60 protein-coding genes (1 of these 60 only partly in view) are annotated in these 54649 nt (G+C 63.9%); 36 read left to right on the top strand and 24 right to left on the bottom strand.

Annotated elements, in window-relative coordinates; all coding sequences use genetic code 11:
• Positions 1–1489, bottom strand: the 5' portion of a protein-coding gene (locus AAE027_RS02865; protein WP_370984896.1) for an ATP-dependent nuclease. 563 nt of this gene lie to the left of the window's left edge; 1489 of the gene's 2052 nt are visible here — the first part of the coding sequence; the start codon lies at positions 1487–1489; its stop codon lies off the left edge, out of view.
• Positions 1490–2165: 676 nt separating this feature from the next.
• Here AAE027_RS02865 and AAE027_RS02860 point away from each other — a divergent pair.
• Positions 2166–2330, top strand: coding sequence for a hypothetical protein (locus AAE027_RS02860; protein WP_347338732.1), 165 nt, complete (start codon positions 2166–2168; stop codon positions 2328–2330).
• Positions 2331–2446: 116 nt separating this feature from the next.
• Here AAE027_RS02860 and AAE027_RS02855 read toward each other — a convergent pair whose 3' ends face one another.
• Together AAE027_RS02855 and AAE027_RS02850 are read right to left on the bottom strand one after the other, a co-directional pair.
• Entirely contained in the window at positions 2447–2773 is a 327-nt protein-coding gene (locus tag AAE027_RS02855) for a hypothetical protein (RefSeq protein WP_370984897.1), read from the bottom strand.
• Between the two features lie 218 nt (positions 2774–2991).
• Positions 2992–3216, bottom strand: coding sequence for a hypothetical protein (locus AAE027_RS02850; protein ID WP_370984898.1), 225 nt, complete (start codon positions 3214–3216; stop codon positions 2992–2994).
• Positions 3217–3450: 234 nt separating this feature from the next.
• On the opposite strand from AAE027_RS02850, the gene AAE027_RS02845 reads away from it, so the two are divergent.
• The 5 genes from AAE027_RS02845 to AAE027_RS02825 all read left to right on the top strand — a co-directional run bounded on the left by AAE027_RS02845 (position 3451) and on the right by AAE027_RS02825 (position 7600).
• Complete coding sequence (locus AAE027_RS02845) at positions 3451–4410, top strand: N-carbamoyl-D-amino-acid hydrolase (protein WP_370984899.1); 960 nt, start codon at positions 3451–3453, stop codon at positions 4408–4410.
• Positions 4411–4827: 417 nt separating this feature from the next.
• Positions 4828–5448 (top strand): TetR/AcrR family transcriptional regulator, encoded by a 621-nt coding sequence (locus AAE027_RS02840; RefSeq protein ID WP_370984900.1) that lies wholly within the window; start codon positions 4828–4830, stop codon positions 5446–5448.
• Positions 5449–5500: 52 nt separating this feature from the next.
• On the top strand, positions 5501–6694 hold the full coding sequence (locus tag AAE027_RS02835) for an MFS transporter (RefSeq protein WP_370984901.1): 1194 nt from the start codon (positions 5501–5503) through the stop codon (positions 6692–6694).
• A 138-nt stretch (positions 6695–6832) separates the two neighbouring features.
• The gene (locus AAE027_RS02830; RefSeq protein WP_370984902.1) at positions 6833–7252 is read left to right on the top strand and encodes a DUF4118 domain-containing protein; all 420 of its coding nucleotides are present in this window, start codon (positions 6833–6835) and stop codon (positions 7250–7252) included.
• A 138-nt stretch (positions 7253–7390) separates the two neighbouring features.
• Positions 7391–7600 carry a hypothetical protein gene (locus AAE027_RS02825; RefSeq protein WP_091892639.1) on the top strand — a complete coding sequence of 70 codons (210 nt, stop codon included), beginning with the start codon at positions 7391–7393 and terminating at the stop codon, positions 7598–7600.
• Positions 7601–7857: 257 nt separating this feature from the next.
• On the opposite strand, the gene AAE027_RS02820 is transcribed toward AAE027_RS02825, so the two are convergent.
• On the bottom strand, positions 7858–8835 hold the full coding sequence (locus AAE027_RS02820; protein WP_370984903.1) for a LysR family transcriptional regulator: 978 nt from the start codon (positions 8833–8835) through the stop codon (positions 7858–7860).
• A gap of 120 nt (positions 8836–8955) precedes the next feature.
• Between AAE027_RS02820 and AAE027_RS02815 the strand changes: the two genes are divergently transcribed.
• The 9 genes from AAE027_RS02815 (at position 8956) to AAE027_RS02775 (ending at position 18436) form a co-directional block, all read left to right on the top strand.
• Positions 8956–9993, top strand: coding sequence for a class 1 fructose-bisphosphatase (locus AAE027_RS02815; protein WP_370984904.1), 1038 nt, complete (start codon positions 8956–8958; stop codon positions 9991–9993).
• A 12-nt stretch (positions 9994–10005) separates the two neighbouring features.
• Positions 10006–10881 carry a phosphoribulokinase gene (locus AAE027_RS02810; protein ID WP_091892525.1) on the top strand — a complete coding sequence of 292 codons (876 nt, stop codon included), beginning with the start codon at positions 10006–10008 and terminating at the stop codon, positions 10879–10881.
• A 31-nt stretch (positions 10882–10912) separates the two neighbouring features.
• Positions 10913–12931 (top strand): transketolase, encoded by a 2019-nt coding sequence (gene tkt / locus AAE027_RS02805; protein ID WP_370984905.1) that lies wholly within the window; start codon positions 10913–10915, stop codon positions 12929–12931.
• A gap of 12 nt (positions 12932–12943) precedes the next feature.
• On the top strand, positions 12944–14029 hold the full coding sequence (gene fba, locus AAE027_RS02800; RefSeq protein ID WP_128943178.1) for a class II fructose-bisphosphate aldolase: 1086 nt from the start codon (positions 12944–12946) through the stop codon (positions 14027–14029).
• 29 nt (positions 14030–14058) lie between these two features.
• Complete coding sequence (locus tag AAE027_RS02795) at positions 14059–15519, top strand: form I ribulose bisphosphate carboxylase large subunit (protein ID WP_370984906.1); 1461 nt, start codon at positions 14059–14061, stop codon at positions 15517–15519.
• 10 nt (positions 15520–15529) lie between these two features.
• Positions 15530–15937, top strand: coding sequence for a ribulose bisphosphate carboxylase small subunit (locus tag AAE027_RS02790; RefSeq protein ID WP_091892515.1), 408 nt, complete (start codon positions 15530–15532; stop codon positions 15935–15937).
• A gap of 99 nt (positions 15938–16036) precedes the next feature.
• Positions 16037–16969: a CbbX protein gene (gene cbbX, locus AAE027_RS02785; protein ID WP_370984907.1), complete on the top strand. Its 933-nt coding sequence runs from the start codon at positions 16037–16039 to the stop codon at positions 16967–16969.
• Positions 16966–17703, top strand: a complete 738-nt coding sequence (gene rpe, locus AAE027_RS02780; RefSeq protein WP_370984908.1) for a ribulose-phosphate 3-epimerase — start codon at positions 16966–16968, stop codon at positions 17701–17703. Before cbbX ends, rpe begins: the two co-directional genes overlap by 4 nt.
• 520 nt (positions 17704–18223) lie before the next feature.
• Complete coding sequence (locus AAE027_RS02775) at positions 18224–18436, top strand: hypothetical protein (protein ID WP_091892637.1); 213 nt, start codon at positions 18224–18226, stop codon at positions 18434–18436.
• Between the two features lie 18 nt (positions 18437–18454).
• Here the strand turns inward: AAE027_RS02775 and AAE027_RS02770 are convergent, their stop codons facing one another.
• A complete protein-coding gene (locus AAE027_RS02770) occupies positions 18455–19291 on the bottom strand; it encodes a universal stress protein (protein ID WP_370984909.1) in 837 nt (278 codons plus the stop codon).
• 209 nt (positions 19292–19500) lie between these two features.
• Here AAE027_RS02770 and AAE027_RS02765 point away from each other — a divergent pair, with 209 nt between their 5' ends.
• Together AAE027_RS02765 and AAE027_RS02760 are read left to right on the top strand one after the other, a co-directional pair.
• A complete protein-coding gene (locus AAE027_RS02765; RefSeq protein ID WP_370984910.1) occupies positions 19501–21042 on the top strand; it encodes a Do family serine endopeptidase in 1542 nt (513 codons plus the stop codon).
• 265 nt (positions 21043–21307) lie between these two features.
• Entirely contained in the window at positions 21308–21670 is a 363-nt protein-coding gene (locus AAE027_RS02760; protein WP_370984911.1) for a hypothetical protein, read from the top strand.
• A gap of 6 nt (positions 21671–21676) precedes the next feature.
• Here AAE027_RS02760 and AAE027_RS02755 read toward each other — a convergent pair whose 3' ends face one another.
• Positions 21677–21973, bottom strand: coding sequence for a DUF6496 domain-containing protein (locus tag AAE027_RS02755; protein WP_128935347.1), 297 nt, complete (start codon positions 21971–21973; stop codon positions 21677–21679).
• Between the two features lie 88 nt (positions 21974–22061).
• Entirely contained in the window at positions 22062–22256 is a 195-nt protein-coding gene (locus AAE027_RS02750) for a DUF3072 domain-containing protein (RefSeq protein ID WP_128935346.1), read from the bottom strand.
• 115 nt (positions 22257–22371) lie between these two features.
• On the opposite strand from AAE027_RS02750, the gene AAE027_RS02745 reads away from it, so the two are divergent.
• The 3 genes from AAE027_RS02745 to AAE027_RS02735 are packed head-to-tail and all read left to right on the top strand — an operon-like array spanning position 22372 to position 23059.
• Entirely contained in the window at positions 22372–22593 is a 222-nt protein-coding gene (locus tag AAE027_RS02745; protein ID WP_370984912.1) for a hypothetical protein, read from the top strand.
• Positions 22594–22611: 18 nt separating this feature from the next.
• Positions 22612–22821, top strand: a complete 210-nt coding sequence (locus AAE027_RS02740; protein WP_249760308.1) for a hypothetical protein — start codon at positions 22612–22614, stop codon at positions 22819–22821.
• A 34-nt stretch (positions 22822–22855) separates the two neighbouring features.
• Positions 22856–23059 carry a hypothetical protein gene (locus AAE027_RS02735; RefSeq protein WP_370984913.1) on the top strand — a complete coding sequence of 68 codons (204 nt, stop codon included), beginning with the start codon at positions 22856–22858 and terminating at the stop codon, positions 23057–23059.
• 210 nt (positions 23060–23269) lie between these two features.
• Here AAE027_RS02735 and AAE027_RS02730 read toward each other — a convergent pair whose 3' ends face one another.
• Both AAE027_RS02730 and AAE027_RS02725 read right to left on the bottom strand, forming a co-directional pair.
• On the bottom strand, positions 23270–23512 hold the full coding sequence (locus tag AAE027_RS02730) for a hypothetical protein (RefSeq protein ID WP_370984914.1): 243 nt from the start codon (positions 23510–23512) through the stop codon (positions 23270–23272).
• Between the two features lie 94 nt (positions 23513–23606).
• Complete coding sequence (locus AAE027_RS02725) at positions 23607–23864, bottom strand: hypothetical protein (RefSeq protein WP_091892489.1); 258 nt, start codon at positions 23862–23864, stop codon at positions 23607–23609.
• A 140-nt stretch (positions 23865–24004) separates the two neighbouring features.
• On the opposite strand from AAE027_RS02725, the gene AAE027_RS02720 reads away from it, so the two are divergent.
• Positions 24005–24226 (top strand): hypothetical protein, encoded by a 222-nt coding sequence (locus tag AAE027_RS02720; protein WP_370984915.1) that lies wholly within the window; start codon positions 24005–24007, stop codon positions 24224–24226.
• 97 nt (positions 24227–24323) lie between these two features.
• Here the strand turns inward: AAE027_RS02720 and AAE027_RS02715 are convergent, their stop codons facing one another.
• The 3 genes from AAE027_RS02715 to AAE027_RS02705 form a co-directional block, all read right to left on the bottom strand.
• Positions 24324–25814: an HWE histidine kinase domain-containing protein gene (locus tag AAE027_RS02715; RefSeq protein ID WP_370984916.1), complete on the bottom strand. Its 1491-nt coding sequence runs from the start codon at positions 25812–25814 to the stop codon at positions 24324–24326.
• 13 nt (positions 25815–25827) lie between these two features.
• Positions 25828–32124, bottom strand: a complete 6297-nt coding sequence (locus tag AAE027_RS02710; RefSeq protein WP_370984917.1) for a HAMP domain-containing protein — start codon at positions 32122–32124, stop codon at positions 25828–25830.
• A 554-nt stretch (positions 32125–32678) separates the two neighbouring features.
• Positions 32679–33191, bottom strand: a complete 513-nt coding sequence (locus AAE027_RS02705) for a DUF4142 domain-containing protein (RefSeq protein ID WP_370984918.1) — start codon at positions 33189–33191, stop codon at positions 32679–32681.
• Positions 33192–33284: 93 nt separating this feature from the next.
• Between AAE027_RS02705 and AAE027_RS02700 the strand changes: the two genes are divergently transcribed.
• The 3 genes from AAE027_RS02700 to AAE027_RS02690 all read left to right on the top strand — a co-directional run bounded on the left by AAE027_RS02700 (position 33285) and on the right by AAE027_RS02690 (position 34006).
• Positions 33285–33479 carry a hypothetical protein gene (locus AAE027_RS02700; RefSeq protein ID WP_091892476.1) on the top strand — a complete coding sequence of 65 codons (195 nt, stop codon included), beginning with the start codon at positions 33285–33287 and terminating at the stop codon, positions 33477–33479.
• A gap of 112 nt (positions 33480–33591) precedes the next feature.
• The gene (locus AAE027_RS02695) at positions 33592–33723 is read left to right on the top strand and encodes a hypothetical protein (protein ID WP_370984919.1); all 132 of its coding nucleotides are present in this window, start codon (positions 33592–33594) and stop codon (positions 33721–33723) included.
• A gap of 79 nt (positions 33724–33802) precedes the next feature.
• Positions 33803–34006: a hypothetical protein gene (locus tag AAE027_RS02690; protein ID WP_128935339.1), complete on the top strand. Its 204-nt coding sequence runs from the start codon at positions 33803–33805 to the stop codon at positions 34004–34006.
• Between the two features lie 142 nt (positions 34007–34148).
• Here the strand turns inward: AAE027_RS02690 and AAE027_RS02685 are convergent, their stop codons facing one another.
• Complete coding sequence (locus AAE027_RS02685) at positions 34149–34397, bottom strand: hypothetical protein (RefSeq protein WP_091892472.1); 249 nt, start codon at positions 34395–34397, stop codon at positions 34149–34151.
• A gap of 175 nt (positions 34398–34572) precedes the next feature.
• Between AAE027_RS02685 and AAE027_RS02680 the strand changes: the two genes are divergently transcribed.
• Positions 34573–34722 (top strand): hypothetical protein, encoded by a 150-nt coding sequence (locus AAE027_RS02680; protein ID WP_370984920.1) that lies wholly within the window; start codon positions 34573–34575, stop codon positions 34720–34722.
• Between the two features lie 148 nt (positions 34723–34870).
• Here the strand turns inward: AAE027_RS02680 and AAE027_RS02675 are convergent, their stop codons facing one another.
• From AAE027_RS02675 to AAE027_RS02645, 7 genes are all read right to left on the bottom strand, one after another.
• Positions 34871–35356 (bottom strand): hypothetical protein, encoded by a 486-nt coding sequence (locus AAE027_RS02675; protein ID WP_370984921.1) that lies wholly within the window; start codon positions 35354–35356, stop codon positions 34871–34873.
• Positions 35356–35703, bottom strand: coding sequence for a DUF3147 family protein (locus AAE027_RS02670; protein WP_091892467.1), 348 nt, complete (start codon positions 35701–35703; stop codon positions 35356–35358). Before AAE027_RS02670 ends, AAE027_RS02675 begins: the two co-directional genes overlap by 1 nt.
• A gap of 2 nt (positions 35704–35705) precedes the next feature.
• The gene (locus AAE027_RS02665) at positions 35706–36287 is read right to left on the bottom strand and encodes a phosphatase PAP2 family protein (RefSeq protein ID WP_370984922.1); all 582 of its coding nucleotides are present in this window, start codon (positions 36285–36287) and stop codon (positions 35706–35708) included.
• Positions 36288–36386: 99 nt separating this feature from the next.
• Complete coding sequence (locus AAE027_RS02660; RefSeq protein ID WP_370984923.1) at positions 36387–37277, bottom strand: SDR family oxidoreductase; 891 nt, start codon at positions 37275–37277, stop codon at positions 36387–36389.
• Between the two features lie 205 nt (positions 37278–37482).
• Positions 37483–38034 (bottom strand): DUF4142 domain-containing protein, encoded by a 552-nt coding sequence (locus tag AAE027_RS02655; protein WP_370984924.1) that lies wholly within the window; start codon positions 38032–38034, stop codon positions 37483–37485.
• 86 nt (positions 38035–38120) lie between these two features.
• Positions 38121–38348 carry a hypothetical protein gene (locus AAE027_RS02650; RefSeq protein WP_091892459.1) on the bottom strand — a complete coding sequence of 76 codons (228 nt, stop codon included), beginning with the start codon at positions 38346–38348 and terminating at the stop codon, positions 38121–38123.
• An 8-nt stretch (positions 38349–38356) separates the two neighbouring features.
• Entirely contained in the window at positions 38357–38713 is a 357-nt protein-coding gene (locus tag AAE027_RS02645) for a thiamine pyrophosphate-binding protein (protein WP_370984925.1), read from the bottom strand.
• A gap of 158 nt (positions 38714–38871) precedes the next feature.
• Here AAE027_RS02645 and AAE027_RS02640 point away from each other — a divergent pair, with 158 nt between their 5' ends.
• From AAE027_RS02640 to AAE027_RS02600, 9 genes are all read left to right on the top strand, one after another.
• Positions 38872–39246: a PRC-barrel domain-containing protein gene (locus tag AAE027_RS02640; protein WP_370984926.1), complete on the top strand. Its 375-nt coding sequence runs from the start codon at positions 38872–38874 to the stop codon at positions 39244–39246.
• Between the two features lie 15 nt (positions 39247–39261).
• A complete protein-coding gene (locus AAE027_RS02635; protein ID WP_165405280.1) occupies positions 39262–39423 on the top strand; it encodes a hypothetical protein in 162 nt (53 codons plus the stop codon).
• A gap of 192 nt (positions 39424–39615) precedes the next feature.
• A complete protein-coding gene (locus AAE027_RS02630; RefSeq protein ID WP_370984927.1) occupies positions 39616–40770 on the top strand; it encodes an HlyD family secretion protein in 1155 nt (384 codons plus the stop codon).
• Positions 40767–42386 (top strand): DHA2 family efflux MFS transporter permease subunit, encoded by a 1620-nt coding sequence (locus AAE027_RS02625; protein WP_370984928.1) that lies wholly within the window; start codon positions 40767–40769, stop codon positions 42384–42386. The genes AAE027_RS02630 and AAE027_RS02625 overlap by 4 nt, the downstream gene beginning before the upstream one ends.
• A 97-nt stretch (positions 42387–42483) precedes the next feature.
• Positions 42484–43485: an NAD(P)H-dependent flavin oxidoreductase gene (locus AAE027_RS02620; protein ID WP_370984929.1), complete on the top strand. Its 1002-nt coding sequence runs from the start codon at positions 42484–42486 to the stop codon at positions 43483–43485.
• Positions 43486–43593: 108 nt separating this feature from the next.
• Positions 43594–44013 (top strand): hypothetical protein, encoded by a 420-nt coding sequence (locus tag AAE027_RS02615; RefSeq protein ID WP_370984930.1) that lies wholly within the window; start codon positions 43594–43596, stop codon positions 44011–44013.
• 460 nt (positions 44014–44473) lie between these two features.
• The gene (locus AAE027_RS02610; protein ID WP_370984931.1) at positions 44474–46672 is read left to right on the top strand and encodes an SEL1-like repeat protein; all 2199 of its coding nucleotides are present in this window, start codon (positions 44474–44476) and stop codon (positions 46670–46672) included.
• A 286-nt stretch (positions 46673–46958) separates the two neighbouring features.
• A complete protein-coding gene (locus AAE027_RS02605; RefSeq protein ID WP_370984932.1) occupies positions 46959–48533 on the top strand; it encodes an alkaline phosphatase D family protein in 1575 nt (524 codons plus the stop codon).
• Between the two features lie 264 nt (positions 48534–48797).
• Complete coding sequence (locus AAE027_RS02600) at positions 48798–49616, top strand: aldo/keto reductase (RefSeq protein WP_370984933.1); 819 nt, start codon at positions 48798–48800, stop codon at positions 49614–49616.
• A gap of 65 nt (positions 49617–49681) precedes the next feature.
• Here the strand turns inward: AAE027_RS02600 and AAE027_RS02595 are convergent, their stop codons facing one another.
• Both AAE027_RS02595 and AAE027_RS02590 read right to left on the bottom strand, forming a co-directional pair.
• On the bottom strand, positions 49682–49909 hold the full coding sequence (locus tag AAE027_RS02595) for a hypothetical protein (protein WP_370984934.1): 228 nt from the start codon (positions 49907–49909) through the stop codon (positions 49682–49684).
• Positions 49910–49994: 85 nt separating this feature from the next.
• Positions 49995–50447 (bottom strand): hypothetical protein, encoded by a 453-nt coding sequence (locus AAE027_RS02590; RefSeq protein WP_370984935.1) that lies wholly within the window; start codon positions 50445–50447, stop codon positions 49995–49997.
• Between the two features lie 158 nt (positions 50448–50605).
• Between AAE027_RS02590 and AAE027_RS02585 the strand changes: the two genes are divergently transcribed.
• The gene (locus tag AAE027_RS02585; RefSeq protein WP_370984936.1) at positions 50606–50878 is read left to right on the top strand and encodes a helix-turn-helix domain-containing protein; all 273 of its coding nucleotides are present in this window, start codon (positions 50606–50608) and stop codon (positions 50876–50878) included.
• Between the two features lie 17 nt (positions 50879–50895).
• On the opposite strand, the gene AAE027_RS02580 is transcribed toward AAE027_RS02585, so the two are convergent.
• A complete protein-coding gene (locus tag AAE027_RS02580; RefSeq protein ID WP_370984937.1) occupies positions 50896–52128 on the bottom strand; it encodes an aminotransferase-like domain-containing protein in 1233 nt (410 codons plus the stop codon).
• Between the two features lie 52 nt (positions 52129–52180).
• Positions 52181–52708 (bottom strand): DUF3124 domain-containing protein, encoded by a 528-nt coding sequence (locus tag AAE027_RS02575; protein WP_370984938.1) that lies wholly within the window; start codon positions 52706–52708, stop codon positions 52181–52183.
• A gap of 67 nt (positions 52709–52775) precedes the next feature.
• Here AAE027_RS02575 and AAE027_RS02570 point away from each other — a divergent pair, with 67 nt between their 5' ends.
• Positions 52776–54506: a cation:proton antiporter domain-containing protein gene (locus tag AAE027_RS02570; protein WP_370984939.1), complete on the top strand. Its 1731-nt coding sequence runs from the start codon at positions 52776–52778 to the stop codon at positions 54504–54506.
• Positions 54507–54649 lie beyond the last annotated feature (143 nt).

Below are 54649 nucleotides of genomic sequence, written 5' to 3'. Positions count from 1 at the left end.
AGTCCAACAAGGTGCTATGTGGAATACCTAGCTGGTGCACGAGCCGCCAAAAATGCTGGATATACCGCCCACCAATCGGAACAATCGCAACAAAAGAGCGATCGATAGGGACGCCCAGTGCCTCTGCAAGGCGTGGTAGTACGATCTCTTCAGACGCTCCCTCCCCAAAGATGGCGTGCCGGGCGAAGTATATCTCCGGGTGAGCGCGAACTGCTTCTCGAACGAACTTCGCGGCTTCGTCTCCATCGTCGGGAAGCTTCAGGGCCGATGCCAGTGAAATGCCTGTCGCGGGCTGGCGACGCAAATGCCGCAGTGATTTGGGGTCTAGTCTTCCTACAATTGAGGGAGAATGACTGGTCATCAAGCCTTGAACGCGAGGCGTGACCGTCAGCGTTTTGAGTTCAGTTATCAGTCGCGCTAGAAAGTATGGCGCAAGATGATTTTCAGGCTCCTCGAAGGCAAAAATCGTTAACGCTGGAGCTCGCATGAATTCAGCGGCAAACGGCGGTTTCTTCCCAGCCTTTACCTCAGCTTCTAGCGACAACTTGAAGTCCAATAGCGATTTAACTAGCGCGAAATGAAACAGCGAGCGTTGGCCGTCGCTTAAATCCTCGATGCCCAGAGCGCGTCCGGTTGCATCAGGTTCGAGCACGACGGTCGCGGCCCGCACGATTTGTTGGAAATCCGGGGGCATGATCGCAAGACGGGCTGTCGTTTCGGTGTCTGCCGCTTCTAGTTCAGTCCAACAGCGGTCGATGGCCTTGTTCACGCGCAGCAGCGCGTCTTCTTTGTCTAGCGCTGCCCCGGCTTCCTCCACTAATCTCTTGATCTTCGCTTCATCTTTCCAAATGACAGACTGCATTAAACTGCGGCCGAGACTTCTTACTGTCAGCTTGGTGAGTGCGGTCACGTCGCGCGATGCTGGAATGTAACGAACCGCAATGGCTGCTCTGTCCGCCGCATTCATTTTGTGTTTGATCGTGGTGTCGGTTGGTTCTCCAAATGGCACCTCGGCCGAGGTCAGCAGCCAATAGACGTCTTCTTCAATGATTCCGTCGAGTGTGCCGGACGATTGCCACGTTGCTTCCAGTCGGATGCGCGCAATAGGTGTTTTTCCCTGACCGTCTACGATCATGTTCTTGAAGCTAGCTGGAACGGTGCTTTCGCTTTCTTTTGCCCCCTGTGCGAGTTCCGGAAACGAGATCAGAACCTCGACGTACGCTTTTCGAAGAGCGACGCTATCGATAGTTTCTCCGGGCGGAACAAAGAAATCCGCGGGGCGCACGTTACGTTCGTCGCGCGTTTCCCCGAATAACCGCTGCAGCGCTTCTAGCAGCGCGGATTTGCCCGAGCCATTCCGACCAATGAGGGCGGTAATCTCGGGGTCGAGCGAAATGACCACAGGTTTGGGATCTGGCTTTTCGTCAGTGGCTAGATCGGACGAACCAAAACAGCGGAAATGCCAAAGCCTCAGTTCGTCGATCTTCACATGGACCTCCGCTCACGTAATCTAGACGTCACGATTATCGATACGGCTTGGAATGGCCGTCCAATTGAGCGTGCAACCTAAGGGAGGTCTTCACGAGTCGCGATCAACAATTCGGAGGGGCGCTTATGGCGGGGTACAGATTGGGTACAGAATGAACGTGAACGAAACGAGAAGGGTGTACCCTAATGAGGGCAAAAATTGACGCAATATCAATGGTGTATTGGTGGCGTATATAGTTCGGGACGCAGGGGTCGCAGGTTCGAATCCTGCCACTCCGACCATTCTTCCAAAAGTCGACGTATTCCCAGAGTCTTGGCAGACCGGCCGCCGGCGCCTCGGGAGCGCCTTTTTGCAACGATTTTCGGGGCGGGTCCACGGCCGATTTGGCCCAAGCAGGGACGTCTGTGCGCGTGGCATGGCTCGCGCCGACCAAGGCGTTTTCCGTCCACGCCGATTGCGGTCGATCCTGCGCAGGCCACGAGGCCGTGCAGGGTGGCGCATCTGACCGGCCCGCAGCCCTGGCACTCCGTTTGCTCAGTCATGACCAAAGGCAGCCCCTAGCGGAGGGACTGTTTCAGGTTGAGGCAAAACAATGAAAGAAGTGTCCCGTTTCGGCTCCACTGGAGCGCTTCGGCTCAGCGCGCTGATTGCGGATCTGTGGTGGCGCGTTCAGCTCATGAATTCCGACATCCTCGAAGAAGAGGCCAAGGCCGGGGTGTTTGACGTGAAGGACCCGTCCTATCCGTTGCTAGCGATGAACCTTCGCGCGCGACGTGAGAATCTCGTGTCGACGATAAACGCGCTGGAGCAACGCGCGAAATCGGGCCGCGCGGCCGCCTGACACCGTGTCTCCTGGGCGCTTGCGAGCCTTGGATTCAGTTGGTTTGGCGGTCGCCTGTTTCGGCGGCTTGGCCCGCGTCGCCTACGGCAGCGGCCTCGGCCGCAAGGCATAGCAGATCACCGCCGCGCCACCAGCACGCCGACCAAAAAAGCCAGCATCAGCGACGGCAGCGGTGCCTCGCGCACCATGCCGCGGACGATGTCGGGCCAGTGCGGGGCCGGGACGAGACTTGGCGACCTGACGTCGGCCAACGGTGCCATGCCCCATTCCGAGGCGAGGTCGGTGATCTCGCGCGTGGCCAGGCGGGAGCCGTCGCGGACGCGGAAGACGGCGGCGTCGGATCGGTTGCGCGGCGCGAGCGCCATCAGCGTCGCGATCGCGGTGCGCAACGTCATCTCGCCATAGCCTTGCAGCCTCACCGACTCCTCGGGGTCGGACGTCATGCGAAATCCCTCACGGCGCGAAGTGGCGCGCGATGGTGAATGCAGCCGCCGCGCATAGGACCAGCGTGGAAATCGCGCCGGTGACGCCGCGCGCAAGATGGGCCCGCGTCAGGTGCCTGGTCATGATCTTGCTCCATGTTCAGCATGGAAATGGTGGTGCGCGAGGTTGGTTCCTTGCGGCACGCGCGAATCGCCAAAGGCCTGATGACTTGCCCTGATTACTTGCGCAGCAACTCGCTCAGGGCGGCCGTCGCCTCGGCGCAGCGGATGTCGTCGATCTCGCGCGACAGGCTGAGCGCGCTCGATCTCAGCTCTTCGATCTTCCAGCTCTCGAGATGCTGGCTTTCGAGCTGGCCGAGCCGCTTGTTCAGCTCGTCCAGTCTCGACTGGAGCTGCCCGATGCTGGCGGCCCCATTCACTTTCCAAACGCGCTGTGCACGCATCGTATTTCCCCTGCTGGTCTCACGGCGTTGTGAGAGCGGTTCGTGGCCGGAATGGGAGTTTCTCTTGTCCGGCTTCAGACGGTGGGGAACCGTTGCAGATTGGCAACGAAGTTCCCTTGTTTTAGCGCGCAATCGTATGATGAGACCTGCAGGCACAGAATTTGATTCCTCCCAGCGAAGTCGAGGGCGTTGCCGCGGTATCGACGAACCGCAAAGTGAATGAAGGAACGACGCGTGGCGAGATTTGTGAATGTTGCGGCCGGTCAGCTTGGCCCGATCGCGAAAAGCGAGACGAGGACCGAGGTCGTGGCGCGGTTGATGGCCATGATGCGCCGGGCGCACGCAGACGGCTGTGACCTGATCGTGTATCCCGAGCTCGCGCTAACCACGTTCTTTCCGCGCTGGTATTTTGAGGATCAGGCCGAAATCGACAAATTCTTCGAGCGCGAAATGCCGGGGGCGGAGACGCGAGGCCTGTTCGACCTCGCGCGCGAGCTCGGCATCGGGTTCTATCTCGGCTATGCCGAGCTGACGGTCGAGGCCGGGATTGTCAGGCGCTATAACACCTCCGTCCTGGTCGACAGAAGCGGCGCGATCGTCTTGAAATATCGCAAGGTCCACTTGCCTGGCCATCCCGAGCACGAGCCGTGGCGCAAATTCCAGCATCTGGAGAAGCGCTATTTCGAGCCCGGCGCAGGTTTCGGTGTGACCAGCGCCTTCGATGGCGTAATGGGCATGGCGATCTGCAACGACCGCCGCTGGAGCGAGACCTACCGGGTGATGGGCCTGCAGGGCGTCGAGATGGTGCTGATCGGCTACAACACGCCAGTGCACAATCCGCCCGCACCTGAGCACGACCATCTCTCGCTGTTTCACAACCATCTGGTGATGCAGGCCGGCGCCTATCAGAACGGCACCTTCGTGGTCGGCGTCGCCAAGGCCGGCATCGAGGAGGGCGTGGAGCACATCGGCGGCAGCTGCATCATCGCGCCCTCGGGCGAGATCGTTGCGAGTTGCACGACGAACGGCGACGAGATCGCGATCGCCCGCTGCGATCTCGATCTCTGCAATTCCTACAAGCGGACGACGTTCAATTTCGACGTTCACCGCCGGCCACGGGCCTATGGGATGATCGTGGAGCGGAAGGGCGTGGCCACCATGGCGGATGGGACGCCGGTGCCGCCGAGGGCGTGATTGGCCTCGTGCCTTACCTTGCGACGCTGCTTCTCCGATGTCGTCCCGGCGGAGCCGATGCTCCATACTCCGTCATTGCGAGGAGCCCTTGCGACGAAGCAATCCAGAGTCCTTCCGCGGAGGGATTCTGGATTGCTTCGCTGCGCTCGCAATGACGACGTTGAGAGAGCATGCCTCACTCTTCTCTCGTGCCCCGGACGCAGCGCAGCGCCCTTCAGCGATGCGCTGCAGAGCCGGGGCCCATGTCTCCGAGCATTCCGTGCCGCCATCTGGATCCCGGCTCTGCGCAGCAACGCTGGTGCGTTGCTGTGCGTCCGGGACACGAGCGTGGTGGTCTGCTTGTGCGTGCGCTCCGCCGCCCGTCCATTCACAACCAAGTGTCTTTATTCGGGAACGTTCATTCCCTATCATGCTGCGATGCAAAAAGCCGCCCGCCGATCTCAGTCCGCCGCTCGTCCGCCCGGCCGTCCCCGGGAGTTCGACATGGACACCGCGCTCGACAGGGCCGTGCGCGTGTTTCGCGAGCGCGGTTATCATGCCACCTCGATCGGCGACCTCACCGCGGCGATGCGGCTCGCGACGGGGAGCGTCTACAAGGCGTTTCGCGACAAGCATGCCGTGTTTCTGGCCGCCTTCGAACGCTACACCACGCTGCGCCAGGAGCAGACGCGCAGCGCTGCGGCGCGCGGCGCGAACGGACGCGAGCAAATCCGCAACGTGTTGCTGTCCTATGTCGAGCATTCCCAGGGCCCCGAGGGGCGGCGCGGCTGCCTCGTCGTCGGCAGCGCGGTCGAATTGTCCGCGCTCGATCCGGTGGTCGGCGCCCGCGTCAATGCGCAGCTCAAGACAAACGAAGGCTTCATCGCCGGCCTCATTCGCAAGGGGCAGGCCGATGGCTCGATTCCCCGCCATGTCGCCGCCGACGACACCGCGCGGCTGATGATCTGCATCACGCAAGGCATGCGCGTCGTCGGCAAGGCGCGCCTGCCGCTCGACGGGATGCGTCTGGTCGCCGTCGCGATGAAGCTGCTCGCCTGAATTTTTTGTCATAATAGGGAATAGTCATTCCCTATTCCTGGAGTCTATGCGAATGACGATGAATGCCACGATCGAGACCGCGCCGGGGCCAGATGCGGTGTCGCAGCGCCTGACCTTCGTGCTTGCCGCGGCCTGTGGCATGGTCGCCGCCAACATCTATTATGCCCAGCCTCTGATCGCGCCGATCAGCGCTGCGCTCGGCCTGTCGCATGCCGCCGCCGGGCTGATCGTCACCATGACGCAGATCGGCTATGGCGTGGGGCTTCTCTTCATCGTGCCGCTCGGCGACCTCGTTGAGAACCGCTCGCTGATCTGCTCGGTCATCGCGCTGGGGGCGGCGGCACTGCTTGCCGCGGCGTTCGCGACCCACGCGCTGCCGTTCCTGATCGCCGCGCTGTTCATCGGGCTCGGCTCGGTCGCGGTGCAGATCATCATTCCCTATGCCGCGCATCTGGCGCCGGAGGCCGTCCGCGGCCGCGTCGTCGGCAACGTCTCGACCGGCCTGATGCTCGGCATCATGCTGGCGCGCCCGGTGTCGAGCTTCGTCACGGCGGCGCTATCGTGGCATGCGGTGTTCTTCGGCTCGGCCGCGCTGATGATCGTGCTCGCAGCCGTGCTCTGGGTGACGCTGCCGACGCGCAAGCCGGTCGCGCGGATGCAATATGGCGCGTTGCTGCTGTCGATGCCGCAGCTGGTGCGCACGACGCCGCTGCTGCGCCGCCGCGCGCTCTACCAGGCGAGCCTGTTCGGCTGCTTCACGCTGTTCTGGACGGTGGCGCCGCTCCAGCTCGCGAACGCGTTCGGCTTCACCCAACGCGGCATCGCGCTGTTCGCGCTCGCCGGCGTCGCCGGCGTGTTCGCGGCGCCGATCGCAGGACGGCTCGCCGATCGCGGCCATAGCCGAATCGCGACGCTGGTCGCGATGCTGCTCGCGGCCCTCGGCTTCCTGATCACGCATGTCGGCGCGGCCGGATCGCTGCTGAACCTCGCCTGCCTGGCAGTGGCCGCGATCGCGATCGACATCGGCGTGCAGGGCAATGTGGTGCTGGGCTTCCGCGCCATTTTCCTGCTCGGGCACGAGCACCGCAGCCGCCTCAATGGCCTCTACATGGCGACGTTCTTCGCCGCTGGCGCCGCCGGCTCCGCGCTCGGGGCCTTCGCCTTCGCGCAAGGCGGCTGGACGATGGCATCGGCCATTGGCCTTGCCCTGCCGGTGGCCGGCTTGCTCTATGCGGCGACCGAGTAGCCGCCGGCATGGCCGGAATTGTGCGATACGGCCCGTTTACCAACCCCGCGAGGCCGCAATTTCCGGCTCGCGGTCCGGCCGCCGCTGTAGTACTTTGGTCGGAAGCGGACCTGGTTAACAGGCGGCAGGGGGAGGCTGATGAGGCGTACGGGGCTGTTTGGCGTACCGCAGGTACGGCCATGGTCGTGGCAGGCGTTTCTGCTCGGATTCGTGGTCGTCGGGATGTCGGCGATGCTTCAGGGGATTTGTGTCGCGCTTGGCGCAAAACTCTATTTCGCGGCGTTCCTGCCCGGCCTTTTCGTGCTCGGGCTTGTCGCAGGCGTGCCGGCGGCGACCCTCGCCACGCTGCTGACCGTTCCGCTGGTGTGGTGGGCGTTCATGCCGCCCTTCTTCGAGTTCAATTCGCTGACCAGCGCGAACACCGATTCCATCAACCTGTTCTGCCTGCTGGCCGTGCTGCTGATCGGCCTCGCCGATCTCTGCCGCGAGACGATGGCGATCGTCAGCCGCTGCGGGCTGAAGCGCCCGGGCGAGAGCGCGGCAACGAATCCGCAATAAGTCGGCTTTGCACGACCGTACGCGTTGCGCGCGCGCAACAGTTCGGCAACCATCCGCGAGCCTGCCGCGCGCCGCTAACTTTTCGAAAAAGATTTGGCCGCAGTTTCTCCCGCGGGAATGACGAGGGAGTTTTCGGACATGAACGGCCAAATAACCGGTCACGCCATCTTGGAGAACGTGCGCCGCTACCGCGGCATCGCATCGCTCTATCGCCAGACCGCTGCATTCCGTCCGGGCCAGAGCTGGTCGCTGCTGGAGCAGGCGAGGGATTGGGAAGCGCGGGCGCTGTCGGAGCTGGAAGCCTATTTCGCGGCACGCGCGGATTACGCCGCCCCACTCGCGGCCTGATTGTTAACCATCGGCGCGGCCTCGGTCCATCTTGCCGAAGCTGCGATCGCCGGATCGTGCACGGGACACCACGGGGCGATTATGGAGTTGTCTCGGCACGCGCCTGTGCTAGCAACGGCTCATCGAGATCCTTCACGTCGGCCGGGGCAAGCGATGATCACCTTCAACCGCATCTTCACGACGGAGCGCCTGCTCCAGATCATCGTGGTTCTGATCGCGACGATCGCCATGAAGCTGATGAGCTGAGCTTCGGCTGCCTATCGCCCGCCGAGTTCGGGCACCTCGGGCAGATAGTTCGAGCCTTCCGAACCCAGAAAATCGAACATCGCCTGCGCCGGCGGCAGCAGCACCTTGTCGCTGCGGCGGATCACGTACCATTGCCGGACGATCGGCAGGCCGGCGACGTCGAGCACGATGAGCCGGCCCTCGGCGAGCTCATGCGCCACGGTGTGCGCCGAGATGAAGGCGATGCCGAGCCCGGCAATCACCGCCTGCTTGATGGTCTCGTTGCTGCTCATCTCCATGCCGATGATCGGCTCGAGATCCGACTTCTGGAACATGCCTTCCATCAGCGTCCGCGTGCCCGAGCCCGGCTCGCGGGTGAGGAAGGTCTCGTGCACGAGATCGGTCAGGTTGAGGCCGGAATCCTTCTCCAGCCAATGTCCCTTGCGCGCGACGATGATGTGCGGATTGCGCCCGAGCTGACGGACGTCGACCGTGACGTCGGCCGGTGGCCGACCCATCACGGCGAAATCGAGGTCGTAGCCGTGCATGGCCTCGCGGATCTCCTCGCGGTTGCCGATGGTGAGCTTGATCTCGATCTTGGGATAGCGCTTCGAGAATGCCGCGATCGCGTGCGGCACGAAATATTTTGCGGTCGAGACCGCACCGAGCTGCACCGTGCCGCCGGTCCGCCCCGCCAGCAGATCGAGCGAGCCCTGGCAGTCCATGATCGCGGCCTCGACCCGTTCGGCCAGCGCCAGCACCTCCTTGCCAGCCTCCGTCAGCAGCATGCCGTCACCGGTCCGCTGCACCAGCGGCAGGCCGGCGAGGTCCTGAAGCTGGCGGAGCTGCTGGGTCACGGCCGGTTGGGTCAGCCCGAGATGGCCGGAGGCCGCCGTCACGCTGCCCTTGGCCGAAAGCGCCGCGAGCGAGCGCAGCTGCCGGATCGTCAGATGCCGGAGCTGGGCCGCCGCAAGGCCGGGACCATTATAAGAAAATTCTTTGAGGCTCATTATGAATAGAAATTTTCCTTATTAAGCTCGCCCTGTCAATCTCGTCGTGCTGGGACGGACCGCATCGACCCTCCAAGGGGGAGGGAAATGGATGCGGCGCCAGCAAGGGGATGGACGCAGATGACCGGGCAACTCAGGCTGGACGACCACCTTCAACGGTACTCAGAGACCGCGCCGCACGCGCTCGCCGTGGCGGCCGCAGTCGATGCCATCGCGGCAGCGGCGATCGAGATCGCCGACCTCATCGCCTCCGGCGATCTCGCCGACGCCTCGGGCCTGACGACCGGCCGCAACAGCGACGGCGATGTCCAGCGCGATCTCGACGTCCAGGCCGATGCGATCCTGCGCCGCTGCCTCGGCAGGCTGCCGATCGCGGCGCTGGCGTCGGAGGAGATGCGCGAGGCGCAGATCGTCGACCGCGAAGGCCGCATCTGCGTCGCGATCGATCCGCTCGACGGCTCCTCCAACATCGACATCAACATGACCGTCGGCACGATCTTCTCGATCCTGCCGGCGCCTGATGATCTCTCACTCGCCTTCCATCAGCGCGGCTCGGCGCAACTCGCGGCGGGCTTCGTCACCTACGGCCCGCAGACCTCGCTGGTGCTGACGCTCGGCGACGGCGTCGACATCTTCACGCTTGACCGTAAGGCGGGCTGCTTCCGCCTCGCGCGCAGCGGCGTGCAGATCTCCGAGGCCTGCGAGGAGTTCGCGATCAACGCGTCCAATCGCCGGCACTGGGATGCGCCGGTGCGCGCCTTCATCGACGAATGCCTCGCCGGTGTCGAAGGGCCCGCCAACCACGATTTCAACATGCGCTGGATCGGCTCGCTGGTCGCGGAGGCCTATCGCATCCTCACCCGCGGCGGTGTGTTCCTCTATCCCTCGGACGCGCGCCCCGGCTATGGCGACGGCCGCCTGCGCCTCACCTACGAGGCGCACCCGATGGCGATGATCATCGAGCAGGCCGGCGGCTCGGCCACGACCGGGCGCGAGCGCATCCTCGAGCTGTCTGCGCAAAGCCTGCACCAGCGCGTGCCGCTGATCATGGGCTCGAGCAACGAGGTGCGGCGGGTCGAGGAATTGCATTGCGATCCCCTGTTGGTTGCCAGCGTCTCCGCACCGCTGTTCGCGCGGCGCGGATTCTTCCGGCTCTGAGCGAGGCGTCCCATGTCCAGGAAGCATCCGATCATCTCCATCACCGGCTCCTCCGGCGCCGGCACCACTTCGGTCAAGAAGACCTTCGAGCAGATATTCTTCCGCGAGAAGGTCAACGCCGTCTACATCGAGGGCGACGCGTTCCATCGCTACGACCGCGCCGAGATGCGCGCGCAGATGGCGAAGGAGGCCGAGCGCGGCAACAAGCACTTCAGCCATTTCAGCCCCGAGACCAACCTGTTCGAGGAGCTGGAGCGCGCGTTCCGCGACTATGGCGAGACCGGCACTGCGACGACGCGTCACTACGTCCACGACGCCGAGGAATCCGCGCTGCATGGCGTGCCTCCCGGCACCTTCACCGAGTGGAAGCGGCTGCCGGAGAATTCGGACCTGCTGTTCTACGAGGGCCTGCACGGCGCCGTCGTGACCGACAAGGTCAACGTCGCGCGCTATGCCGACCTCAAGATCGGCGTCGTGCCCGTCATTAATCTCGAATGGATCCAGAAGCTGCACCGTGATCGCAGCGCGCGCGGCTATTCGACCGAGGCCGTCACCGACACCATCCTGCGGCGGATGCCCGACTACATCCACTACATCTGCCCGCAATTCACCGAGACCGACATCAACTTCCAGCGCGTGCCGACAGTGGACACCTCCAATCCGTTCATCGCGCGCTGGATCCCGACGCCGGACGAATCGATGGTCGTGATCCGCTTCAAGAATCCACGCGGCATCGACTTCCCCTATCTGCTCTCGATGCTGCCGCAAAGCTGGATGTCGCGCGCCAATTCGATCGTCTGCCCCGGCGCCAAGCTCGATCTCGCGATGCAACTGATCCTGACGCCGCTGATCATGCAGCTGATCGAGCGCAAGCGAAGCCTGAAGTGATGCACAGCAACGACAACAACGGGAGGATCCGATGAATATCTCGGTTCATGCCGAAGCCGACCTTACGGCGGTCACGCACAACGATCTCGCCAACGCGGTCCGCTTCCTCGCGGTGGACGCCATCGAGACCTCGCAGTCCGGCCATCCCGGCCTGCCCATGGGCATGGCCGACGTCGCGACCGTGCTGTTCTCGCGCTTCCTCAAATTCGACTCGGCCCATCCCAACTGGCCCGACCGCGACCGCTTCGTGCTGTCGGCGGGCCACGGCTCGATGCTGCTCTATGCGCTGCTGCATCTGACCGGCGGCGATGTCAGCCTCGACGACATCAAGGCGTTCCGGCAATGGGGCTCCAAGACGCCGGGACATCCGGAATACGGCCACACGCCGGGCGTCGAGACCACGACTGGACCGCTGGGGCAGGGGATTGCGACGGCGGTCGGCATGGCGCTCGCCGAACGCATGGCCAATGCGCGGCATGGCGACGGCCTCGTCGATCACTTCACCTATGTGATCGCCGGCGACGGCTGCCTGATGGAGGGTATCAGCCAGGAGGCGATCTCGCTCGCCGGTCATCTCCAGCTCGCGCGTCTGATCGTGCTGTTCGACGACAACGGCATTTCCATCGACGGGCCGACCTCGCTCGCGACCTCCGATGACCAGCTCGCCCGCTTCGCCGCCTCCGGCTGGTCGGTGCGCCGCGTCGATGGACACGATCCCGAAGCGATCGCACAGGCGATCGCGGAGGAGCGGGAGACGACAAAGCCGTCGCTGATCGCCTGCCGCACCATCATCGGCTATGGCGCGCCTGATAGACAGGGCACCGAGAAGGCGCATGGTGCGCCGCTCGGCACTGAGCAGACCGCGGCCGCGCGCCGGACGCTGGGCTGGGACTATCAGCCTTTCGTGGTGCCGCTCCCGATCTCGAAGGCGTGGCGGATGATCGGACAGCGCGGGCAGGTCGCCCGTCTCGCCTGGCTCGATCGTTATGAACGTGCGACGCCCGAGCAGCGCGACCTGTTCGTCGAGGGTAAGGCCGTCGCCTTGCCGGGCGCCTATGCGCTCGCTGCGGCGAAGTTGCGCGAGCGCTTCGCCAGCGAGCGTCCGAAGATCGCAACGCGCCAGGCCTCGCAACAGGTGCTCGACGGCATCGCCGGGGCGATTCCGGGCCTGGTCGGCGGCTCCGCGGACCTCACGCATTCGAACCTCACGCACGCCAAGGTGCAGGCTCCCGTCACGCGCGGGGCGTTCGCCGGCGACTACATCCACTATGGCATTCGCGAGCACGGCATGGCTGCCGCGATGAATGGCCTCGCGCTGCATGGCGGCTTCATCCCCTATGGCGGCACCTTCCTCGCCTTCTCCGACTACAGCCGGCCGGCGATTCGCCTTGCGGCCTTGATGCGGCTGCGCGTGATTCATGTGATGACTCACGACTCCATCGGCCTCGGCGAGGACGGCCCGACGCACCAGCCGGTCGAGCATGTCGCCGCACTGCGGGTGATTCCGAACCTTCTGGTGTTCCGCCCCGCCGATGCGGTGGAGACGCTGGAAGCCTGGGATTGCGCACTCAGCTCGGAGAGCCGTCCGTCCGTGTTGTGCTTGTCGCGTCAGGCCTTGCCGACCTTCCGCAGCGATGTCCGCGGCAGAAATCGCGTCGCGCGCGGCGCCTATCTCGTCGTCTCCCCTGACGGCGGCCGCGACGTGACGCTGATCGCGACCGGCTCGGAAGTGTCGATCGCGCTGGAGGCGGCCCGCCTGCTCGCGACCGAGCACATCCGCGCAGCAGTCGTCTCTGCACCCTGCTTCGCCCTCTTCGAGGAACAGCCAGACGACTACCGCGCCACGGTGCTCGGTACTGCACCGCGTGTCGGCATCGAGGCGGCCGTAGCGGGCGACTGGCCGCGCTGGATCGGCACCGAGGGCGAGTTCGTCGGCATGCGCGGCTTCGGCGCCTCGGCGCCGGCGCCCGTGCTGTACCGCGAGTTCGGCATCACACCGCAAAGCATTGCGGAAGCCGCCCGGCGGGCGATCGCCCGCAAGAAACAATAAGGAGGATCAATCGTGGCTCGTATCACCCTTCGTCAATTGCTCGATCACGCCGCCAGCCACGGCTACGCGGTGCCGGCGTTCAACATCAACAACATGGAGCAGGGCATCGCGATCATGCAGGCGGCGGCCGAGGTCGATGCGCCGGTCATCATGCAGGCCTCGCGCGGCGCGCGCAGCTATGCCGGCGATCTCATGCTCTCGCACATGATCGATGCGCTGGAGCGGACCTATCCCGACATTCCGCTCTGCATGCACCAGGACCACGGCAATGACGAGGCGACCTGCGCCTCCGCCATAGCCCATGGCTTCACGTCGGTCATGATGGACGGCTCGCTCAAGGCCGACGCCAAGACGGCGGCCGATTATGACTACAATGTCGCGATCACCCGCCGTGTCGTCGACCTCGCCCATTGGGTCGGCGCATCCGTCGAAGGCGAGCTCGGCGTGCTCGGCTCGCTCGAGCACGGCGGCGGCGAGCAGGAGGATGGTCACGGCGTCGAGGGCAAGGTCAGTCACGATCAGCTGCTGACCGATCCGGACCAGGCCGTCGATTTTGTCCGCGCGACGAAGGTCGATGCCCTGGCGATCGCGATGGGCACCTCACACGGCGCCTATAAGTTCAGCCGCAAGCCGGATGGCGACATCCTGGCGATGCGGGTGGTCGAGGAGATTCATCGCCGGCTGCCGAACACGCATCTCGTCATGCACGGTTCGTCCTCGGTGCCGCAGCCGCTGCAGGACATGTTCAACCAGTTCGGCGGCGAGATGCCGCAGACCTGGGGCGTGCCGGTCGAGGAGATCGTGCGCGGCATCCGAAGCGGCGTGCGCAAGGTCAATATCGACACTGACTGCCGTCTTGCGATGACTGCGGTATTCCGCAAGGTCGCCGCGCAAACGCGCTCCGAGTTCGATCCACGAAAGTTCCTCAAACCCGCGATGGATGCGATGCGCGAGCTTTGCCGCGAGCGCTTCGAGCAGTTCGGCACGGCAGGCCACGCCAGCAAGATCAAGGTCGTCCCGATGAGCGAGATGGCGCGGCGCTATCGCGCCGGCGAACTTGATCCGCGCATCGACGCCCGCGAACCGGTCGCTGCCTAGTCATTCAGAGAGAAGAGCAGGAGAGAGTCATGAACGCACACACAGGAACCGTTCGCGGCAAGGAACGATATCGCTCGGGCGTGATGGAATATAAGCGTATGGGCTATTGGGAGCCCGATTACACGCCAAAGGACACCGACGTTATCGCGCTGTTTCGCGTCACGCCGCAGGACGGGGTCGACCCGATCGAGGCGTCGGCTGCGGTCGCCGGTGAATCCTCAACCGCGACCTGGACCGTGGTGTGGACCGACCGCCTGACCGCGGCGGAGAAATATCGCGCCAAGTGCTACCGCGTCGATCCGGTCCCCGGCTCGCCCGGCTCTTACTTCGCCTACATCGCCTATGACCTCGACCTGTTCGAGCCAGGCTCGATCGCCAACCTCTCGGCCTCGATCATCGGCAACGTGTTCGGCTTCAAGCCGCTCAAGGCGCTGCGTCTGGAGGACATGCGCTTCCCGGTCGCCTATGTGAAGACGTTCCAGGGACCGGCGACCGGCATCGTGGTCGAGCGTGAACGGCTCGACAAGTTCGGCCGCCCTTTGCTGGGTGCGACCATCAAGCCCAAGCTCGGTCTTTCGGGGCGCAACTACGGCCGCGTGGTCTACGAGGCGCTGAAGGGCGGGCTCGACTTCACCAAGGACGATGAGAACATCAACTCGCAGCCCTTCATGCACTGGCGCGATCGCTTCCTCTATTGCATGGAGGGCGTCAACCGCGCGCAGGCAGCCTCGGGTGAGGTGAAGGGCACCTACCTCAACATCACCGCCGCCACCATGGAGGACATGTATGAGCGCGCCGAGTTCGCCAAGGAACTCGGCTCGGTCGTGGTCATGATCGACCTCGTGATCGGCTACACCGCGATCCAGTCCATGGCGAAGTGGGCGCGGCGCAACGACATGATTCTGCATCTCCATCGCGCCGGCCACTCGACCTATACGCGGCAGAAGAGCCACGGCGTGTCGTTCCGCGTCATCGCCAAGTGGATGCGGCTCGCCGGCGTCGACCACATCCATGCCGGCACGGTGGTCGGCAAGCTCGAAGGCGACCCCAACACCACGCGCGGCTACTACGACGTCTGCCGCGAGGACTTCAATCCGACCAAGCTCGAGCACGGGCTGTTCTTCGACCAGTCCTGGGCGAGCCTGAACAAGATGATGCCGGTCGCCTCCGGCGGCATCCATGCCGGGCAGATGCACCAGCTGCTCGACCTCTTGGGTGAAGACGTCGTGCTGCAGTTCGGCGGCGGCACCATCGGCCATCCCATGGGCATTGCGGCCGGCGCGACCGCCAATCGCGTGGCGCTGGAAGCAATGATCCTCGCCCGCAACGAGGGCCGCGACTACGTCCACGAAGGTCCGGAGATCCTCGCCAAGGCGGCCGAGACCTGCACGCCGCTGAAGGCCGCGCTCGAAGTCTGGAAGGACGTCACCTTCAACTATCAATCCACCGACACGCCGGACTTCGTGCCGACGGCGCTGGAAACCGTTTGAGGAGATTCACATGAAACTGACCCAGGGCTGCTTTTCATACCTGCCTGATCTGACCGATGACCAGATCTACAGCCAGGTGCAGTACTGCCTCGCCAAAGGCTGGGCTGTGAACATCGAGTTCACCGACGATCCGCATCCCCGCAACACTTATTGGGAGATGTGGGGCCTGCCGATGTTCGATCTCCAGGATGCTGCCGGCGTGATGATGGAGCTCGCCGAGTGCCGCAGGGTGTATGGCGACCGCTACATCCGCATCAGCGGCTTCGATTCCAGCCACGGCTGGGAATCGGTGCGCATCTCCTTCCTCGTCAACCGGCCGAAGCAGGAAGCGGAGCTCGAGCTGGTGCGGCAGGAGGTGGGCGGCCGCGCAATCCGTTACACCACCGTGCGCCGACCGGCCGCGCACGCGTCAACTTAAGGCATCCGCTTCCGCGCGGAGCTCTCCCTGCTCCGCATCCATGGCGGACCACTGCTTCGCCGCTCCCCCCGCGGCGAAGCCCTTTTCTTCGAGGTGCCGATGCTCGATGTGCCCCACGCAACGACGACTGAACACAGCGAGACCAGTTTCGATCTCCGCAAGGAGGCCGAAGCGGCCGGGATCACCGACACGCTGCAACAGCTTGAGCAGGAACTGGTCGGATTGAAGCCGGTGAAGAACCGCGTGCGCCAGATCGCCTCGCTGCTGTTGATCGAGCGCATTCGGCAGCGCGCGGGATTGGCCTCCGCGCCGCCGACGCTGCACATGTCGTTCACCGGCAATCCCGGCACCGGCAAGACCACGGTAGCGCTGCGCATGGCCAAGATCCTGCACGGCCTCGGCTTCGTGCGGCGAGGGCAGGTGATTTCGGTCACGCGCGACGATCTCGTCGGCCAGTATATCGGCCATACCGCCCCGAAGACCAAGGAGATATTGAAGAAGGCGATGGGCGGCGTGCTGTTCATCGACGAGGCCTATTATCTCCACCGGCCCGACAACGAGCGCGACTACGGCCAGGAGGCGATCGAGATTCTGCTCCAGGTGATGGAGAACCAGCGCGAAGATCTGGTCGTGATCCTCGCCGGCTATGGCGAGCGGATGACGAGCTTCTTCGCCTCCAATCCCGGTTTCCGTTCGCGCATCGCGCACCACATCGAATTTCCGGACTATGCCGAAGCCGAGCTGCTCGTCATCGCCGAACTGATGCTGAAGGAGCGCGGCTATCGCTTCTCGGCAGCGGCGCGCGAGGCGTTCGAAAAATACATCGCGCTCCGCCGGACCCAGCCGTTCTTCTCCAATGCGCGCTCGATCCGCAACGCCGTCGACCGCATTCGCTTGCGGCAGGCCGATCGCCTGGTGTCCGATCTCGATCGCATGCTCGACGTCGCCGACCTCGAAACCATCGATCCCATGGACGTCCTGGCGAGCCGCGTCTTCAGCGGCGGCGCCGACTCGCGGAGTACAAAATCATGACGAGAGAGATGATCATTGCTCCTTCGATCCTGGCCGCGGATTTCGCGCGTCTCGGCGAAGAGATCGCGGCGATCGATACGGCCGGGGCCGACTGGATCCATTGCGACGTCATGGACGGACACTTTGTGCCGAACATCAGCTTTGGCGCGGACGTCATCAAGGCAATCCGGCCGCTGACGAAGAAAGTCTTCGACGTGCATCTCATGATCGCGCCTGCTGATCCTTACCTCGAGGCGTTCGCGAAGGCCGGTGCGGACGTCATCACGGTGCACGCCGAAGCCGGCCCGCATCTCGACCGTTCGCTTCAGGCGATCCGAGCGCTCGGCAGGAAAGCCGGCGTTAGCCTGTGTCCCGCGACGCCGGAGGGCGCGATCGAGTATGTGCTCGATCGCCTCGACCTCGTGCTGGTGATGACGGTCAATCCCGGCTTCGGCGGCCAGTCCTTTCTCGACTCCCAGCTGGCGAAGATCGCACGGATCAAGGCCATGATCGGCGACCGGCCGATCCGGCTCGAGGTCGATGGCGGTATCACGCGCGACAATGCCGCTGCCGTGGCTGCAGCGGGCGCCGATACGCTCGTGGCGGGGTCCGCCGTGTTTCGCGGCAAGAGCGCCGCCGAATACGCATCCAATATTGCGGCCATTCGCACCGCCGCCGAGGCTGGCCGGGTTCCAAAGACGAAAGATAATGCCGCGCGGCCGCTGCGCGTCGGAGAAAGTGCGCGCATCCGGTAGACTACGGAGAGCATCACCAGGCGATTGCGCCGAGGTATCGATCGCTTCATAGCGCGCATTTTTCTCCGGGGTCCTACGGAGAATCCAGCGCGAATCGGCAACACCCTTCATGCCAGGGTAACCAAGAGCGCCGAAGCACGCGTTCGATTAATGCGCCGCGCTACAATCTGTGGTTTAATAACTGCAGCGTAGATGCACATTCAATATCTCCATTGGAATACTGCCCATGGCTGGCGCGGAGCTGATCCCCGCTCAGCTCGTGCTCTAATTCGGCAGCCGTGAGGAGCTATCTCGATCTCGTCGGCGTGACCGTCGAGCGTCGCCTCTATGCCTAGCCCTTGATGGGTGCGGCGGGAATTCAGAGCGAGAGTCCGCTTCGACTGGAACTTTGGCTTCCTTGGGCATTTGCTAGAACTAGCTGAAGTCGGCGCCGCGGCGGGCGCAGCAAAACTTTTGCATGACCGCCATCGGCCTGACGCAAATCCGGGCAATAAGCCCTGTGAATGCGAGGGAGGGTCTCATGGAGAACGTACGTCGCTACCGGGCGCTGGCGTCCCTCTGTCGTCAGCAGGCCGCCTACCGGCCGCTCCAGAACTGGGAGCTCCTCGGCCAGGCCGAACATTTCGAATATCTCGCGGAAGTCGAGCTCAAGGCGCATTTCGACGCGTGCAATGCACAAGGCGGCGAGGACGTCGCTGAAGCCGTCGCATTGAAGACACCTGCCGCGGCGTAGCGGGCGGGCCGGCTCGGCTCAGTGCGACATCAGCGTCGGAACCGTCATGGCCTCCAGCATGGCGCGGGTGACGCCGCCGAGAAAACGCTCCTGCAATCGCGAATGGCCGTAGCCGCCCATCACCAGGAGATCGAGGCTCTCATCGGCCGCCAGAGACAGGATCGTGGGCTGGATGTCGGCGCGCGTGGCCGACAGGCCGACCGTACGGGTCGAGAGCCCGCGCCGGCTGAGATGTCTTGCCAGATTGGTCGCTGAAGCTTCGCCGCAGGCTACATCGGCTTCGTTGATCGTGATGATCACGATTGCCTCGGCGCGGGCCAGGAACGGGGCTGCGTCGCGCATTGCGCGGGCAGCGAGGGGGCTGCCGTCCCAGCAGATGCCGATCCGGTTCGCCTTGAAGGTCCCGCGGAAGGTGTACGGCAGGAACAGCACCGGGCCGCCCGCCTGGAACAGGATCTCGCCAGGCATGTCATTGTCGAACGAGCCTTGCGTCGGATCGGGCTGGAGCACGATGCTGAGGTCGTGCAGTCGCGCCATCTCGCCGAGCGTGCCAGCTCCGTCCATCGGGATCGCGCCGAGCGGGTGGCAGGCGTAGGAGATGCCCGCGTTCACCGCTTCGCTCCTGAATATTGCGAGCGCGGCCTCGGCCCGCTCCATCGCGCGCTCGCGTTCCAGCTCGAATACGGCCGCCACGGCGGCGCCACCCTCCATGACGGAAGCCGCACTGGTTGCGATATAGCCGACCGCGACTGCGTCGAGATGGGCGTTGAGGTGTGCCGCGAGCGAGATCGAGCCATCGATCGCGGGACGTATCGGACGCTCGGTCGGGATGTGGACGAGAATGTCTTTGTACATGGCGCGCCTCCGATGAACATCATCCGGTGACGCAGTTTTTCACTGCACGAAGGACCTGCGTTGAGCTGCATCAATGTGCAGCGACGAGCTCGCCGCGGGGCCCGGTCCCAATCCTTTTGCCAAGATTTAATCGCCTGGACGGGACGCCGTAAGGTGGCAACGCCCATGTTACGCGCAAGGCGACACCTGCTCAACATGGACATTTCGACATGAACGATCGCGTCAATTCCGACACCCCCACGTCCCGCAAGATCTTGAGGCCGCGCAGGCTCGCGCTGCTCGGCACCGCAGCCGCGCTTGGCGCGGCGGTGCTGGCGGCTGCTCCCGGTGCTTCGCCATTCGGCTTGACCTCCTTCGTCGCGCCGGCCCAGGCCGCCGAAAAGGCTGCGACCCCGCCGGGCTTCGGCGATCTCGTGGCCAAGGTCAAACCCGCCGTCATCTCGGTGCGGGTCAGAATCGACCAGGACAGCGACAAGAGCGCGATGCTGCAACAGAACCGGATGGATTCGGACGAAGACTCGCCGTTCGACCAGTTCTCGCGACAGTTCGGCTTCCGCTTCCCCGATGGCATGAACGGCATGCCGCGTCAGCGCCACCAGATGATCACGGGCGAGGGCTCGGGCTTCTTCATCTCCGCCGACGGCTATGCCGTGACCAACAACCACGTCGTCGATCACGCCGAGTCCGTGCAGGTGACCATGGATGACGGCACGACCTACACAGCGAAGGTCGTCGGCACCGATCCGAAAACCGATCTCGCGCTGATCAAGGTCGACGGCAAAAAGGATTTTCCGTTCGTCAAATTCTCCGACCAGAAGCCGCGCATCGGCGATTGGGTGGTTGCGGTCGGCAATCCCTTCGGGCTCGGCGGCACCGTCACCGCCGGCATCGTCTCGGCCAGCGGCCGTGACATCGGCAATGGTCCTTATGACGACTTCATCCAGATCGACGCGCCGATCAACAAGGGCAATTCCGGCGGTCCGGCTTTCGACATGAGCGGCAACGTGATCGGCGTGAACACCGCGATCTTCTCGCCCTCCGGCGGTTCGGTCGGCATCGGCTTCGACATTCCGGCCACGACCGCAAAACTGGTGGTGGCGCAGTTGAAGGACAAGGGCGCGGTCACCCGCGGCTGGCTCGGCGTGCAGGTGCAGCCGGTGACGTCGGATATTGCCGACAGCCTCGGACTGAAGCAGGCGCGCGGCGCGATCGTCGACAATCCGCAACCCGACAGCCCGGCGGCGAAGGCCGGCATCGAGGCGGGCGACGTCATCACCGCCGTCAACGGCACGGCAGTCAAGGATTCCCGCGATCTCGCCCGCACCATCGCCACCCTGGCGCCCGGCAGCTCAGTCAAGCTCGACGTCTTCCACAACGGCGAGAGCAAGACGGTGACGCTGGCGCTCGGCGAACTGCCGAACGAACGGCAGGCTCAGGGCAAGGCTTATGACGGCAAGGTGCAGCCGGGCGCCGGCACGCCGCGCCTCGGGCTCGGTCTGGCTCCGGCCGGCGATGTGCAGGGCGCCGGCCAGAAGGGTGTCGTCGTCACCGAGGTTGATCCGGAAGGGCCGGCCGCGCAGCGCGGCATCAAGACCGGTGACGTCATCCTCAATGTCGGCGGCAAGGCTGTCAGCAATGTCGGCGACGTGCGCTCGGAGCTGGCGCAGGCCAAATCGTCCGGCAAGCGCAGCGTGCTGTTGCAGGTCAGAAGCGCGGATGCCACCCGGTTCGTCGCGGTGCCACTCGCGTAAGGCGAACCTCGATCGGTACAATTCAAAAAGGCGGCCCTCGGGCCGCCTTTCGCATTCGCACCCACAAGTCACCCGATAACATTCTCGTTAACGGCAGGGAGGGTGACCCGGTTCGTCCGAAAAAGCCGTGTTCGGCCATCACACTTTCTGGTCGGGCATCTGCTCGGCGGCAACGCAGCCGCGGAGTGGGCTCGCGAGCGTGGAACCTTCGAACCTCCGGCCGCTTTGTGGAACTGGCCGCTGGTTCACATTGATCGGTGCCGACATGGATCGATTGAAGCTCTCGCTGATGAGTACGCTGCTCGTGGCGTGGTTCGTGCTGCCGGCTGGAAACGCCCTCGGGCGCGACGATGGCCGCTATGCGAACTCGCCCCTGAAGCCATGGTTCGACAGTCTGCGCAGCCACCTCGGTCCGTGCTGCTCGGATGCGGACGGCTTTGCCGTCTCCGATCCCGATTGGGAATCGCACAACGGGCATTACCGCGTTCGGCTGGACGGGCAATGGGTCGAGGTGCCAGATGAAGCCGTGATCACCGAGCCGAACCGCGCCGGCCGCACCATGGTGTGGCCGGTGAAAACTGCGTTCGGGATTTCGATCCGCTGCTTCATGCCGGGCAGCATGATCTGACTGAGGTCAGCGCGACCGCTTGCTGGATTTGCGCTTCGACGATTTCTTGGAAGATTTCTTGGAAGATTTCCTGGACGTCTTCTTCTTGGACGTCTTCCGCTTGGAGGCCTTCTTCGGGACCTTCTTGCCCTTCTTGCGGGCCTTCGACAGCCCGATCGCGATAGCCTGCTTGCGGCTCTTCACGCGTCCGCCGCGACCGCCACGTCCGCTCTTCGCGGTACCTTTCTTGTAACGCCGCATCTCGCTTTCGACATCGCTGCCGGAGCTGCGTGAGTAGCGGCGCTTCTTTGCCTTGCGTGCCATGCCTGTTCTCCCTTGGCGGAGGGAGAACCATTCGACACTGGCATGGTTCCGACAGCAGGCCTGCAATGTTCCGGGCGGTGAAGGCAGCTCAGAACGAATTCGCCAACTCGATTTCCGCCTCCAGCACCTGAATGCGCCGCGCAGCCTCGGCAGAGGACAGATCTCGCGCATATTGCGCCGGCTGATAGGCCTCTTCGCTCAGCCGCTTCAACCTCAATCCCTGCGCCCGTGTCATCTGCTCGCCAAGGAAAACCCTGGCGTCGTATTTGGCCTGGACCTGCATGTCGCTCCTCCGTCCTTGAAATCTGGCTTGACTATATGTTCTTATTTTGTTCTAACAAGCCATGGACAACAGAATTAATGAAATTCGGCGTAAAATCAGCGCCTTGAGGCTGGAAATGGCCGATGTCGAGGCGTCTGTGCGCGCTCTCGTCAACGGCGATTGCGACTGCACCGAACAAGCTCTGGCGCAGATCAATCTGCGCCGGAAGATCAACCTGCTCATCGACGAATGGAAGTCGGCCGGGGGCGGCGATGTCCTGCCCGACGTCCGCGACCGGATGCGTCTTCGCTCCGTGAAGAATGTCGACAAGCCGGCGCGCGTGTTGGCCCGCCGCTGAGACATTGGGGGCCGCGCGGTGGAGGAAGACCCGGACAACTACCGGATCCTGAAATTGCGCGCCGAGATTCTCGAACTGGGCTCCGCCATCCGGCAATTGCAGCGCGAGGGCCTCGACGACGCTGCGGCCCAACTCCTGATCGCGCGCAAGCGGGCGCAGCTCGAGCATCTCGTTAAGACGAATTCCGCGGCAAGCTGTCTTAACATCACTGACATCCGACGCAGCTAAGGCGTGCGCGCAAGCGACATGCTGGAGATTGTCGATGCCGTCGGACGCCGAACTGGCCGCCTTGCTGCGGGCGGTGCTGGACGAGGTCTGCGTCAACGTTCCCTCATCCGACGTGGTGACACGCCGCCGCATTGCCGCGAAACTGCGCGAGGCCTTGCGCGCCGATCGCTATTCCCTGGACGAGTTGAAGCAGGCCGGTCGCGATGCGCTGGTCAGCGTGCCGACCATGTGGCGCTAGAGCATGATCCGGACCCGAAGAGCCGCGTTTGCGCAAAATGTGCAGCGGTCTTCCGATAAGATCATGCTCAAAAAAATAACCTAAAGCGCAATGACGATTCATCCAAATCTCATCGCGCTTTGGAGCGCGACGGGGACAGGATGAATCGTCGTCGTCCTCGAGTGAAGAGCCCCGCGCTGAACGCGGGACTCTCACCTTGCCGGGCAGAGCTCACTTGGTGTTGCTCATGCCGCCCTTGTTCGTCATCGTGCCGCCCTGGTCGGAGCCGGGGCCAGAGCCGCCCTGACCGGAGGGATCGGCACCCTTGGAGGACTTGGTATTCGCGCCCGTGGTCTGCGACGACGACATCGAGGATCCATGTTTGGCCTTGTGCGACTTCGCCTGCACGGCGAACGGTGCGGCGGCGAGGCCGGTTGCCAACATTGCGGTGAGGACGAACTTGACTGTCTTCATATGGGGGAACTCCCTGGGTTAAATTGACGCAGGCGGCCAACGGCCGTTCCTCGCAGGAGTTCCCAACAAAGCTTCTCCACGCGTCGCGCACGCTTCAAGATTGCTTGTTCTCTTCGAGGATGAACACGATGCCAGTGAGCGTCGCGCCGATCGCGAAGGTCGTCACCAGCGTGAGAGCGAAGACAATAGCGGCTTGGCTTCCGCCATGGCTCAGCAGGTTGGCGACGGCTGGATTGGTCAGAATGAGTGCGAGGCTGAAGGCGAGGCCGAGGGCTGCCCCCATCATCGCATGTGTCATCAGCTTGATAAGGCCGGTGGGAGAGATCAGGTTCGACGACTTTTTCGCGCGCATGGAACTATGTCCCGATCTGGCAGGCAAACGCGCGCGATCGTCATTGGTTCCATCAGGATGAAGGAATTGTCATCGCCAGCTTCATCCGACGTTCATGCCCGGCTTGCGAAGATGAGCGCCATCAACACGGGAATATCGATATGGGCAAGGTAGTCTTTCTGTACCGCTCGTTGGCCTATCGCAACGCGGCCGCGGACATCCTGCGCAAGGCGCGCAAGCTCCCGCGCGGTGCCGAACGAAGCGCGGCTCGCCGCTGTGCGAAGGCGCTACGTGATCTCGCTCGAACGGAGGCTTGGCTCGAAGGACGCGTCGCGCGCGATCCACGGACGGAGCAGCGCATGACGAGCGCGGCGTCCGGCTAGAGCTTTCCGTTCTGATTGAATCGAAGCAATAGCTCTCGATTCTTGGCTTGACGCGTTTTCTTGACGCGAACCGGTCACCACTTCGCTGGAAAACGCTCTAACCCGATGCGCGCTGCAATTCGGCCGCGGCGGCGGCATCGAATTTGCCGGGTGCCGTCGTCGCCACCGGCTTGCGTGTCAACGGCACCTGCAGGCGGCACAACAAGCCCTCGGCGCGCCAATCGAATTGCGCCTGTCCGCCAAGCTGGGACTCGACGCTTGCAAGCAGACTCCGCGTGCCGAAGCCGCGGGATTTCGGCGTCCTGACCAGCGGGCCGCCGGATTCCTCCCAGGTCAGTGTGAGGCGGTCGTCCTCGGTCTGCCAACCGATCATGAGCCGACCGGATCGCGTCGACAGTGCGCCATACTTGGCCGAATTGGTGAAGAGCTCGTGCAGCGCCAGCGCCAGCGTCTGGGCGGTCGCCGGCAGCAACTGAACCTCGGGCCCGGCAAGCTTGATCTGGCCGCCTAGCGAATAGGGCGCAAGCTCCTCGTCGATCAGCTTGGAGAGTTCGGCGCCCTGCCAGCTCGACAGCGACAGGATGGTGTGGACGCGCGCGAGCGCATTGATGCGCCCCTCGACGGCATTGACATAGGCCTTGACCTCGTCGGCGCGGGTGAGGCGCACGATCGATTGCGCCAGCGCCAGCGCATTCTTGGCGCGATGATCGACTTCCCGCGCGAGGAGATTCTGCCGCTCCTCGGCACGCTTGCGTTCGGTGATGTCGACGGTGACGCCGCTGACACGAACCACGCGACCACTCTCGTCAACCGTTGCCGCCGCGGTGCCGACGCACCAGCGCACATCACCGTCGGGCCGCACAATGCGGAATTCCGTTTCGTAGGCGCGTGCGCCCTTGTTGAACTCGGCGATCGCCTTGCGCAACTGATCGACGTCGTCGGTATGCAACAGCGCCTGAACGTTGGCCGGGTTGACCTCGAAGCTCTCTGGGCTGACCCCAAAGATGCGATATTGCCCCTCGTCCCACATCCAGTCGCCGGTGATCCAGTCCCAATCCCAGGAGCCCATCTTGCCGGCGGCGATCGCCATGCTGCGCCGCTGCTCGCTTTCGCGAAGCTTGGCGGTGGAATTTTCCAGCTCGGCGGTGCGTGCGCGGACGCGGTCCTCGAGCTCCTGGTTCAGTCGTTCGAGCTCGCGGGTCTTGCGATAGAGCTCGGAGAACACCTTGATCTTGGCGCGCAGCACCTCCGGCACGACGGGCACCGGAACGTAGTCGACCGCGCCCATCTCGTAGCCGCGCAACCGGTCGATATCGCTCACCTGAATGGCCGAGATGAAGATCATTGCGGTCTTCTGGAAGCGCGGATGCTCGCGGATCATCGCGGCGAGCTCGAAGCCGTCGAGCTCGGGCATGCAGACGTCGACCAGGATGACCGCGATCTCGGTCTTGAGCAGAACCTCCAGCGCCTCGCGTCCAGACGAGGCGATCACGAGGTTCTCGCCGAGATCCTTCAGGATCACCTCATAGGCCAGCAGCTTGGCTGGCTGGTCGTCGACGAGCAGGATGTTGACCTTCTCTTGGTCCATTCGCGGATCCAACTCAGCGGTGCAGCCACATGCGGATCGCAAGCAGCAATTGATCGGTGTTGACGGGTTTGGCGAGGTAGTCGGACGCGCCGGCTTCCAGGCATTTTTCACGGTCGCCCTTCATCGCCTTGGCGGTCAGCGCGATGATCGGTAGCCGCGCGAAGCCCGGGTTCTCGCGGATCACACCCATGGTCTGATAGCCATCCATCTGCGGCATCATGATGTCCATCAGCACGATGGCGATTTCCGGATTGGATTCGACCAGCGCGACCGCCTCGCTGCCGGTCGTGGCCGTCAGCACCTTCATGCCGCGCCGTTCCAGCACGCTCGACAGCGCGAAGATGTTCCGGGCGTCGTCGTCGACGAGCAGGGCCGTCTTGCCGATCAGGTCCTCGTCGGAACTGTTCAGCTTCTCCAACATGCGCTGCTTCTCGATCGGTAGTTCCGTGATGACACGGTGCAGGAACAGCGCGGTCTCGTCGAGCAGGCGCTCCGGCGATTCCACCCCCTTGACCACGATGCTGCGCGCCATGGTGTGGAGTTCCGCATCCTCTTCCGCCGAAAGCTCGCGGCCGGTGAACACCACGACCGGGACGTTCGACAGCGCCTCGTCGTTGCGGATCTCGTCGAGCACCTCGAAGCCGCTCATGTCGGGCAGCCGCAGGTCGAGCACCACGCAATCGCACGGGGATTGACGCAGTGTCGAGAGCGCGCCGGCACCGGTATCCGTCGTCACGATCTCGATGTCGTCGTGATGCAGCAGCTCGCGGATCGAGAGTTGCTCGGCCTCGTTGTCCTCGACGATCAGGAGTCGCTTGCGCCGCGGCCGCGCATATTCCTTGATCTGCGTCAGCGCGGCGGAGACGCCTTCCGTCGTCGTCGGCTTGTTGACGAAGGAGAACGCACCGCGCGCCAACGCGTGCTGGCGGTCCTCGTCGAGCGTGATGATCTGCACGGGAATATGGCGGGTCAGAGGATTGTGCTTGAGTTGGCTCAGCACGGTCCAGCCCAGCATGTCCGGCAGGAACACATCGAGAGAGACGGCCGTCGGCTGGTACTGCTTGGCGAGCTCCAGCGCTTCGGCGCCGCGGGCCGCAACCAGGACCTTGAAGCCCTTGTCGCGGGCAAGATCGACGAGCACGCGCGCATAGTGCGGATCGTCTTCCACAATGAGGAGGATGGTGTCGCCGGGCTCGAGGTTGAGCCGGTCGTCGGGAAGCTGCTCGATGACGCGCTGTTGGTCGGGCGTAGCCGGCTGCAGCGCCGGCGGCTGGCTGTACTGCTGTGGCGCAGGCGCCGCGCGCGGCGCGAGCGTCGGACCGGAATATTTCAACGGCAGGTAAAGCGTGAACGACGAGCCCTTGCCCGGCGAGCTGCGCAGGTGGATTTCGCCGCCGAGCAGGCTTGCGAGCTCGCGGCTGATCGCAAGCCCGAGGCCCGTGCCGCCATATTTGCGGCTGGTGCCGGCGTCCGCCTGCTGGAACGCCTCGAAGATCAGTTTCTGCTTCTCCAGGGGAATGCCGATGCCGGTATCGGTCACTTCGAACGCGATCACGGCCGGCGCGGAGTTCAGCACCGGGTGATCCGTCCCCCAGCCGCCGACCGCGCCGGCGACCTTCAGCCGCACCTCGCCTTCGGCGGTGAACTTGAAGGCGTTGGAGAGCAGGTTCTTCAGCACCTGTTGCAGGCGCTTGGAATCGGTGACGATGCTGCGCGGAAGGTTCGGATCGATGTCGATCTTGAACGCCAGATTGCGGTTGTCCGCCTCGTGCCGGAACGGCCGGCCGACGGTCTCGAGCAGGTTCGCGGTCAGGATTTCCTCGGCGTCGACCGTCACCGTGCCGGACTCGATCTTGGAGAGATCGAGAATGTCGCTGATGAGATTGAGCAGGTCGGTGCCGGCGCCGTGGATGGTGCGGGCGAATTCGACCTGCTTGGCCGAGAGGTTGCCGTCCGGATTGTCGGTGAGCTGCTGTCCGAGGATCAGGATCGAATTCAGCGGCGTGCGCAGCTCGTGGCTCATATTGGCGAGGAATTCGGACTTGTATTTCGAGGTCAGTGCGAGCTCGGTGGCCTTTTCCTCCAGCGCACGGCGGGCCTGCTCGATTTCCTGGTTCTTGCGCTCGACCTCGACGTTGCGCTCGGCTAGCTGCTGCGCCTTCTGTTCGAGCTGGTCGTTGGTCTGCTGCAATTCGCGCTGCTGGGTCTGGAGCTCGCCGGCGAGCTGCTGCGACTGCTTGAGCAGGCCTTCGGTCTGCATCGTCGCTTCGATCGAGTTGAGCACGATGCCGATGGAGTCGGTGAGCTGCTCCAGGAACGTCATCTGCGACGTCGTGAACGATATCAGCGAAGCAAGCTCGATCACGGCCTTGACCTGGCCCTCGAACAGCACCGGCAGCACCACGAGGTTCTTCGGCGCGACGCGGAGCAGTGCCGAGTTGATCGGCACCACGTCGGATGGAATATCGGCGACCAGGCGCGGCCGCTTGTCGAGGGCGCACTGGCCGATCAGGCCTTCGCCGAACTGAAGCACGCGCTGATAGGGATAGATGCCGTCGCTGGCGTAGGACGCCAGCAGCAGGAGCTGGGAATTGTCCTCGTTCTCGACCTGGTAGATCACACCGGTATGCGCGTTCACCAGCGGCGACAATTCGGTGAGCAGCAGCCGCCCGACGGTCGTGAGATCGCGCTGGCCCTGGAGCATGTTGGTGAATTTCGCGAGGTTGGTCTTCAGCCAGTCCTGCTCCGTGTTCACGTCCGTCGTCAGACGGAGATTCGTGATCATCGTGTTGATGTTGTCTTTCAGCTCCGAGACCTCGCCGCGGGCATCGACCTGGATCGACCGCGTCAGGTCGCCTTTGGTCACGGCGGTCGCGACTTCCGCGATCGCGCGCACCTGCGAGGTCAGGTTGGCCGCCAGCAGGTTGACGTTGCCGGTGAGGTCCTTCCAGGTGCCGGCGGCGCCGGGCACGTTGGCCTGGCCGCCGAGGCGGCCCTCGACGCCGACCTCGCGCGCCACCGACGTCACCTGATCGGCGAAGGTCGCGAGCGTCTCGGTCATGTTGTTGATGGTATCGGCGAGGGCCGCGACCTCGCCGCGCGATTTCATCGTCAGGTTCTGCTTGAGGTCGCCGTTGGCGACCGCAGTCACGACCTTGACGATGCCGCGCACCTGCTCGGTCAGGTTCGCGGCCATGAGGTTCACGGTATCGGTGAGGTCCTTCCAGGTGCCGGCAACGCCGGGCACCTGCGCCTGTCCGCCGAGCTTGCCTTCTGTGCCGACCTCGCGCGCCACGCGCGTGACCTCGCCGGCGAAGGCGTTGAGCTGGTCCACCATGGTGTTGATGGTGTTCTTCAGCTCGAGGATTTCGCCCTTCACGTCGACGGTGATCTTGCGCGAGAGGTCGCCGCGCGCGACCGCCGTGGTGACCTCGGCGATGTTGCGGACCTGCGTGGTGAGGTTCGCGGCGAGCAGGTTGACGTTGTCGGTGAGGTCCTTCCAGGTGCCGCCGACGCCGGGCACGACAGCCTGGCCGCCGAGCCGGCCCTCGGTGCCGACCTCGCGCGCCACGCGCGTGACTTCGGCGGCGAAGGAGCGGAGCTGCTCGACCATGGTGTTCAGGGTGTCCTTCAAGAGAAGGATTTCGCCGCGCACGTCCACCGTGATCTTCTTCGAGAGGTCGCCGCCGGCGATCGCGGTCGCGACCTCGGCGATGTTGCGGACCTGGGCCGTCAGGTTGGAGGCCATGAAGTTGACGTTGTCGGTGAGGTCTTTCCAGGTGCCGGCGACGCCGGGCACTTCGGCCTGACCGCCGAGCTTGCCTTCGGTGCCGACCTCGCGGGCGACGCGCGTGACTTCGCCGGCAAAGCCATTGAGCTGGTCCACCATGGTGTTGATGGTGTTCTTCAGCTCGAGGATTTCGCCCTTCACGTCCACCGTGATCTTGCGGGACAAGTCGCCACGCGCGACGGCGGTGGTGACTTCAGCGATGTTGCGGACCTGGGCGGTGAGGTTGCCCGCCATCGAGTTCACGCTGTCGGTGAGATCCTTCCAGGTGCCGGCGACGCCGGGCACGTTGGCTTGACCACTGAGGCGGCCTTCGGTGCCGACCTCGCGCGCGACGCGCGTCACCTCGCCCGCAAAGCGGTTGAGCTGGTCGACCATCGTGTTCAGGGTGTCCTTGAGCTGGAGGATCTCGCCGCGCACGTCGACGGTGATCTTGCGCGAGAGGTCGCCGCCGGCGATCGCGGTCGCGACCTCGGCGATGTTGCGCACCTGGGCGGTCAAATTGCCCGCCATCGAGTTCACGGAATCGGTCAGATCCTTCCAGGTGCCGGCGACGCCGGGCACGCCGGCCTGGCCGCCGAGCTTGCCGTCGGTGCCGACCTCGCGCGCCACGCGCGTCACCTCGCCGGCGAAGGCGTTGAGCTGGTCCACCATGGTATTGAGCGTTTCCTTCAATTGAAGGATTTCGCCCGATACGTTCACCGTGATCTTCTTCGACAAATCGCCCTTCGCCACCGCGGTCGCGACTTCGGCGATGTTGCGGACCTGTCCGGTCAGGTTCGAGGCCATCGAATTGACGCTGTCGGTGAGGTCCTTCCAGGTGCCGCCGACGCCGCGCACGACGGCCTGGCCGCCCAGCTTGCCTTCGGTGCCGACCTCGCGCGCGACGCGCGTGACTTCACCGGCGAAGGCGTTGAGCTGGTCCACCATGGTGTTGATGGTGTCCTTCAGCTCCAGGATCTCGCCGCGCACGTCCACGGTGATCTTCTTCGACAGGTCGCCGCCGGCGACCGCCGTCGTCACCTCCGCGATGTTGCGGACCTGCGCGGTCAGGTTCGAGGCCATCGAGTTGACGCTCTCGGTCAGGTCCTTCCAGGTGCCGGCGACGCCGAGCACGTTGGCCTGACCGCCGAGCCGCCCCTCGGTGCCGACCTCGCGGGCGACGCGCGTCACTTCGCCGGCGAAGGCGTTGAGCTGGTCGACCATGGTGTTGAGCGTCTCCTTCAGCTGAAGGATCTCGCCCGAGACGTTGACGGTGATCTTTTTCGAGAGGTCGCCGCTCGCGATCGCAGTGGCGACGTCGGCGATGTTGCGGACCTGCGCGGTCAGGTTCGACGCCATGAAGTTGACGTTGTCGGTGAGGTCCTTCCAGGTGCCGGCGACGCCGGGCACCTGGGCCTGGCCGCCGAGCTTGCCTTCGGTGCCGACCTCGCGCGCCACGCGCGTCACTTCCGAAGCGAACGAGTTGAGCTGGTCCACCATGGTGTTGATGGTGTCCTTCAGCTCCAGAATCTCGCCGCGCACGTCCACGGTGATCTTGCGCGAGAGGTCGCCGCGCGCCACGGCGGTGGTCACGTTGGCGATGTTGCGCACCTGTGCGGTCAGGTTGCCGCACATCGCGTTGACGCTGTCGGTGAGGTCCTTCCAGGTGCCGGCGACGCCGGGCACGATCGCCTGGCCGCCGAGCTTGCCGTCGGTGCCGACCTCGCGCGCCACGCGCGTCACTTCGGAGGCGAAGGAGCGGAGCTGGTCGACCATCGTGTTGATGGCTTCCTTGAGCTGGAGGATCTCGCCGCGGACGTCGACGGTGATCTTCTTCGACAGGTCGCCATTGGCGACCGCGATCGTCACCTCGGCGATGTTGCGAACCTGGTTGGTCAGGTTGTTCGCCATCGAGTTGACGCTCTCGGTGAGGTCCTTCCAGACGCCGGTCACCTCAGGCACCTGGGCCTGGCCGCCGAGCTTGCCTTCGGTGCCGACCTCGCGCGCCACGCGCGTCACCTCGGAGGTGAACACGCCGAGCTGCTTGATCATGGTGTTGACGATGGTCGCCGATTGCAAAAACTCGCCGCGCAGGGGGCGGCCGTCGACGTCGAGCTTGACGGTCTGGAGCAGGTCGCCTTGCGCCACCGCGGCGACTGCACGCGTCACTTCGCGGGTCGGCCACAACAGGTCGTCGATCAGCGTGTTGACGGACCCTTCCATGTCGGCCCAGGAGCCCGAAGCGAGGCCGAACTTCACGCGCTGGCGGGTCTTGCCCTCGCGGCCCACCACCTGGCCGACCAGCTCGAGCTGCTGCGCCATGCGCTGGTTGGCGGCGATGATTTCGTTAAAAGTGTCGGCGATCTTGCCGTCGATGCCGAGATAGTCGCCACTCATCCGCACGGAGAAATCGCCGCTACGCATTGCCTGCAAGGCGAGCAGCAATTCCGCCCGGGAATCCTGCTCCGACGTACCGTTGGGTTTTGGCTTTGGGACGCGACGACCGGAGCGTGATGCAGTGCCGGGATCGAGGTCGCTCATACTGATTCCCCCGCAGGCGTCGGCCGAATCCCAGGCAAGACGCGTTTGGTCAAAATAGAGCGTCAGCCAAATTCGAAATCAAGCGCCAAGGTTGCGGCGCAGGGAAATGGAACCTGCTTTGCTCAGCCCGGTTCTACCAACCGCAAACGATCGGAGTGGTTCCACGCAAGTTCCAAAGAATTTGGCCGCGGCGGCTCCCAATAGATCGGCGCCTCGCGGACCACACCTTGCGGAACGCAGCGGCAGCCCTGCGGTTAGCCCGCAAAGACAGGGAGAGCGCAGATGAAAGCTGGATTGCCGGAGCAGCCTTCGCACAAGGCGGGGCGCCCAGTGGCCGGGGGGCCGTGACCGGTGATCCCGCCGCGAGCTCGGCCACGCCTCGCGCGGATCCGTCCACCACGGGAGCGGCGACCCGATCGAACCCGAGCGGCAGCGGCACCTAGACCTCGGGCGGCAAGGATGACAATGGCGATGCAGGCCGGGACAGAATGCCTGAGAGCGACCTGACCGTGCGGCCGCAGAGTCAGCAGCATCATCCGAATGACAAGTAAAGGCTACTTGTCCGCCATGGTGCGCTCGGCAGCCTTGACCTGTGCCCGCAGCATCGGAAGCTGCTCGCGCGCGAACGCTGCAAGCGCAGCATTGTCGGGCGCCTTCAGGTAGCGTTCAAGCAAGTTGATAGCCGCGTCGTATTCGGGAATCTGCGAGGCATAAAAGCTTCTGACGTAAGTCGGTCCGTCCGAAATTTCGGGTTCGACGAGGCTCGCGCTTGCCGACGTCGCCTTGTTGACGTGCGGCTCCGCACCAATCGTCTCTTGAATTCGTTTCAGCGCCTTGTCGCGCTTGGCCGCTTCTTCGGCCCGCAGCGCGGCGAGATTCTTGACCTCCGTGTTGCCCTTCAGGTCAGTGCTCTCCAGCAGACCTTGTTGGAAGCGACTGAAGGCGTAGAGGCCGCTGATGACGTCGGTTGCGCTCGGCGTGCGGTCGCCAAGGTCTCGCTCGCCAGTGCTGTCGGCAGGTGCCGCGGTGCTGATGAACACCAGGACTATGGCGACGAGAACTCGCATCGATATCAATGACGGATGACGTGCAAAGTTCCCCGAACGTTACGATCCGGTAAGGGCATTGCGACCCGAGAGTTCCGTCCCCACGTCTTCCGCATGAAACAGTCTGACATTTTCAGAGATAACGCCGACAACTGCCTTCAGCTCGCCGAGCGCGCGGAAGGGAAACCCGCTTACAGGCGCTATTCGCGCATGGCGGACGCCTGGACGGCGCTTGCGACGGAACAGGATTGGCTCGATGGAGAAATCCCGCCCGTGACGATCCATATCCCTCAAAAACAGGACAGATAGTCGTCCTCGCGAAGCCGTGTGTGAGACCGCGCACGGAATGCAAGAGACCAATCCAGGATCATCCGTGAACAGTCGATCGCGTTGATTTTCGATTCCAGAAGGAGGTTTCGTAATGACTCCACGTCTGGCTCTTCTTTCACTGATCCTCGCTTTTGGCGTTTCGGTCGCCTTCGCGACGGTAACGACGGTGCGGCAGGTGCATCTGGAAAATACATCGGCTGCGGTCCACGCGGCGCACAGCTAGCGTCGGGTGCTCTCGTCCGGAACAATCGACGTGCCAGCGCGTAACCGCTGCGAAACATCAAGAGAGGCGAGAGCAGATCATGGCCCATTCCGATCACGGCATCGTCAAGGACAAGCGGGCGGAGGAGCAGCCGCGTGACAAGCGGCGTGCGCAGTCCGTGCACAAGACGGATCCCAAAGGTTCGCCCTCGCGGGAGGCGACACGCGATCCCAAGCTGAGCGATGATAGTAAGACGCCAGGCTCCGGCGCGATGCCGGACGGTTCGAGCGACGCTACGGGTTAGCGCTTTACGAGGAACGAATTCCCGCGCGAAGAGTCGACGGATTGCTTCCGGTTGTCATGCCCCCGGTGCGCCGGAAGCAATCTCCAAGGACGGCCCTGGCACCCCCGTGCCGGGGTCGTTTGTTTGTGGAGCGTCCTATGGGTTAGTTCTCGGTCCCGCCGTCGGGATCGCCCTGAGTATGTCCGTCAGGTCCGCGGCCAAATACGCCGAAGCTGCTCGACTTCACGCCGGCTGCCGCATCGACGCCCACGGCGGCGAGCCCGAACTTGAGGAGTTCGCGGACAGCTGCCGCCCGTGTCGGCATGCGATGCTTGAACCGGAAATCATCGATGGCGGCCAATTCTTCTGGCGACAGCATAACCTGAAGGCGCTCGGCGCGAAGGTCATTCATGGTCGAACACGCAAATTGAGCAAGTTGAGTATTTTACTCAATCGACGAATTTGGCGGGAGTTCCACAAGAGTCGAAATAATCACCAAATGAGTAAGAATAGCAAATAAAATCAATAAGTTAATATTGAAACCAGTCGTGCGCTGGCGCATTTCCCCCTGCGAAGGGAGAGAGGCGATGACAGACGACGTCAAGTTGCCCCGCAAGCTTTCCGAAGAGGCAGAAGCATCGAACCCCAGCCATCAGAAGGTGATCGAGGAGGTGGAGCGCTGGGTGAACAGCCCAGGCCTGCAGCCACCAAGGACGGAAAATGCGAAGACGCTCTGAACCACACACATTTGAGCAACGGCTCGAGGCGCAGAGGGTGCGGCTCGAGCGCGAGATGGCGAGGCTGCCGGACGGGCAGCAACGCGATTGCGTTGTTGCGCGTCTCGAACAGCTCCAGACTGCCGCCGAGATGTACGATTTCCTGATGCTACGGCAAGAAACTCCAGCCCCTCGCTGATCGCGCCCCGCGTTCGGGCTGCCGGCGGCCCGAGGTGACGCGAAGCTTCCGCCTCAGCCACCATGCCGACACGGACACCATGGCCCAGGCCAGGATGGCGGCGGCGAATGCCCCGGTGATGCTCGCCGACACCACGACGTAGAAGACCGCTGCGAATGCTGCGAGGCCAATACTTCCGAGGCCGGCGCCCGCCGCGTCCAACGCTGCGGCCTCCCGCCCGCGTCTTCGCCCGCTGAGGCCGGCTTTTTCCTTGGCGCGGCGTTCATGGCGCTCGATCAGAGTCGCGCTGGCACAGAAGATGGCGGGCAGCGCGAGAAAGAGTCCGCCGATGGCAACGCCAAAATGGCTGCCGATCAGGCCTGCCGCTACCGTCGCGAGGCCGCCCAGCACGAAGCGCACCGCGTATTCATACCAATGCGTCTGCTTCAGCGCGGATGATGACAGCTTGACCAGCATCAGGCGGCGCCTCCGAACCCGGCTAGCAAGCCGAAGGCGACCACGAGCCAAACCGCAAATGCGAGGATGGTGGCCGGCAGCGTGGCGAGACGAAATCGCATCAGGAGGTGGCAGACGGCGAGGCTGTAGCAGCCGAGGGCGACCGCGCCGTAGATCATGGTCCAGCTGTCGGCCGCGGCATATTGCGGCCCATGCTGAACGACGGCGATGCCAAGCGTGGCGAGTGCGACCGACGGCGCCGCGCCGAGAAGCCCGGCAAAACTCTTCGGCCGCAGCATGTCGCCGACGATCGCGAACACGGAGACGATCAGGCCGCCGGCGACGAAGCGCACGAGATATTCCGTCATGGTCATCCCCGCGAGGCTGGAGGCCGCTGCTGCCGTGACTTTGCCAGTGTGAACGGCCTGAATAATCGCTCGACGACGATGCCAAGGGTGAAGCCTGCCACCACGTCGCTGGCCCAATGTGCGAGCACCACGACGCGCGTCAACGACAGAGCCACGGCAAGGCAGCGCACCAAGCGGCGCGGGACCGGCGGCAACAGGCCGGCGGCCGAGGCGAGGGCGCCCATGTGCACGGCGTGACCTGAGGGAAACGCATCGCGCGGGCGCCCCGAATAGGGAATCCCGCGCCGGTGGCCGCTAACCGTCAGCCGGTCCGGCCTCGTCTGATCGAACAGGGATTTCAGAGCATGCGGCAGCACCGCCGTCGCCAGCGATACCACCAGCAAGTGATCGGCGATGCGACGCTTCTGCGGTTGCTGCAGTCGGGTGTAGAGCCATCCCGCCGTGGCGAGCGCGACGAGCACGTGCTCGTCGGCACCCCAGGTCAATGTCTGGGCGACATGCTCGAGCCCCGAAGTGGTGTTGTGCGCGATCTCGTTCGCGATCGCCGCGTCGATCCGGGTGGGTTTGATTGCTACGAGCGCCATCGATCCGCCGGCGAGAAGTCCTCCATGTCAGTTTTGTAAAACTCGGAGACAAAGAATGTTCCTGTTTCAATCGCGTGGTATCAGCCGGCCGCGCCGCGACTATGGCTGTCCGGCTCCGCCGGCGGAGCCATACACTTGCCCAGTCGCATAGCTTGCGTCAGCCGCTGCAAGCTGCACGTAGATCGATGCCAGCTCGACCGGCTGGCCGGGACGACCGAGCGGTGTCATGCCGCCGAACTTTTCCAGCTTCTCCATCGTGGCGCCGCCGGAGACCTGGAGCGGCGTCCAGATCGGTCCGGGCGCGACGCCATTGACGCGGATGCCCTTGGAGGCGAGCTGCTTGGCCAGCGACTTCACATAGTTCATCGTCGCCGCCTTGGTCTGCGCATAATCATAGAGATCCGGCGAGGGATCGTAAGCCTGCTCGGAGGTCGTGCCGATGATGCAGGAGCCCGGTTTGAGATGCGGCAGCGCTGCCTTGATGATCCAGAACGGCGCGTAGACGTTCGTCTTCATGGTCGCGTCGAAATCCTCCGACGAGACGTCGAGGATGGAGGCGCGCGTCTGCTGCCGCGCTGCGTTGTTGACGATGATGTCGAGCCCACCGAGGCCTTGCGCGGCCTGCTCGACCAGCTGCTTGCAGAAGGCCTCGTCGTTGAGGTCGCCGGGGATCGCGAGCCCGGTGCGCCCTTCCTTCCTGATCAGCGCGATCACTTCCTGCGCATCGGGCTCTTCCGCCGGCAGATAGTTGATGGCGACATCGGCGCCTTCGCGCGCATAGGCGATCGCGGCGGCGCGGCCCATGCCGGAATCGCCGCCGGTGATCAATGCCTTGCGGCCAGCGAGCCGGCCGGAGCCCTTGTAGCTGGTCTCGCCATGATCCGGCCGCGGCTCCATCTTGCCGGCAAGGCCCGGCCAGGGCTGCGGCTGCTTCTTGAACGGCGGCTTCGGATAGCGGCTGACGGGATTGATCAGGTCGTGCTCGGCCATGGACGTATCTCCTTTCGCTGTCGAGGAGGCCAGCGAAGCCGCCGCGAACGTTGAGCTCGCGGCGTGGACCACTGCCGGCGGGATATCGAGGTCTTGTCTTGCTGCGCCATGAGGATCTCCGCGATTCTGCGATCCAACGTGCGGAGAAGGGCATCGTTGCTAAGACGAGGAGGACGCCGGCGGAGTCGGCGTCCTCGGTCGAGACCTACTTGGACTGACCGACGCTCGGCGCCTTACCGAGCTCCTTGGCCATGTCGAGATGGTGCTTGAGCGCCGGCAGCGTCTTGCCGGCCCAATCCTTCAGGGCGGCATTGTCGCCGCCCTTGGCATAGCGATCGAACAGGGAGACGGCGTCCTCATGGGCGCTGACCTGGTAGGAATTGTAGTCCGAGCTGAAGTCCTTGCCGGTCGCACTCTTGAGCTTGTCGAGCTTGCTTTGGTGCGAGCGGTCGAGCGCCGTCGGCAGCGTCGCCTGCACCTTGCCGTTGCCGACCAGTCCCTTCAGCTCGCCGCTGGTCTTGGTGTGATCGGACACCATCTGCTGGGCGAAGGATTTCTCCTGCGCATTGCCCTTCTGCTCGGCGAGCTTGCTCGACCCGATCTCGAACATGTCGCTGATGGCGACCTCCTTGACGAAGTCGGCGGTCGTTGGCGCGACGCCGAGCGCCGAATTGACGCCGGTCTTCTCGCCCAGCGATTGGGCCAATGCGGGGCCTGCCAGAAGCGCACAAGCAACGGCGACGATGGTTCGCTTCATGGTCCGATCCCTCCAATTGGTCGCGGCCACTTGCCGCGCCATGTTGCGCCGATCAACACGCCGCAAGGACTGAGGTTCCTAACGGACTAATCCGTGGGATTGCGTCCCGTGCGCGGATTGATGGGATCGGTCGGCTTGCGTCGAAGCCGCTCGGGCAGAAACGACTCGGCCGGCGCGGCGGTGGCGTCGGCGCGCACGTCGGCATGACGCTGCGCCCGCTCATGCGGCGTCCGGTTGTCGTTGAAACGCCACTTCACGTCGACGCCGTCGACGGGGTCGTTGACGCCGTGCTGGATGTCGCGGAAGTCACTCATGGTTCACCTCATTGCTTTCCGAGCAGAATCGATTCGAGCACCTGCCGCGCAGCTCCTTTGATCATCCCGCTCTCGTTCGGATCGCCCTTCATCAGGGCGAGCGAGAAGTTCTTCGCCTGCTGCAAGGTGATGTGCGGCGGCAGCGGCGGCACCTCGGGATCGGTTTTCACTTCCAGCACGACGGGCATATCGCTCGCCAGCGCCGCCATCTCCTCGTGCCGCGCCTGCACGAAATTCATCTTGCCTTCGGCCTGGTTCATCGCGCCGAACACGCCGTTGATGCCGTCTCCGGGATAACCGAAGATGTGGCGCGCGCCCCATTGATGCAGGCGCTGAACGATGAAATCGGAGACAGTTTGAGGCATCGTGGGTGGCTCTCTCGGTTGGGGCCTCGTCAGCCTCAGAGAACCTGTTGTTTACGGCGATGTTCCTTGGCGCTGTTCCTTGGCGCTTGCGGAACACGACCCGGAACGATCGCTGACCCCTCGCGGTTGATTCACGAATGGCTGAGTGGAGAATTACGATGCTGAATCAGGGCGAACTGGACCGGAACGAGATGGGCCGCCTGATCGGAAGCGACAAGGTCGAGGGAACATCGGTCTATGGGGCCGATCGAAACAAGATCGGTTCAATCGAACGCGTGATGATCGACAAGATCACGGGCAAGGTATCTTACGCAGTGCTTGGCTTCGGCGGATTTCTCGGCCTCGGCAATGACCACTATCCATTGCCCTGGCAGTCGCTGAAATACGACACCGAACTTGGTGGCTATGTTACCGCGATTACCGCGAAGGATCTGGAAGGCGCTCCAAAATACGGCGAAAAGACCGAGTGGAACTGGGGCGATGACGCTGCTGTACGCGGTATCAATGCCTATTACGGCGTCCCCTTCGTGTAGCAAAAGGACGATGCGATGAGCAAGGAACGACCCACCGACGATCCCCGGGATCGGAACGACTGGGGCTCGCACAGACAGACGGACAAGCCCTGGAAGGGTAATCCAGAGAAAGAACAGGTCTCGGACAAAGAAGTAAAGCCCGATCTCGAGAAGTGGCACGAGACCAAGACGCACTAGCGGTGCGTACTTTCCCGTAAGACCATCGAAGCGTGGCGCGCCGGCGCCGCGCTTTTTTTGAGCACCGCGTTCACGAATGGCAGCGGCGTTCCAGCAAGACGGAACCATGCTTCTGCGCTGTGGTTGGGCTCCCGGCGCGCGAGCTCGGCTCAATCGGCTCGCGGCCGGTAGTCCCGAGAAAAGGTGTTCAGCGTGGATGCTCAAACCCGGGAGCGTGGGCCGTCCGCGGAGCAGCCGCAGAGGGCGAAGGAAGCTCCGACCACGAATCCTGATCAAGCCCGCGACGTCAAAGACCAGTCGGACAAGCCGGCGCCGCCGTTGCGCGCGCGGCTTCGCGAGCATTGGCTGCTCGCAACTGTCGGCGCCATTGTGCTGATCGCGGCGCTCCTCGGCGGTCTGCTTTATTGGCTTGAGATCCGCCATTACGAATCCACCGACGACGCTTTCGTCGCCGCGCGCAGCTTTTCCGTGGCTTCGAAGGTGGGTGGCTACGTGACTGACGTTCCGGTCACGGATAACCAGCACGTCAATGCAGGAGATCTGCTCGCCAAGATCGACGAGCGCGACTATCGGATCGCGGCCGATCAGGCCAACGCGCAGGTCGCGGTCTCCGAGGCGAACATCGACAATGTCGAGGCGCAGATCGTTTCGCAGGAGGAGCAGATCAAGCAGGCCCAGGCTCAGCTCGAGCAGGCGCAAGCCCAGCTCCAGTTCTCGCAGGAAGAATTTGCGCGGGCGCAGGATCTGGTCGAGAAGGGCGCCGGCACCGTGCAGCGCCAGCAGCAGACCCGTTCCGATCTTCAAGCCCAGCAAGCCAACACGGAGCGCGCGAGGACCGCAGTCACGGCGGCACAACTCGGCATCAAATCGCTCCAAGCGCAGCTCGAAGGCGCCAAGGCGCAGCTGGAGCAATCGCAAACGCAGCTCGATCAGGCCAAGCTGAACCTGCAATATACCAGCGTCGTTGCTGCGCAGTCCGGCCGCGTCGTCAAGCTGAGCGGCGCCAAGGGCACATTCGTCACGGCCGGCCAGAGCCTGATGATGTTCGTGCCCGACGAGGTCTGGATCGTCGCCAACTACAAGGAGACGCAGCTCAACGACATGCGTCCGGGCCAGCCGGTGGAGATCCGCATCGATGCCTATCCCGGCCGCAAGCTGACCGGCCACGTCGATTCGGTGCAGCCGGGCTCGGGCACCGCGTTCAGCCTGCTGCCGGCAGAGAATGCCACCGGCAACTACGTCAAGGTGGTACAGCGCGTGCCGGTGAAGATCGTGGTCGACAACTGGCCGCCCGATCTGCCTGTTGGTCCCGGCATGTCGGTCGTGCCCTGGACCAGGGTGCGATGACGGACCTCACGCAAGGCGGTGCGTCCGCCGGCGGCTGGTCGCCGGAGCGTTCGGCGGCGGGTGGGCACAATCCCTATCTGATCGCCTTCGTGGTCTCGATCGCGACCTTCATGGAGGTGCTCGACACCACCATCGCCAATGTCGCATTGCGCCACATCGCCGGCGGGCTCGCGGTCGGCATCGACGAGAGTACCTACGTCATCACCAGCTATCTCGTTGCCAACGCCGTCGTGCTGTCGATCTCGGGCTGGCTGTCGACCGTGATCGGCCGCAAGCGCTTCTACATGATGTGCGTCGCGACGTTCTCGATCGCGTCGCTCCTGTGCGGCTCCGCCTGGAATTTGCAATCGCTGGTCTTGTTCCGGATCTTGCAGGGCCTCGGTGGCGGCGGCATGGCAACCAGCGAGCAGGCGATCCTCGCCGACTCCTTCCCACCGCATAAGCGCGGCCAGGCCTTTGCCATCTACGGCGTCGCCGTCGTCGTCGCGCCGGTGATCGGCCCGACGCTCGGCGGCTGGATTACCGATACGTATACCTGGCACTGGGTGTTCCTGATCAACGTTCCCATGGGATTGCTGTCGTTGTTCCTGGTCGGCACGCTGGTCAAGGAGCCGTCGGGCGCGGAGGAGGAGAGGGAGAAGCTGCTCCGCAAGGGTCTGCGCGTCGACTATGTCGGTTTCGCCCTCGTCGCGATCGGGCTCGGCTCGCTCGAATTCGTGCTCGACGAAGGCCAGCGCAATGACTGGTTCGGATCGAACATGATCGTCGTCTTCGCGGTGCTCGCGGCCGTCTCGCTGCTTGCGCTGATTCCGTGGGAGCTGACGCGGGAGGAGCCCATCGTCGACCTTCGCCTGCTTGGCCGGCGTCAGTTCGGTGCCTGCTTCCTCGTCATGCTCGGCACCGGCGCGGTGCTGATCTCGACGACGCAGCTCCTGCCGCAACTGCTCCAGACCGAGCTGAACTACACGGCCATGCTGGCCGGTCTCGCACTGTCGCCCGGCGGCGTCGCGACGCTGGTGCTGATGCCGGTGGTGGGCCGCCTCGTCGGCACCGTGCAGCCGAAATATCTCATCATGTTTGGTGCCGCCATCGCCGCGTTCTCGATGTGGCATCTCACCGGGCTGACCGGAGACATCACCTACGGCTACGCTGCGCTGTCGCGCATCTTCCTCGCGTTCGGTCTTCCCTTCCTGTTCCTGCCGGTGACGACCGCCTCCTATGACGGCATCGCGCCGGACAAGACCAATCAAGCCTCGGCGCTGATCAACGTCGCCCGCAATATCGGCGGCTCCATGGGGGTCGCGCTGGCGCAGACCATTCTGGCGCAGCGCCAGCAATTCCACCAGAGCCGCCTGATCGAGCATGCCGCGCCGTCCGATCTCGGTTACCAGCAGACCATCGAGGCGATGACGCGCTACTTCCAGGCGCAGGGCTCCAGTGCAAGCGATGCCGCGTCGCAGGCGGTCGCGTGGGTCGGCAAGACCTTGCAGCAGCAGGTCGACTTTCTCGCCTATATCGACGTGTTCTGGACGCTCGCCATCGTCGCGGTGCTGATGATTCCCACCGCAGCCGTGCTGCGCCGGATCGATTTGAGCGCGCCGGCGCGGGGGCACTGACGGGCCCTCCACCCGTTCGGAGAGAAATGGTGACCGCGGCACGAGACTGCGGCTAGACTGAACCTGACATCAGGCAAAATTCCGGGAGGAGAACCAAGTGAAGACCGCGATCACCGAACTGTTCGGCATCGAGCACCCGATCATCCAGGGCGGCATGCATTTCGTCGGCTTTGCCGAGCTGGCTGCCGCCGTCTCCAGTGCCGGCGGGCTCGGCATCATCACCGGGCTGACACAGAAGACGCCCGAGCTGCTGGCCAGGGAGATCGCGCGCTGCCGCGACATGACCGACAAGCCGTTCGGCGTGAATCTCACCTTCCTGCCGACCTTCTCGGCGCCGCCTTATCCGGAATACATCGCGGCCATCGTCGAAGGTGGCATCAAGGCGGTTGAGACTGCGGGTCGGAGCCCGGAGGCGTACATGCCGGCGCTGAAGGCCGCCGGCATCAAGGTCATCCATAAGTGCACTTCAGTCCGCCACTCCCTGAAAGCGGAGCGGATTGGCTGCGACGCCGTCAGCGTCGACGGGTTTGAATGTGGCGGCCATCCCGGCGAGGACGACATTCCCAACATGATCCTGCTGCCGCGCGCTGCGGAAGAATTGAAGATCCCGTTCGTCGCCTCCGGCGGCATGGCCGACGGGCGCAGCCTCGTCGCGGCGTTGTCGCTGGGCGCAGCCGGCATGAACATGGGCACGCGCTTCATCGCCACCAAGGAAGCGCCGGTGCATCAGAACGTCAAGAATGCGCTGGTCGCCGCCACCGAGCTCGACACCCGCCTGATCATGCGGGCGCTACGCAATACCGAGCGCGTCCTGAAGAACGCCAATGTCGACCGTCTGCTCGAGATCGAACGCGAGAAGGGCGCCAAGCTCGCGATCGACGACATTCACGACCAGGTCGCTGGTGTGTATCCCAGGATCATGCTGGATGGTCAGATGGACGCGGGCGCCTGGAGCTGCGGCATGGTCGCAGGCCTCATCCACGACATTCCCTCCTGCAAGGAACTTGTCGACCGCATCATGAGCGAGGCGGAAACCATCATCCGCAGCCGCCTGATCGGGTTCCTGGATGGGACAGGGACGATGCGAAAGGTCGCCTGACATCGCCAAACTTCTTAACCACGGCGGCAATTGGCCGCTGGAATTGCGCGCGACGCCTCCTAAATACGGGTAAATTGCCCCTTTCATAATCGATTTCAGGAGGCGTCCGTGGTCCTGAAAAGCGTTCCCTTTGCAATTGCCGTGGCCCTCGTGCTCGCAGGGGCGGGCATCGCGCGCGCTGACGACTACAAGCCTGACGAATATCTCAGTCTCGATCTGTCCAAGGCCGTGCTGTCGCCGAAGCGGCTCGGCCCGGAGACGAAATTCGCGCCGGTCGCTTTGGAGGCACGCGGCGGCAACGAGGCGCAGGCGCGTGCCGAGCCGATCGACGTGCCAAAGAAGGTCGCCGCTGAACGCGTGCACGTGGCCGAGCCCAAGGTCGGCCACGCCCGGAGCGCCCAGCCGCGCGGTGCGGCGCGCACCAAACTCTCACGTCGTCACGGCAATCCGCTGGAAGCGCAGGCAAGGGACACGCGCATCGAGACGTGGCCGTGCCGCTCCGGCGGCATCTGCAACTGGAAGCGCTAGAGCAGTCTGGTCTTCGTCGCGATTTTGGCACAAGATCACAAGCGGTTGGCGCGAACTAGCGAAACACACTTGGCCGCCTTTGCTAAATGTGTACGGTCCAGTTTTGACCGGCCACAGCATCGGCTTTGTCCGGGCGACTTACTGACGTCTAGCGCGTTTGCTCCACGTTGCTAGTGCTCCAGGACGATCACGTCGCGCCCGGAGCCAGACATGGGATATGATATTGGTGGTTAATCTGGACAATCCGAATCATTGGGAGTGGCGCGCGAAATACCACAACGTCTAATTGACCTGTTTCGTCCTCCTTGCTCTGGGATAGAGCTTTCCGATTATGCAGCTATCGCTATTTGCGACCATACCACCGAGGTTGAGTTAGATGATTGACGAGCCGACCAGTTTATTGCCGCCGTCGGGTGCGGGGGAAAGTCACGATACTGGAAAGACCCGAACGCGCTTTGCGATGCTGGTTGAAAAGATCCGCGAGGCCGCGGACCGCGCATTCGCGTTCAAGACCAACCCCCTGCGATCAATTCTCGCTGCGGCTGGCTGCCTGCTTGTCCTGTTCGTGGCAGCATGGGTCCTTGACAAGATCTTCGTCTACTTCCTGGCCCGCAGCTATGTCCAGGAGGTTGCTGACGTCTTCGACCTGAACAAGCATCTTGCCAATGCGCTTGTTTATGTGACCTTCGTTGCGCTCGTCTTCTTCGGTGGGCTGACGATTTCGCTGTCGAAGCGACGGCGGCTTGTGGGGCTTCTCGGCGTCTTCGTCCTGATGGTCGGGCAGTCCCTCATCTTGTGGCGGGGAACCTCGAAAGAGATCATTTCACGCGATGGCAGCGCCCTGAAGTGCTACGTCATCACGCGCGACGGCGTCAGATATGGCGAACGGCCCGGCATCGATCCGGGGACCGGACGCCAATGCCGTGCCGTCACGCCCGAAATGGTTGAGCGTCTTCGCGAATACGAGAAGGGCAATCGTCCGACTCAGATCAGCGGCACGCCGACCTTCTTCAACCTCGGAACGGGAGAACCGATCGTCTGGTACTCCAAGACCAAGAACGGCGAGATTGAACTGTTCGATCTGATGGGTTTCCATCCCTCTTCCGGTGAGGAATTGCTTCCGATCGCCAAAGACGTCGTCGAAGCCTGGAGCCTGCAGAAGCAGAAAGAGGCGCGCCAGGCTCCAACGCCGATCGATCCCGAGAAATACGCGTTCTTCGATCCGATCACCGGCAAGGCCCGCGTGTGGTATCGACGCGCCGACAAGACGGGCGATTTCGAGTTCTACGATCGCGAAGGCTTCGACCCGCGAACCGGCGATGCCCTCGCAGTCGTTTCGCGCGACGTGATCGCAGCCTGGCAACAGTACAAGCGCGATAGCGAATCCCAAAAATGTTACGTCATCACCAAGGATGCGGTGCGATACGGCAACAAGCCGGGCATCGACAGCGCCACGGGCAAGGAATGCCGGCTGTTGACGGCCGAACTGCTCCAGCGGCTCAGGGAATACGAGAAGGGCAATCGTCCGAAGCCGATCAAGGCGCCGCCGGACCCGGTGTTCTTTGATCTGCGAACCGGAGAACCCATCGTCTGGTATTACAAGGCCAGATCCGGCGCGATCGAGATCTTCGACCTGATGGGCTTCCATCCCGAGAGCGGCGAGGAGCTTTTGCCGGTCAACAGGGACATCGTGGAAGCTTGGAAAGCGCAGCGGCAGTCCGAAAGCGTCAGGGCTCCGCAGCGGATCGATCCCGAGAAGTACGCCTTCTTCGATCCCCTCACCGGCAACGCGCGCGTCTGGTATTGGCGCAGTCAGAAGGGCGAGTACGAATTCTACGACGCCCCGGGTTTCCAGCCGCACACCGGCGACGCGCTGGTTGTCGTCACCAAGGATACCCTCGAGCAGCTCAAGCGGGATGCCGAAGCGAGGCAAAAGGAGCTCGAACAGCAGCGATTGAAGATCGAGCAACAGCAGCGTGAGCGGACCGAGCGGCTTGAGCGTGAAACACGTGAAGCCGCCCAAAGGCTGGACGAGGAGAGAAAGAAGCGCGAGGCCGAGCTCCAACGCGAGACCCAGGCCGCTAACCTTTGCGACCAGCTGGCCGGAAATCCGACCGACCCGCAACGGTCAGGACCGGGGGCCTCATTCGACGCGCTCAAGGCCCGGGTCAGCGACGCGGTGGCCAATTGTGAGCTGGCTGTCCGGCAGTATCCGGATCAGCTGCGGTTTCAGTATCAACTGGGGCGATCGCTGCAGTTCGGAGATCGCAACAGGGCCTACGAAATCCATCGCAAGCTCGTTAGCCTGCGCTATCCCGCCGCCTACGACAATCTGGGTTGGATTCTCTATCAGGACAAGAAGAACATCCCGGAGGCGGTCAATACCTTTCGCATGGGCGTGCGGCTCGGCGATCCCGATTCGATGGTGAGCCTCGCCGAGATGATCGATCGGAAATACGCCGTCCCCACGGATCAAAGCGAAACGAAAATTTCCCTTTATGCGAGAGCGGGAGCACTCGGGCATCAGGGCGCGCAGCGGGCGCTTCAGGTCGAGCAGGCGAACGAGGCAAAAGCGACACAGGATCTCGCCGTGCAGCAACAGCAGCAACGACTGATGCTGGAGATGCTCGGAACGATCGTGCAGAACGTGCGCCGCTAGCAGCACCTCTGTTCGCGGTCATTTGCGACAGGATAGCCCGCGCGCGGCATTTGCGAGATTTTGCGTGCAACGGCAGCCTGCAGCAAACAGCACCAGTACGCTTTGGCTGTAGCTTATCGCGTGCACTTGGTGCGTCGGCCACGGATCGATTGTGTTCAAATGCCCTAGATCCGTCCGCGCCCGTCATCCCCGCGTCGCAAAACCGTAGGCGCGGAGTCAAGAAACCGTAAGCTGGAAGTCAAGGAGCGCAGGCACCTTCCGTCGCGATTCGACGAAGGTTTCCTGAATGGCAACGCTCCGCGCCGCGCGGGCATGGACCCGGCGGCAATTTTTGGTTCGCTCGACCTCCAGCCTCGCCATCGCCTCGCTTGGGACGCTCGCAAAGCCGCATCTCAGTCGCGCCGCCGATCGTCCGCAGATCACGAGCGGCATCCAGTCCGGCGATGTCTCAGACGGCGCCGCCGTGATCTGGGCGCGCGCCGACCGGCCGGCGCGGATGCAGGTGGAATGCTCGACCGTCGAGAGTTTTAAGACGATCATTGCGTCGGGTTCGCGCGATGCGCCGCCCGATGCCGACTTCACTGCAAAGCTGCTGCTGAACAATCTGCCTCCCGGGCAGGACATCTTCTATCGCGTGCGCTTCGACGACGTCGCGACCGGCATTGCCGGCGAGAGCCGCATCGGCCATTTCCGCACCGCGCCGGCCGCGGGCCGGTCGATCTCGTTCCTGTGGTCCGGCGACACCGCGGGGCAGGGCTGGGGCATCGATGTCTCGCGCGGCGGGTATCGCAGCTATCGCACCATGCTCGACAACCGCCCGGATTTCTTCATCCACTCCGGCGACCACATCTACGCCGACTGCACCATTCCCTCCGAGCAGAAGCTGCCGAACGGCGAAACGTGGCGCAACATCGTCACCGAGGAAAAATCCGAGGTCGCGCACACGCTGGCGCAGTTCCGCGGCAATTACAAATACAACCACCTCGACGAGCACTTCCGCGCCTTCCATGCGGAGGTGCCGATGTTCGCGCAATGGGACGATCACGAGGTCACCAACGACTGGTCGCCGACCGGCAGCCACGACGCCGCCGGTTATGAGGACGACGGCACGCCGCTCCTGGTCGCGCGCGCCCGCCGCGCCTTCTTCGACTTCATGCCGATCCGCGACATCGGCGCGCGGCAGGGCCGGGTCTATCGCAAGATCGCTTACGGCCCTCTGCTCGACGTCTTCATGATCGACATGCGCAGCTATCGCGACGAGACCTGGAACAAGGGAAACGACCATCGCGGCTGGATTCTCGGCGCCGAGCAGCTCGCCTGGCTCAAGCGCGAGCTCGCCGCCTCGCGCGCAACCTGGAAGGTGATCGCGGCCGATTTGCCGATCGGGCTGATCAGCCTCGACGCCGTTGCGCTCGGCAATGGGCCGCCCGACCGGCGCGAGCACGAGATTGCCGATCTGCTGGCGTTCATCAAACGCGCCGGAATCTGCAACATCGTCTGGCTCACCGCCGACATGCACTACACCGCCGCGCACTACTACGATCCGAACAAGGCGCAATTCCAGGATTTCGATCCGTTCTGGGAGTTCGTCTCCGGCCCGTTGCATGCCGGCACCTGGGGGCCGGGCGAGCTCGATGACACGTTTGGTCCGGTCGCGATGTACCAGCACGGCTGTAGTGCGGCGCAGGGCGAGAATCTGGCGCCGTGCTTCGGCTTGCAGTTCTTCGGCCGGGTCGACATCGATGGCCGCAGCGGCGTGATGACCGTGACCCTGAAGGACGTCGACAACCGTGACCTTTGGTCGGTCGATATCGTGCCGCGGCCGCCGGCCCGACCGGCCGTGGTGGCGCAGCATTCGTGAGGGACGGACGCACTGAGCCCTGGTCGTCATGCCCGGGCTTGTCCCGGGCATCCACGTTCTTTGTGCCGCGGGGCAAGGCGTGGATGGCCGGGTCAAGCCCGGCCATGACGATGGGGAAGCATCGTGCGCCCCAAAGCTAACCCGATCTTGATTGGCCGCCCGGCGCCGCCCGCGCTATGGTCGCCACTCCCACCACTTCCTTTCCATCACCCAAGAGTCTGTCACCGCGCGTCCGGCGGGATGAATGACGTCAGGAGCCGGTTCATGGAGCATCTGCAGACACAGGGCATCAGCATGCCCAAGCTCGGCCTCGGCACCTTCCGCATGCAGGGCGACGTCTGCCGCGCCGCGGTCGAGAGTGCGCTGTCGATCGGCTATCGCCACATCGACACCGCCGAGATGTACGCCAACGAGGAGTCGATCGGTTCGGCCATCGCCGTTTCCCGCGTGCCGCGCGGCGAGCTGCACGTCACCACAAAAGTCTGGCACGAGAATCTGGCACCGGACGCGATCCGTCGCGCTTTCGACGCCAGCCTGAACAAGCTCAGGCTCGACCATGTCGACCTCTATCTCGTGCACTGGCCGTCGAGAGCCGCCAAATGGGGCGCGGTGTTCGAGACCGTGATGAAGCTCAAGGAGGAGGGGCGCACACGGGCGATCGGCGTTGCGAACTTTACCACAGCGCTGCTCAAGATCGCCGTCGAGGACATCAAGGCGCCGATCGCCTGCAACCAGATCGAATATCATGCCATGCTCGATCAATCGAAGGTGCTGGCCTATCTCAACGCCAAGTCGATCCCGCTTGTCGCCTATTGCCCGCTGGCGCAGGGGCGCATCGCCGCAGATCCGGTGCTAAGCGAGATCGGGGTTAAGCACAATGCGACCGCCGCGCAGGTCGCACTGAAATGGCTGCTCGATCAAAACGGCGTCGCGGCGATTCCGAAGGCCTCGCGGCGCGAGAGCCAAAAGGCCAATCTCGATGCCCTGAAGATCACGCTCGACGACGCCGACCGCAATAAGATCGCCGCACTGCCAAAGGACATGCGCTGCGTCAATCCCGGCTTCGCGCCGGCGTGGGATTAGCCGCGAGTGCTTTCGTACGCAAAGAGATGGCCCCGTGAGGGGCCATCTCCATGCTGCGTTGCGCGTTAGTCCCAGTGGTGGCGGTGGCTGCGCTTGATCACGACGACCTTGTCACCGCGATGGTGCCAGCCGCGATGCCAGCCGTAGTCATGGTGCATGCGATATTCGGCGCGGGCGCCGTACGGGCCGTGATGATGACCGCGCTTGATCACCACCGTCTCGGCGCTCGCCAGCGTCGGCGCCGCGATCACCAGCGCGCCGAGAGCTGCAACCACATAACCAAGCGTCTTCATGATGTCCTCCTCCAATCGAATGCACATCTAAACCGCGCGTGTCGCGAACGTTCCGGAGGAACTGCGGGAGAATTCTGAACGGCTGTTAATCGCAGCGTTGCTGCGCCGGTGTCGGCGCGCCGGTCGCGACGTATTTGCCGTCCCTGATCGTGTACTCGCCGCGCTCGCTGCGATTGTAGATCGCGCGCAGGCTGCCATCCTTCTGCAAGAGGAGTCCAAATTCGCGCGTCTGATGCAGCGAGGGGAAGAACACCATCACATTGAGCAGGCCCTCGGCATTGACCGTGGCGGAAACCACCTCGTTCTCGTCCCTGGCGTCGCCGAAGTTGCGCCCGTACATCACCCGGCCGTCCTTCCTGATCTCATAGGTCAAGAGCGCGCGCTTGTCGCGGTCGGGCCGAACCGCGCAGTCGACCGCCCAAGAGCCGAGCAGGCCCCATTGTTCGACCGTCGCCGCAAGCGTCTCGGCACGCGCCGCGGACGCGAGTGCGACCCACAGCAGCGCAGCCGCTATCCAGCGGCTCAAACAACCCGTCATGTCCTGGCAAGCCCCGCCTCGAAGAATTCCAAAGTGTAGCATCCCGCGCACGGCCGTCCACGCCAGCTGCCGATCGCGCGCGAATTTGATCCGCGTCAATGAGGCCGGCCGTTTCCGGGTTAGGATGTGCTTCCCGAAGGCGATGCGTGGATGGACCAATGCTGAATCAAGTCGTGGATTTTGCGGGCGAAGTGCTCCCGGGGAGCTGCGCCGTGCCGCCTTATTCCGAGACCGCGTTTCTGGCCGAGCTGGGCGAGCGCTTAAGGTCCTCGCGCACGCGCTGTGACCTGTCGCGCCGCGAGCTGGCCCGCCGCTCCGGGATTTCCGAGCGCTACATCGCCCAGATCGAGGCCGGCAAGGGCAACGTCTCGATCGTCCTGTTGCTGCGGCTCGCCTCCGCGATCCACAGCAGCCAGCCCCAAGTGGCTTAATATAAGGCGGCTTAATATCAGGCCCTCTTCTCCACATTGGCGCTACGGGCCGGCACGCCAAATTCCTTGCGGCAGACCTCGGCCAGCACGGCGACGCCCTCACGGATCTGCTGATGCGTCGGGCTCGCAAAGCACAGCCTCAGCCGCGAGCTGGAATGGTTCTTGTTGGTCGACCATTCCGGCCCCGGATTGATCGAGACGCCGGCGGCCAGCGCGGCCTGATAGAGCTTGAGCGTATCGACCTGGTCGGGCAGCTTGACCCAGAGGAAGATGCCGCCCTTGGGCTCCTCGAACTCCGCCGCCGTCCCGAACTGCTCGTTGAGGGCTTCCATCAGCGTATCGAGCTTGGTGCGCAGCGCCTTCGTCAGGGCCGGCACATGGGTGGAAAAATGCGGCTTGCAATAGGTGGCGAGCACCATCTGCTCCAGCGCGCCGGAGCCGGCATCCGTCTTCAGGGCCAGCATCCGCGACATCACATCCCAGGGCGCCACGACGAAGCCGACGCGCAGCGCCGGCGCGATCGACTTCGAGAATGAGCCGATATGGATCACGCCACCGTTTCGGCTCATCGCATGGATCGCAGGCGGCCGCTGTCCCGACCAGATGAGGTCGGCATAGCAATCGTCCTCGAAGATCGGCACGCCGTATTCCGCCGATAGCCGCAGCAGCTCGACGCGCCGGCTCTCCGGCATGATGCTGCCGGTCGGGTTCTGCACTGTCGGGATGGTGTAGATGTATTTCGGCCGGATGCCGCGGGTCTTCAGGTCAGCTAGCGTGGAGGCCAGCACGTCCATGCGCATGCCGTCCTTGTCGAGGGGGACGCCCACCACATTCACGCCGAGCCGCGCCAGGCGCGTCAGCGCGCCCTGATAGCTCTCCTGCTCGAAGATCACGGTGTCACCGCGCGTCAGCAGCGTGGCGTTGACGAGGTCGAGCGCCTGGAGCGAGCCCGAGACGATCAGGAGATCGTCGACCGTGCAGGTGATGCCGGCATCGCGCCTGAGCTTTGTCACCAGGAATTCGCGCAAGGGCAGGTAACCCTGGGGACCGTGCGCCAGCCCGTAAGTGGCAAGCGAGCGGCCCTCGCGTTGCAGCGCCAGGTTCGTCGCCTCGATCAGGCCCTCGAGCGGCACCTGCTCGGAGTCGTTGTTGCCGCCGACGAAGCTGTATTTGGCAAGGCCCGTCCAGCGCGCAGAGGGGGCCGGCAGCCCTGCGGGAAACAGGGGCGCGAAATCGAAGCTGGACGTCATGGGCGTTCCTCGTCTTGTTCTTGTTGGGCGGCCGGCGTTGCACCGGCCTGTCTTACTTCTTGCTGGCCGTCCGGGTCGGACGTCCCTGGCTGATGAAAGCGTAATGCGCATTGGCGACGCCGCCAACCATCAAGGCTTCGACCACGGGCTCGGCGATCTCGCTTGTTGCGGCCCAGTCCACGAGAAAATTGGCTCCGGTCCCGCCGCGGACGTCGTCGGTCGGAATGAAGATCGACACGGTGGCGAGCGGCCTCAAGGCGACCGGCGCCTTCAGATAGCTCTCGACCTGCTTGCCTGCGGTGTCGAAATAGGCGATGCGTTTGACCACCAGCGGCCGGGTCTCGGAGGCGTTGTGCACGCTCAGCGTCACCGAGAAGTCGACACGCAGCTTGCCCTGGCTCATCGCGACGCTGGAATAGGCGGGCACGTAGAACCCGCCGGAGACGGCAAGTTCTTCCTTCGGCATCGCGGTTAGCGAATCGGCAAAGTTTTGTTCGATACTGACTTTGGATTGCGCGGCGGCGGGCACGGCGTAGGCGAGGGGGCATAGCAGCATTGCCGCGAAGAGCCCTTTCCACATGTGACGAATTGCTCGCTTGCCGCACCGCAACCCGTCTCTAGGGTGCGGCAAAACGGACCAGTTTGGCATGCACGAGCTCATTCGCGACATCACTCTCTGTATTCTGTTTGCCTGGATGCTGGGCCTGCTCGCCCATTTCTCCCGGCAACCCCTGATCCTGGCCTACCTTATCGCCGGCTTCTGCATAGGTCCATTCGGCGCCGGCTGGGTCAAATCGCAGGAATCGATCAGCGTCATCTCCGAGCTCGGCCTCATTTTCATGCTGTTCATGATCGGGCTGGAGATCGACCTGAAGAAGATCGTGCGGGCAGGAAAGGTGATCCTGTTCGCGGCGGGCGGCCAGCTGCTCGGGGGCTGCCTGCTCGGGGTTCTGTTCTTTGTCGGCATCGGCCTGTCGCTCGGCGGCGGGCATTTCGATGCAGTCTATCTCTGCGTCGCCTGCGCGTTGTCGAGCACCGTCATCATCGTCAAGGTGCTCTACGAGAAGCGCGAGCTCGACACGCTGCCGGGCCGCATCACCCTCGGCGTGCTGGTGCTCCAGGATATCTTCGCCATCCTGTTCCTGGCGGTGCAGCCGAGCCTTGCCAATCTGCAAGTCAGCGTCATCCTGCTCTCGATCGGCCGCGTCGCGGTGCTGGTCGCCGCCGCGCTTCTGGTCAGCCGCTACGTGCTGCCACGCCTGTTCCACCAGATCGCACGGCGGCCCGAGCTGATCCTGCTCGGCGCGCTCGCTTGGTGCTTTCTCGTCGCCGAAACTGCGGAGCGGCTGTCGCTGTCGCGCGAGATGGGCGCGCTGATCGCCGGCGTCTCGCTCTCGACCTTTCCTTACGCGCTCGACGTCACAGCCAAGGTCACCACGCTCCGCGACTTCTTCATCACGCTGTTCTTCGTCGCGCTCGGCATGACCATTCCCGTGCCCGGCCTCTCCGTGATCGGGCTCGCCTTGATGATCGCGGCGTTTACGGTGGTGAGCCGCCTCATCACCACCTTCATCCCGCTCTACCTGCTGAAGCAGGGGCTCCGCGCGAGCCTGTTGCCGGCCCTCAACCTCGCCCAGATCTCCGAGTTCTCGCTGGTGGTGATCCAGACCGGCATCGCCGACCACCATATCGCGCCGGAGACGGCGAACGCGGCCTCCTTCGCCTTCGTGGTGCTGGCCGTGCTCTCGACCTTCGTGATGACGCGCAGTGACGAGATCACCCGCTGGATGATCGGCCCCCTGAAGCGGATCGGGCTGCGCGACCTCGATCACGGCAGCGGGCATGCCGAGGAGGCCCATGGGGGCGGCCATGGCGAGGCCCGCCGCATCGTCATCCTCGGCTTTTTCCGTGCGGCGAGCGCGCTTTTGGCCGAGATCGAACGGCAGACCCCGGTGCTGCTGGAGCAGATCACGGTGGTCGATTTCAACCCCAATGTGTACCAGACCCTGCTCTCGCGCGGCCTGCACGTGATCTATGGCGACATCAGCAATGTTGACACGCTGCTCCATGCCGGCGTCGGCAAGTCCGAGATGATCATTCTCAGCGTGCCGGATTCGCTGCTGAAGGGCGCCACCAACGAGAAGCTGGTCCGCCACGTCCGCGCGCTCAACCCCACCGCCCTGATCGTGGCGACGGCCGACCTCCTGGCCGATGTCGGCGAACTCTACGACGCCGGCGCCAGCTATGTCACCGTGACCCGGCTCAGCGACGCCCACGAGCTGTTCACGGTGATCGAAGCCGCCCAGGCCGGCCTTCTGGCCGACAAGCGCGCCGAGCTCGATCAACGGCTCGGCGAGCGGCGCGAAGTGCTGCCCTGACCGCGCCCAGCCGCTTCCTTTCCGGCGGTCGGTGCCTATATCCCTGGTATCTTCGGTGCAAGCCTGAACCACCCTGGCAGGCCTGCCGTCCGGCATATGTGGTTGCGCTGGGAAGACTAGCGCCCCGGCTCAAGTCCGGCTAA

Origin of the sequence: Bradyrhizobium sp. DN3 (assembly GCF_041357655.1) — a bacterium.
Lineage (GTDB): Bacteria > Pseudomonadota > Alphaproteobacteria > Rhizobiales > Xanthobacteraceae > Bradyrhizobium.
This window is presented reverse-complemented; position numbering and strand designations above follow the sequence as displayed.

What these genes read in the sequence shown, in the direction of transcription:
- AAE027_RS02860 (WP_347338732.1), top strand. Translation starts at nt 2,166, where the DNA reads ATGAATTCCGACATCCTCGAAGAAGAGGCCAAGGCCGGGGTGTTTGAC.
- AAE027_RS02855 (WP_370984897.1), bottom strand. Translation starts at nt 2,773, where the DNA reads ATGACGTCCGACCCCGAGGAGTCGGTGAGGCTGCAAGGCTATGGCGAG.
- AAE027_RS02850 (WP_370984898.1), bottom strand. Translation starts at nt 3,216, where the DNA reads ATGCGTGCACAGCGCGTTTGGAAAGTGAATGGGGCCGCCAGCATCGGG.
- AAE027_RS02840 (WP_370984900.1), top strand. Translation starts at nt 4,828, where the DNA reads ATGCAAAAAGCCGCCCGCCGATCTCAGTCCGCCGCTCGTCCGCCCGGC.
- AAE027_RS02835 (WP_370984901.1), top strand. Translation starts at nt 5,501, where the DNA reads ATGACGATGAATGCCACGATCGAGACCGCGCCGGGGCCAGATGCGGTG.
- AAE027_RS02830 (WP_370984902.1), top strand. Translation starts at nt 6,833, where the DNA reads ATGAGGCGTACGGGGCTGTTTGGCGTACCGCAGGTACGGCCATGGTCG.
- AAE027_RS02825 (WP_091892639.1), top strand. Translation starts at nt 7,391, where the DNA reads ATGAACGGCCAAATAACCGGTCACGCCATCTTGGAGAACGTGCGCCGC.
- AAE027_RS02820 (WP_370984903.1), bottom strand. Translation starts at nt 8,835, where the DNA reads ATGAGCCTCAAAGAATTTTCTTATAATGGTCCCGGCCTTGCGGCGGCC.
- AAE027_RS02815 (WP_370984904.1), top strand. Translation starts at nt 8,956, where the DNA reads ATGACCGGGCAACTCAGGCTGGACGACCACCTTCAACGGTACTCAGAG.
- AAE027_RS02810 (WP_091892525.1), top strand. Translation starts at nt 10,006, where the DNA reads ATGTCCAGGAAGCATCCGATCATCTCCATCACCGGCTCCTCCGGCGCC.
- tkt (WP_370984905.1), top strand. Translation starts at nt 10,913, where the DNA reads ATGAATATCTCGGTTCATGCCGAAGCCGACCTTACGGCGGTCACGCAC.
- AAE027_RS02795 (WP_370984906.1), top strand. Translation starts at nt 14,059, where the DNA reads ATGAACGCACACACAGGAACCGTTCGCGGCAAGGAACGATATCGCTCG.
- AAE027_RS02790 (WP_091892515.1), top strand. Translation starts at nt 15,530, where the DNA reads ATGAAACTGACCCAGGGCTGCTTTTCATACCTGCCTGATCTGACCGAT.
- cbbX (WP_370984907.1), top strand. Translation starts at nt 16,037, where the DNA reads ATGCTCGATGTGCCCCACGCAACGACGACTGAACACAGCGAGACCAGT.
- rpe (WP_370984908.1), top strand. Translation starts at nt 16,966, where the DNA reads ATGACGAGAGAGATGATCATTGCTCCTTCGATCCTGGCCGCGGATTTC.
- AAE027_RS02775 (WP_091892637.1), top strand. Translation starts at nt 18,224, where the DNA reads ATGGAGAACGTACGTCGCTACCGGGCGCTGGCGTCCCTCTGTCGTCAG.
- AAE027_RS02770 (WP_370984909.1), bottom strand. Translation starts at nt 19,291, where the DNA reads ATGTACAAAGACATTCTCGTCCACATCCCGACCGAGCGTCCGATACGT.
- AAE027_RS02765 (WP_370984910.1), top strand. Translation starts at nt 19,501, where the DNA reads ATGAACGATCGCGTCAATTCCGACACCCCCACGTCCCGCAAGATCTTG.
- AAE027_RS02760 (WP_370984911.1), top strand. Translation starts at nt 21,308, where the DNA reads ATGGATCGATTGAAGCTCTCGCTGATGAGTACGCTGCTCGTGGCGTGG.
- AAE027_RS02755 (WP_128935347.1), bottom strand. Translation starts at nt 21,973, where the DNA reads ATGGCACGCAAGGCAAAGAAGCGCCGCTACTCACGCAGCTCCGGCAGC.
- AAE027_RS02750 (WP_128935346.1), bottom strand. Translation starts at nt 22,256, where the DNA reads ATGCAGGTCCAGGCCAAATACGACGCCAGGGTTTTCCTTGGCGAGCAG.
- AAE027_RS02745 (WP_370984912.1), top strand. Translation starts at nt 22,372, where the DNA reads ATGGCCGATGTCGAGGCGTCTGTGCGCGCTCTCGTCAACGGCGATTGC.
- AAE027_RS02735 (WP_370984913.1), top strand. Translation starts at nt 22,856, where the DNA reads ATGCCGTCGGACGCCGAACTGGCCGCCTTGCTGCGGGCGGTGCTGGAC.
- AAE027_RS02730 (WP_370984914.1), bottom strand. Translation starts at nt 23,512, where the DNA reads ATGAAGACAGTCAAGTTCGTCCTCACCGCAATGTTGGCAACCGGCCTC.
- AAE027_RS02725 (WP_091892489.1), bottom strand. Translation starts at nt 23,864, where the DNA reads ATGCGCGCGAAAAAGTCGTCGAACCTGATCTCTCCCACCGGCCTTATC.
- AAE027_RS02720 (WP_370984915.1), top strand. Translation starts at nt 24,005, where the DNA reads ATGGGCAAGGTAGTCTTTCTGTACCGCTCGTTGGCCTATCGCAACGCG.
- AAE027_RS02715 (WP_370984916.1), bottom strand. Translation starts at nt 25,814, where the DNA reads ATGGACCAAGAGAAGGTCAACATCCTGCTCGTCGACGACCAGCCAGCC.
- AAE027_RS02710 (WP_370984917.1), bottom strand. Translation starts at nt 32,124, where the DNA reads ATGAGCGACCTCGATCCCGGCACTGCATCACGCTCCGGTCGTCGCGTC.
- AAE027_RS02705 (WP_370984918.1), bottom strand. Translation starts at nt 33,191, where the DNA reads ATGCGAGTTCTCGTCGCCATAGTCCTGGTGTTCATCAGCACCGCGGCA.
- AAE027_RS02700 (WP_091892476.1), top strand. Translation starts at nt 33,285, where the DNA reads ATGAAACAGTCTGACATTTTCAGAGATAACGCCGACAACTGCCTTCAG.
- AAE027_RS02695 (WP_370984919.1), top strand. Translation starts at nt 33,592, where the DNA reads ATGACTCCACGTCTGGCTCTTCTTTCACTGATCCTCGCTTTTGGCGTT.
- AAE027_RS02690 (WP_128935339.1), top strand. Translation starts at nt 33,803, where the DNA reads ATGGCCCATTCCGATCACGGCATCGTCAAGGACAAGCGGGCGGAGGAG.
- AAE027_RS02685 (WP_091892472.1), bottom strand. Translation starts at nt 34,397, where the DNA reads ATGAATGACCTTCGCGCCGAGCGCCTTCAGGTTATGCTGTCGCCAGAA.
- AAE027_RS02680 (WP_370984920.1), top strand. Translation starts at nt 34,573, where the DNA reads ATGACAGACGACGTCAAGTTGCCCCGCAAGCTTTCCGAAGAGGCAGAA.
- AAE027_RS02675 (WP_370984921.1), bottom strand. Translation starts at nt 35,356, where the DNA reads ATGCTGGTCAAGCTGTCATCATCCGCGCTGAAGCAGACGCATTGGTAT.
- AAE027_RS02670 (WP_091892467.1), bottom strand. Translation starts at nt 35,703, where the DNA reads ATGACGGAATATCTCGTGCGCTTCGTCGCCGGCGGCCTGATCGTCTCC.
- AAE027_RS02665 (WP_370984922.1), bottom strand. Translation starts at nt 36,287, where the DNA reads ATGGCGCTCGTAGCAATCAAACCCACCCGGATCGACGCGGCGATCGCG.
- AAE027_RS02660 (WP_370984923.1), bottom strand. Translation starts at nt 37,277, where the DNA reads ATGGCCGAGCACGACCTGATCAATCCCGTCAGCCGCTATCCGAAGCCG.
- AAE027_RS02655 (WP_370984924.1), bottom strand. Translation starts at nt 38,034, where the DNA reads ATGAAGCGAACCATCGTCGCCGTTGCTTGTGCGCTTCTGGCAGGCCCC.
- AAE027_RS02650 (WP_091892459.1), bottom strand. Translation starts at nt 38,348, where the DNA reads ATGAGTGACTTCCGCGACATCCAGCACGGCGTCAACGACCCCGTCGAC.
- AAE027_RS02645 (WP_370984925.1), bottom strand. Translation starts at nt 38,713, where the DNA reads ATGCCTCAAACTGTCTCCGATTTCATCGTTCAGCGCCTGCATCAATGG.
- AAE027_RS02640 (WP_370984926.1), top strand. Translation starts at nt 38,872, where the DNA reads ATGCTGAATCAGGGCGAACTGGACCGGAACGAGATGGGCCGCCTGATC.
- AAE027_RS02635 (WP_165405280.1), top strand. Translation starts at nt 39,262, where the DNA reads ATGAGCAAGGAACGACCCACCGACGATCCCCGGGATCGGAACGACTGG.
- AAE027_RS02625 (WP_370984928.1), top strand. Translation starts at nt 40,767, where the DNA reads ATGACGGACCTCACGCAAGGCGGTGCGTCCGCCGGCGGCTGGTCGCCG.
- AAE027_RS02610 (WP_370984931.1), top strand. Translation starts at nt 44,474, where the DNA reads ATGCTGGTTGAAAAGATCCGCGAGGCCGCGGACCGCGCATTCGCGTTC.
- AAE027_RS02605 (WP_370984932.1), top strand. Translation starts at nt 46,959, where the DNA reads ATGGCAACGCTCCGCGCCGCGCGGGCATGGACCCGGCGGCAATTTTTG.
- AAE027_RS02600 (WP_370984933.1), top strand. Translation starts at nt 48,798, where the DNA reads ATGGAGCATCTGCAGACACAGGGCATCAGCATGCCCAAGCTCGGCCTC.
- AAE027_RS02595 (WP_370984934.1), bottom strand. Translation starts at nt 49,909, where the DNA reads ATGAAGACGCTTGGTTATGTGGTTGCAGCTCTCGGCGCGCTGGTGATC.
- AAE027_RS02590 (WP_370984935.1), bottom strand. Translation starts at nt 50,447, where the DNA reads ATGACGGGTTGTTTGAGCCGCTGGATAGCGGCTGCGCTGCTGTGGGTC.
- AAE027_RS02585 (WP_370984936.1), top strand. Translation starts at nt 50,606, where the DNA reads ATGCTGAATCAAGTCGTGGATTTTGCGGGCGAAGTGCTCCCGGGGAGC.
- AAE027_RS02580 (WP_370984937.1), bottom strand. Translation starts at nt 52,128, where the DNA reads ATGACGTCCAGCTTCGATTTCGCGCCCCTGTTTCCCGCAGGGCTGCCG.
- AAE027_RS02575 (WP_370984938.1), bottom strand. Translation starts at nt 52,708, where the DNA reads ATGTGGAAAGGGCTCTTCGCGGCAATGCTGCTATGCCCCCTCGCCTAC.
- AAE027_RS02570 (WP_370984939.1), top strand. Translation starts at nt 52,776, where the DNA reads ATGCACGAGCTCATTCGCGACATCACTCTCTGTATTCTGTTTGCCTGG.